This window comes from Aeromonas sp. sia0103 (assembly GCF_963895295.1).
GTDB classification, from domain to species: domain Bacteria; phylum Pseudomonadota; class Gammaproteobacteria; order Enterobacterales; family Aeromonadaceae; genus Aeromonas; species Aeromonas encheleia.
The window spans coordinates 54,408-112,078 of record NZ_CAWQKG010000055.1; the positions used below are offsets into that span (position 1 = coordinate 54,408).

Genomic DNA, 57,671 nt, shown 5'->3' on the forward strand with positions numbered 1-57,671 from the left:
CCGCATGGTGCTGGCTACAGGCGCCGTTATCGGATTGGCGGAGGCTACCAGCCATCAACGGTGCCCTGCTCGACGAGCTGGCTTTGGGGATTGATTACGAGATGCCTGCTCCCCTGGGGGGGCTGGCCCTCTTCCCCCTGGCGGAACTTGCGCTGGTGCTGCGCCGTCTCGGCGCCGTGCTGCACGGGGAGGGGATCCGGCATTGTCTGCTGGCTCCTGCCCTGCGCCAGATCATTGCCTTGCTGGGGGAGGAGGGGCACAGGACCGTGCTCTCCCAGCTCGATCTGCTGATCGGACCCTGGCCTGCGGGGTGGCAGCAACCATTGCCAGCACCGCTGGATGGGGCATATCTGGAGCAGGCCGGGTTGCAATTCTGGCTGGCTGCGGTGGGGGATGCGGATCCTGATTGGGCTCGCCGTCTCGCCCTGCGGCTCCCGCCTGCGACGCAGGTTTCATCATGGCGCCTGGTTGCCGAACAGCTGCCGCTGGCTCGGGCGCTCTGTCTCAAGATAGCCAAACAGGTAACACCACAATGCTGCCATTTGTTGAAATAAAGAGTGAGCACCTGCAACTGGCGCCGAGCCAGCGCATCTTGCGCAGTCAGGATTACCAATCCTACCTCAGCGCCCAGGCGTTGGTGGAGGCGGCCCGGGCGCAGGCGGCCGAGATAGTGCAGGAGGCCCACGCGGTTTACGAGCAGCAGAAGGCGCTCGGCTGGCAGGCGGGCATTGAAGAGGCCCGCTGTGAACAGGCGGTGCTTGTTCACCAGACCCAGTTGCAGTGCCAGACATACTACCGCACGGTCGAGCAGCAGATGAGTGAGGTCGTGCTGCAGGCCGTGCGCAAGATCTTGCAAGATTATGATCAGGTGGCACTCACCCTCAAGGTGGTACGTGAGGCGCTCTCCCTGGTGAGCAACCAGAAGCAGGTGACGGTGCGCATCCATCCCGACCAGGTGCAGGCCGTACGCGAACAGATTGCCCAGGTACACAAGGATTTTCCCGAGATTGGCTATCTGGAGATCTCGGCCGATGCCCGGCTAGATCAGGGAGGCTGCATCCTGGAGACGGAGGTGGGGATCATCGATGCCAGCCTTGATGGTCAACTGGACGCCTTGTCGCGGGCGATGTCGGCAACCTTGGATCGAGCCGAAGCCCACGGGATGAAATAAACGCCAGCATCGACAAAATCGCGGCTTTTGTTGCCAAACGACCACCGATCGCTTCCCTAAAATGGACACAATTCCATCGTAACAGGAGAAGCGCCATGCAGATTCAGCAAGCCCCCCGTCTTTCCCACCCGACCCAGTCAGGTGTGGTTGAACCATCCCCGAGTCAACGGCAGGAGATCGCCCCCAGCCTTGCGGCTACGCTGGGAGGCGTAGCAGGTCCACAACTGGAGTCGGTGAGCCACGCCCCCTTGGCCGCATCTTCGAAGTACGACATGATCTGCGAAGGTTGTGGTCCCCGCCAGGTGACCATCACCCGTCAGCAGGATGGTTCGGCGTCCGTCACCCTGCAGCGACCGCCGCTCACCAGCCTGGTGCTCAGTGGCGGCGGCGCCAAGGGGGCGGCCTATCCTGGTGCCATTCAGGCGCTGGAGGCACAGGGCAAACTGGAGGGGATCCGCACTCTTTCCGGCTCCTCCGCCGGGGCCATCACGGCAGCCCTGCTTGCTGCAGGCATGAATGCCAGCGAGTTCAAGGCCCTGTCCGACAAGATGGACTTCATCTGTCTGCTCGATTCGCCGGTGAAAAGTATCAATCTGGCGCAGCACATGAGCGGGGAGAGTGGCAAGACGATCGCCGGCGTGCTCGAAAAGCTCAAGCTCGGCAAGCTGGGCAGCTTCGTACAACTGCTGAGCAACATCTTGCCGCGCCTGAAATCGGAGGCGGTCCCGCTTGAAAAGACGCTCAAGCAGGAGTCGGGCCGCTCTGTACTGGCGCAATTGAAGGCGCATCCTGAGCTGGCCAGCCGACCCGAAATTGCAAGCATTCGGCAGCGCCTCGAACAGGGGGGCGGTGTGACCTTCGGCGATCTGGCCCGGCTTAGCCGCCACATCCCGGCCATCAAGGAGCTGAATATCACGGGTACCGGCATGTTCGATGGCCGCCCCCAGATGATCCTGTTCAACGCCAGCTTGACGCCGGACATGGAGATTGCTCGCGCCGCCCATATCTCCGGCTCGTTCCCGATCGTCTTCAGTCGTCCAGAGGAGCAACACCAGCCTTTCCTGGCGCAGGGCGAACGGCTGTCACTGCAAGATGGCGGCGTCATGCTCAATGTCCCTGTGCCCGAACTCATCCATCCCGAGGCCAGGGGGGCGACCATCTCCGAGCACGATAACCTGATCCTCAAGTTCGAGGGTGACAGCGGTAAACCGGCCGATCGCGGTACTCTCAAGGGGGCGGTGGCGGACTGGGTGGTTGGTGCGCCGGTCGGCGCCCGTTCTGCGCTGCAAACCAGGGGGCTGGATGCGTTTGCCGATCAGATGGTGACAGTGCCTCTCAAGAGCGAGCACGGCGACTTCACTGGGACCTTGAGCGGCACACTCAACTTCACCATGAGCGATGCCGACAAGCAGCATCTGCAGGAGAAGCTGGCCGAGGTGGTGGGACAACATCTGGACGTCAGAGCAAGCGACCGCAAGGCTTACCAATTCCAGGATCTGGAATCGGCCCTGTTGGCGCTCTCCGAGCGGGATTTTGCTGCGGTGGCCCGGGAGAGTTCCCCCGAGGTGCAGGCGATGGCTCATTTTCGTCAAGCCGCTCAGGAGCAGCTCTCCGTCGTCGTGGCATCGGTTCTGAGTCAGGACCCGTCGGTCCGACTCGAGCTGTCGGGCTCCCTGGCCCAGGCTCTTGGGCTGCTTGGTGAGCTGGCCGATTCAGCGGCCCGGCGGGACTGGCTTGCCATTCAGTTCAACCAAGGGGACAACCCTGCGCTGGCACGGCTGCTTGATACCCCGAGTACGACCGGGCGTTTCACTGTGCTGGATCAGGGCAAGGAAGAGGCCAAACGTCGTGAGGTGGCGACGGTGGCCCACAACATCATTCAGGAGGTGATTTATCCTTCCTTGTTCCGTCCTGGCCAGCCAGACGCCAATGTGGCGCTGCTGCACAAAACCGAACACGCCCTCATCGACGCCATTGCACCGGCCGAGGTCAATGCGGCCCTGGGGGAACTGGCCGACAACTATGGGGCCCGCAACAAACCCTGGAGCAAGCCTCTCTCATCCACCACTGTTACCCAGGCCCGATCCTGGATGATGAAGGAGTGAGCATGCTGGCCGATTGGTTGAGTGCGTCCGGACTGACTCTGCCTGCTGCGGGTGAAAGCCGCCTTATCCGGTTTGAGGACGCACCAGAATTATGGCTCGAGAAGATTGGCGGGCAATATGTGCTGGCACTGCCGCTGGCACCGCTTCCCTCCAAGATGCTCGTCGGCGTCATGCTGCTGCTGTTGCAGGTCAACAGTCCACTCTCTACATTGCAACCGGCCAGACTGACCGTCGATGGTCAGGGTCAGCTGCTGCTGTGGTGTGCCTTGGATGAACAGGCGGAGCAATCGACGTGTCAGTCTGCCTGCGATCTGTTGCATGGCGGGTACCACGCGCTACTTCCTTTATTGCAGGCTCCGGAGGAAAGCATTCCGGTCCGGGGAGGCAGTCTGTTTGTCTAAATAAAAAAGAGGGCAGGCAGCCCTCTTTTATTATGCGGATACGCGGAGTTATTCGAACGTTTTTGGCGTCGACTCCATTTTGTTCTGAGCTTCGCCAAAGCATGAAAAAGTGAATTTCTCCCTGAATTTCCTCAAGTTCTCTAGACACTCCAATACCTTAAAATGAGGTGACTATTGGGGGGGTTATGACCCGTCAGCGTTATCCAGAAATATTCAAGAGCGAGGCCGTCAAGCAGACCACCGAGCGTGGTCGCTGGTGGTGGATGTTTTCCGTACCCGCGGGTCTTTTGCCGTAGGGGGGTATGCTGGGCTCAAGTAATATGGGGCTCCCCAGAGCCGCGACATGAAGAGTCTGCTCTGCAAGCTGCAATTCGCCGGTTAAAAGCCGAACTGCGTCAAGTTACCGAAGAGAGAAATATCTTAAAAGAGGCCACTGTAGATTCAATAGACCAACGCGCCAGTGAGAGGGCGAGCGGTTAATGGGGTTGGTCAAACAGTCCTGGCAGGAAAGTGGTGGCGATTCATACAGTGTCCAGGGTTCGCCGAACTGTTCAAGTCCATACGCAAGGGCGACAAATTGATCGTACCCGCTGTTGACCGTCTTGGGCGCAATACCATCGATGTGTTGAATACGGTTGAGGCACTGCAAGGCAAGGGTGTTTCAATCATCAGTCTGCGGGAGGGATTTGACCTGTCCACGGCCATCGGCAAAGCCATGCTCACCATCTTGGCTGCCGTTGCCGAGCTGGCGCGCTCGAACATCAAAACTCGTCAGATGGCCGGCACTGCCAAGGCGAAGGCAGAGGGCAAGGCGCTCGGACGTGAAAAGACAATTGACGATGCCGCCGTCTCTAGCTGGCACAAAGAGAACTCAGCGAGCATTAAATTGACCGCGGAACACTTTGGGATCTCGCCCGCCCGCGTGAAACGCGCTTGTCGGGTAGCGGCTCTTCTCTTAATGGTGGGTAATGGTGGGTCACAACGCTATGGGTGCTCCCCCACAGCCAGCGTTATGTACGATGCCGTACAGAACTGTGCGCAGCCCCGTGTTAAATCTTCGTCACGGCGAACGGATTGCATTGGTGCTGCCGGGCGCGCGGTTTTCAACCCTCGAGGAAGGACCCATCATGAACCACAAACTCAGTGCCCCTTTGCTCGTAGCCGGTCTGTTGCTGCCGCCGGTAGTTGGCCATGCCGCCGAGACCTCCTATGGTGCCGATGCCACGACGACCACGGAATCGACGGCAATGGAATATGTCGAGGATTCGATCATCACCACCCAGATCAAGGCCGAACTGGCCGCCGAGCAGATGTTCAGCCTGGTCGAGATCCATGTCGATACCGACCAGGCCGGGGAGGTTGTCCTGAGTGGCCGTGCGGCGGATCAGGCGGCGGTGGACAAGGTCGTCTCTATTGCCAAGGGAGTCGAGGGGGTGACCTCTGTCAAACATGACATCAGGGTCGAGTCCGACCAGTAGGCAAGCGCTGCCGCCCACAGCTATCTCGTGCAGGCGCGCCGCTGGGCGTGGCGCGTCGGCGGGTCCTTTGATCAGGCTAGTCAATTCATCGACGGTGGTGTGTTGGCGCGCCGCCTGTTCGGGTCACTCAAGCTGTCGACAGGCAGGCGGGCCATGATCCCGACTGTAGTAACGCCGGCTGCCATCACTCGGACGACACCGCAGGGGCTGGCACTATCGGGTTCGTGGACGGCGCGCGGCATTGGCCGGCTCACCGGCGAGCTCGATGCGCTGTCGGCTCCGGCGGGTTCGGCCTGGATCATCGACGCCTCGGGCATCGAGGCCTTCGACATGGTCGGTGCCTGGGTCGTGCAAAAACTGCTGCACCGGCTGCGTGGCGACTCGGCCGGTGTCGAGCTGCGCCAGTTGCGCCCCGAGTTCGCCAGACTGCTCGATGTCCTTGACCAGGATCTGGACGCTGGTCAACCGCCCACCCCGGCTCCCGCCCCTGTTCTTTCCCATCTCGCCAGCCTCGGCCGCGGCACGGCCAGCGCCCTGGCACAAGGCTGCGCCCTGCTCGCCTTCATCGGCGAATGTACGCTTGCCTTGGGCGGCTGGCTGGCTCACCCGACGCGCATTCGCTGGCGCCCCATCCTCTACAACATTCGTAGCGCCGGTTTCGATGCGCTGCCCATCGTCGGCCTGCTCTCCTTCCTGCTCGGCATCGTCGTCGCCTATCAGGGGGCCAACCAGCTGCGCCAATACGGCGCCAACATCTTCGTCGCCGATCTGATCGGCCTCTCGATGCTGCGAGAGTTCGCGCCGCTGATCACCGCCATCATAGTCGCCGGCCGCTCGGGCTCGGCCTACGCGGCGCAGATCGGGACCATGGCGGTGACCGAGGAGATCGATGCCATGCGCACCATCGGCATCCCGCCGCTCGACATGCTGGTCCTGCCCAAGGTGCTTGCCCTGCTGGTCGCGCTCCCCCTGCTCACTATCTTCGCCGACCTGCTCGGCGTCCTGGGTGGCATGCTGATGGCGCGCGTCCAGTTGGCCGTCGGCGCCGCCGAATTCCTCGATCGCTTCGTCAAGACGGTCAGCGTCACTGACCTGATGCTCGGCATCGGCAAGGCGCCTGTCTTTGCCGCCATCATAGTGACCATCGGCTGTTTTCAGGGATTTCGCACCCGGGGCGGGGCAGACAGCGTCGGGCGGCAGACGACGCGCAGCGTCGTCCACGCCATCTTTCTGGTGATCGTGGCCGACGCCCTGTTCTCGGTCGCCTTCAGTGCCCTGGATCTCTGAGATGAACGACCAGACCGGCAGCCTCACCCCGGCCATCGCCATCAGCCAGCTGACGACGCGCTTCGGTGAGCATGTCGTGCACGCCGGGATCGATCTGGTCGTCGGCCGCGGCGAGATCTTCGCGCTGATCGGCGGCTCGGGCTCGGGCAAATCGACCCTGCTGCGGGAGATCATCCTGCTCCAGCAACCCGAGTCGGGCTCGATCCAGGTGCTCGGTGTCGATCTGGCCAATATCGACGACACCGCAGCGCTCGCCCTGCGCCAGCGCTGGGGCGTCATGTTCCAGAGCGGCGGCCTGTTCGGCTCGCTGACCGCCAGGGAAAACGTTGGCCTGCCGCTGCGCGAGCACACCGCGCTGGCCGACGGGTTGATCGACGAGATCGCCGACTGGAAACTGGCGCTGAGCGGCCTGGAGCCCGCCGCCGGCGCTCAGTATCCGGCCGAGCTGAGCGGCGGCATGATGAAACGCGTCGCACTCGCTCGCGCCCTGGCCCTCGATCCGGAGCTGCTCTTTCTCGACGAGCCGACCGCCGGCCTCGATCCCGAAAGCGCCGGCGAGATCGATCAGCTGATCCGCAAACTGCGCGACCTGTTCGGCCTGACCATAGTCCTCATCACCCACGATCTCGATCTGCTGTGGCAGGTGGCCGACCGTGTCGCCGTGCTCGGCGACGGCAAGGTGCTGGGGGTCGGCTCCATGGCCGAGCTGGCGGAAATAGATCTGCCATCAATCCGGACATTCTTCGACGGTCCTCGTGGGCGGGCCGCCCAGCAACAGAGCGGGGCCATATGATGGAAACGAAAGTCAATTACACCCTGGTCGGCAGCTTCGTCGTCATCCTCGGCGCCATGCTGATCGCCGTCATACTCTGGCTCGCCTCGGGCGGCGCCTTCCAGAAGACATACGATCTCTATCTCGCGATCTCGGAGGAGTCGGTCGCCGGCCTCAACCTCGATGCGCCGGTCAAATACAATGGTGTCGATGTCGGTAAGGTGCGGCAGATCCAGCTCGACCCGACCAATCCCGAGTGGGTCAATCTGCTCTTCGCCCTCGATCACGGCACGCCGATCAAGCAGGACACAGTGGCCGTCCTCAAGACGCAGGGGCTGACCGGCATCGCCTACGTCGAACTGAGTGGCGGCGCCGACGACCAGCCCCTGTTGCAGGCTACCGCCGGTTACGCCTATCCGGTGATCCGCACCAAGCCCTCGCTCGCCGCGCGCCTCGAGAACGTCCTGACCAACGTGCTGGCCAAACTGGACAGCACCTCGAACAACCTCAATACCTTACTCGGTCCGGAAAACCAGGCGGCCTTCAAGAGCACCCTGGCCGACCTCGCCCAGGTGGCGCACACCCTGGCCGCCCGCACCGAGAGCATCGATGCCGGCCTCATCGATGCCGCCCAGACGATGAAAAATAGCGCGCGAGCGAGCTCCGAACTCGAGCCGCTGATCGATCGCATCGGCCGGGCGGCCGACGCCGTCGAGAAGATGGGCAACGAACTCGCCGGCACCAGCGCCAGTGCCGGCAAGACCGTCAATGCAGTCGGTAGCGACATCAACCGCTTCACGGCGGAAACCCTGCCCCAGCTGGAGCGCCTGATCGGCGAACTCAGCGTACTGAGCAGCTCGCTGCGTCGTCTCAGCGAGCAGACCGAGCGCAATCCCTCCGGGTTGCTGTTCGGCCGCAAACCGGTGCCGGATGGCCCGGGAGAAGCAGCCGAGGGAGGCCGAAAGCCATGATCCGCCAAGCGCCATTCCCCTTGTCCCGGCTCGTCGCCACCGCACTGTTGCTGACCCTGCTCGGCGCCTGCAGCATGCTTGGCGGGACCGAGGAGCCACCACCGGCCTTCTATTCGCTTTCCGGTAGCGGGCCTGTCCCACCGGTGACCGCCTCGCCGGCGGTCCGATCGAACAGGGCGCCGACGCTGATCGTCAATCCGCCGCGTGCCGCGCCCGGTTTCGACAGCCAGCACATCATCTACGTCCGCGAGCCCTACCGGCTGGAGTATTTCGCGCACAGCGAATGGATCGATACGCCGGCTAGGATGATAGCCCCGCGCATCGTCGCCGCGCTCGAGGGCACCGGCGCCTTCCGCGCCGTCGTCCTGGCCCCCAGCGCGGCGGTCGGCGAGCTTCGCCTCGATATCGAAATCATCCGGCTGCAGCATGAGTTCGACCGTTCGCCCAGCCGTACCCGCTTCACGCTGAGCGCCTATCTGGTCGATAACGACAGCCGGCAGGTGCGGGCCTGGCGTGAATTCGACGTCACTGTGCCGGCGGCCGAGGCCAATCCTTATGGCGGTGTGATGGCGGCCAATAGCGCCGTACAACAGGTCTTGCAGCGCCTGGCCAGCTTTTGCGCCGACGCGGTGGGGAACTGGCAACCGGTGGCAGGGACGCGCCGCTGAACCACAGAGGCGCCAAAGCGCGGCAAGAGAAGAGGCAGGCAAGAGAAGAGGGACTTCACTGGGATAGATGGGCTCGATGACGGCCAGCACCTGGCCGGGGGAGCCATTGCTCCATTCGAGACAGGAGAATTTCTTTGCGGATCTGGCGGCGTTTGCAGTTGAACTCGCCGTCAGCGAAGGTCAGTTGGTGAATCACGCTGGTTCTCGTGAGTGGTACCAAGGGGATCTCATGTCAAGGGCTTGTTCGCACCTTGCCTAGGCTCGACAGCAAAATGTATGCCGGGTCTGTGTGGTGGCGAACAGACCCGGTGGGTGGACTCGTAGCACTATCACCATGAAATGGGTCGATGATATCAGCCCATATGCAACGCTTAGGCGAAGGAAATGACCATGGGAACCATTCTACTGATCGTGCTTATCCTGCTATTGATCGGTGCTATTCCAAGCTGGCCGCACAGCCGGAACTGGGGTTACACCCCTAGCGGCCTCATCGGACTGGTGCTGATCATCATGCTTATCCTGATTCTGCTCGGCAAAATCTAGGCAGCCTCATTCAGGTAACCTTGCACCGGAGAAATCAACACATGAAACCAAGCAACAGTATCCTCGCCATCTCGCTGCTGCTCGCCTTCGGGATGAGCGGTTGTGACAAACCGGGGACGGCCGAACAGGCTGGCAAGAAAATTGACGAAGCGGTCAGCGACACCGGCAAGAAAGTCGACGAAACCGTTGACGAATATGAAGGCAAGATAGCGGAACAAAGTGCCAAAAACGCCCAATCCTGGGATGACACCGAAGTGACCGCCAAGGTCAAGGCCGAGCTCCTCGGCGAGCCCGGTCTGAAATCGATGCAGATCAGTGTCGACACCGTCGGAGGTGTAGTCACGCTGAGCGGGACGGTCGACTCACAAGCCAGCAGCGACAAAGCCAGTGAGCGAGCGATGGCGATAGATGGCGTCGAGAATGTCGTTAACAAGCTGGTGGTCACCCCGACCCAATAATGTCCCACCTGCAGCCAAGGAGAAGATCATGGAAGTGTACCAGGCATATAGAGAAAAGATGAACGCGCAGCTCAAGGAGTGGAGCAGTCAGATCAATCTGCTGGAAGCCAAAATGGAAAACATCACCGCCGATATGAGAGTCAAGCGGGCGGAAGAGATCCAGTCCTTGCGCGTCAAGCAGTGCGCCGCCACCGAGAAGATGGAAGAACTCGGCAGGGCGAGCGGTGAATCCTGGGAGCAGATCAAGGTCACCGCCGACAAGATGTGGAGCGATCTGAAGACCGGTCTGGCCGAGGCCCAGTCGAAATTCAAGTAAGTACACAAGCTTGCGCCTTTGGGCGTCGGGTTCAGAAAGATGTCGCGTTCCAAGGCACAGGTTCCTGCTAACACGAGAACCTGTGCCTTGCTACTTGGCTACCACCCCCTGTGTTGGGCGAGCCACTCATCGACGCTCTGCAGCGCAGGAGTCAGTTCCCGACTGGTGGCAAGGTTGCGGTAGCCACAAGAAACGTCATTAAAGCAGGCCCACGTTGGCAAACACCGGCACACTGGACCACAGAGGCGTAGGCAATAGCAACGATGAGAGGGATGCTCTTCTATGGTTCGGGTGAGCCTGTATCTTTGTTACCCAGCGTCAGTTCCGATCGGGCGGCAGCGGCCAGTGCCTGGTACTTCACCTTGAACGCGTCCAGGTTCTCCTCTTCCAGCTCCTCGAGATCGAGCAGCGCGTTGTGCGCGCCTTGGGTTGCCCGAATGAGTTCATCCAACTTGATCTGGATGGCTTCGGTGTCGCGGTTCTGGGTGTTCTGGATGAGGAAGACCATCAGGAAGGTGATGATCGTCGTACCGGTGTTGATCACGAGTTGCCAGGTGTCACTGAAGCCGAACAACGGGCCGGTGACTACCCACACCAGGATGACCCCCACCGCGAGCGAAAACACTCTGGGTCTGCCGCAAAAGTGCGCGGCGGCTTTCGCAAAACGGGAGTACCAGACTGCATTGCGCATGGGGACTTCCTTCTCGGCGGCTAAGGTTTGACATCAGGAGCGGCGCCCGGCTGGGTGACCTCTTCTCGATAAAGAGCTGCAGCCAGCGCCCTTGCTATTTGCTGGTGCTCATAGGACGTTATCTCGAACGGATTTCCGTCGGGATCGCTGAAGTAGAGTGACCAGGCGAGATGGTGATCGACAGCCTCTACGCCATGGCCGAGGACGGCAGACAGATGGGCACGCCAGGCAAGAAACGCCGCGGCCGTGGTGCGAAGGGCGACGACGGAATGGCACTTTTCGACGGGACGCTCGAACAGCGCGGGCTGGACGGTAGCTGCCGCATTGCCCAGGGTCAGCGGGCCCTGCGCCGACAGCCAGGGTTCACACTCTGGCTGGCGGTGCAACCCCAGCACCCGTGCGTACCAGGCTTCCGACTGCGCACGATTGGCAACATGAATGTGGATGTGGTCAAGACAGTCGAGCGTGGGTGCCATCACCGGCTCCTCAAGAGGTGAATGTGATCCAAGGCGTTCGCGATGGGGCGCCATGCCAGTGCTCACCCGTACGCGTCGGGAATAGGTGATAGCCCTGTGTGACGCGAGCCGCGCGCCGAACCGCCATTCAGAACCTCATCCCTGCACATTGTCCGGATTCCGGATAAAAAGCTCGGATGCCCCTACACACGTCTGATGATGCGCACGATCAGGAGCAGCACGACGGCCCCTATCGTCGCCACCAGGATGCTGCCGAACAGACCACCGCCCATGGCGACACCAAAGGTGGTGAACAGCCAGCCGCCAACAAAGGCACCGAGCACACCCACGACGAGATCGCCAATCAGTCCGAAGCCGCCCCCTTTGACCAGCACCCCCGCCAGCCAACCGGCGATCAATCCCACGATGAGAAACCACAGCATGTTCTCACTCATATCATTCTCCTTGCTCTTCGTTGGTCTGATCGCGGCGAGCTATTTCGCCGGCGCATCCGGTCGTTGGTGGATACGGGCAAACGACTGGGCCGTTGCCTGCAGAAATGGCTACGAACGGGCCTGTATCGAGACGACGGATTATCCCATTCCTGCGAAACTGATGCCGTCAACCCCGTCCCGGTGAGCAATTACCTACTTTGTTCGGCAGCGTACAGACGGGAGAGGCAAGTAAGGATAGTTTAGGTGTGTTATCAGGATAGATAGGGTCGGGAGTCAATATTTGACCCAATGTTCGTCATATATCAACCACTGCCTATTGGGAGTGCCATAGCATGGGCAGAGTGCTGTCCTTGTTATCTTGTTGATTGGCACTCTACCGTCAAGTTGGAGTCATGCTTATCATGAAAAACCTATACAGTATTGCCAGAAATTTTGCAGCAATAGCCTTGCTATCAGTCGCTGTGGTTGGTTGTGCGTCAACGGCCAATAAAGAGGGGACGGGGGAGTATATTGATGACTCCGTAGTCACCACCAAGGTCATGTCTGCTATTTTTGCCGATCCAGACCTCAAGTCAGCTGAAATCAATGTAGAAACCTTCAAAGGCGTAGTGCAGCTCAGTGGCTTCGTCAGTAAAGAGGCCAATATTTCAAAAGCCGGTGCCGTAGCCGCTGGTGTCGAAGGGGTGACCTCAGTGAAGAACAATCTGCATCTTAAGTAATAGAGCGGGTTTATTTTATATACAGCAGTAAAACACACCGTCCAGTCGATGTGTTTTACTGCTGTATATTATCTGTGGTGCCATGATTTATTGTTAATAACCTAAAATAAGTTTGTAGATATGGTGTGACTTTATTTAATGATTTCCATAGAGTCATGCAAAAATCGGCGCCTGGGGCGCTGTATGATTAAAAAAATATCCAGGCCAGCAGAAATCCGACCACCATTGCCAGCAGCATATAGCTCATGGGATTGATCTTGATTTGAGTTCGCACTTTTTTGAAATACGAGTCCTTTGCTTCTTGTAAGTCCTTATTTTTATCGTTGAAGGTGGTCGTTGCCGAGTTTACCGCATCGGCGAGTTTGTTGACTACTTCATGGGTACTTTGGGTCATCTGCTCGACAGCCGGATGTGTCCCATTAGCAGGGGTGACGATTTTTGGCTGAGGGGCGTCTTTCGTGCCAGTGGTGCTACTACTCTTGTCGGATGTGATCATGATAGTTCTCCATATTCGATGTGATATATCTGTGGTATCAGACTTCGTATATTCGGTATTGGCCAGCCCCGCGATGACATTTATTATTGATGACATCACATTATATTAACCCGCGGGGCAGGACTCTTATTGTCACGTCATTCACTGCTTATGCCATTGCATCTGCGGTGAATATCCCTCGAGTCTGATGTATCGGCGTTGTGATGTCGGTTCGTTGTAGCACATAGGCACGAGTATTTTTGCCCTGCAAACAGAAAGTCAACGCAGATAACCGATGTCAAAGAGACTTTATTGGCGCCGTTGTGGTTGGTTTTCATCCACCCCGTAGATTTTTGTATATCCTTGTTGGGTGAAAAAATAACATAGGAAAAGGTATGTCAGCACATCATCCACTGCAGAATCATTTGCTGGCGGCCTTGCCTGCAGAGGTCTTTCAGCGTTTGTTGCCGCATCTTGAATATATCGAGTTACCACTGGGTAAGGTGTTGTACGAATCTGGTGATACCCTGCGTTATGTCTACTTTCCCATCGATTGCATCGTCTCATTACTGTACGTGATGCAAGATGGCGCCTCGGCGGAGATCTCCGTGGTCGGCAATGAAGGACTCATCGGGGTGGCGTTGTTTATGGGGGGTGAGAGCACGACGAGCCGGGCCCTGGTGCAGAGCGCAGGCCATGCCTACCGTCTCAAGGGGAACTTGCTGAAAACCGAGTTCAACCTGCATGGGGACATGTTGCATCTGGTGTTGCGTTACACCCAGGCGCTGCTGACTCAAATGGCCCAGACGGCGGTATGCAATCGTCACCATACCATCGATCAACAGCTCTGCCGCTGGTTGCTGCTGTCACTGGACAGGCTGGCCGGCGATCAGCTCTCAATGACTCAGGAGCTGATTTCCAACATGTTGGGGGTTCGCCGGGAAGGGGTGACGGATGCGGCAGGCAAGCTGCAGAAGCTGGGAGTCATCGAGTACAGCCGTGGTCATATTACCGTGTTGGACAGACCCAAGCTTGAGCAGCTCTGCTGCGAATGTTATGCCGTGGTGAAGGCGGAAACAGACCGCCTGTTACCCTATCTACCCAAAAAAACCAGGCCCTGACGCCATCCCGCTTTCGGCCAGTCGATGCGAGACACGCATATGGCATGCTCCCGCATGTGATGCGAATTACAACGGTGAGCCAGTGTCCACAGCCTCGCGCTAAGGGGCATGGCATCCCATCGTGATGTGAAGCTGATGGTGGCCACCATCCAGTGGTACTCGTAAAGGTGCGTCACTTGGGGGGAGCGCGACCCCATCCAGTAGAATGATGCTGGTTTGTCTCTCCGACGGCTCCCCTATGTCTACCTCTATGCTGTAGCGGGTGGCGTCCATCGTTATCTCGGCGCTAAATCCTGGCCAATGTCTGGGCAAGTGAGGGTCGATGCGTAAAAAATGCCCCTCACGATGTATCCCCAATATGCCCTCAATGCCCGCCTGATACATCCAGCCTGCCGCCCCCGTGTACCAGGTCCAGCCACCGCGGCCAATGTGCGGCGCGACAGAGTAGATATCTGCCGCCATGACATAGGGTTCAACCTTGTAGCGTTCAACGTCAGCGGCATTCTGGGCATGATTGATGGGGTTGAGCAGCGCGAACAGGTTATGAGCCTTGTTGCACTCACCGAGCCTTGAAAAGGCAAGGATGGCCCAGGTCGCGGCATGGGTGTATTGGCCACCATTTTCGCGCAATCCAGGCGGGTAGCCGCGAATATAGCCCGGGTTTTGAGTCAGCTTATCGAAGGGCGGGCTAAAGAGCAGCGCCAGCGCCTCATCGTAGCGGATCAGGTATTTTTCCAGGGATTGCATCGCCGTCATGGCACGGGTGGGATCGGCGACACCTGACAGGATGGCCCAGGACTGGGCGATAGAGTCTATCTGGCACTCAGGGCTATCTTTTGAGCCCAGCCAGGTGCCGTCATCGAAGGTCGCCCGACGATACCAGGCGCCATCCCAGGCTTTGCGTTCCAACGCGACCCCCACCCGCCGGGCGTGGGCCTCCCAGCGCTCGGCGCGCGGGTCCTGACGGGAACGGGCCAAGGGGGCGAACAGCATGATGGTGCGCAGCAGCAACCAGCCCAGCCAGACGCTCTCTCCCTTGCCTTCGCTGCCGACCAGATTCATGCCATCGTTCCAGTCCCCCGAGCCGATGGGGGGCAGGCCATTACTGCCAGTCAGCTCTATGGCTTGATCCAGTCCGCGAGCGCAATGTTCAAACAGGGAGGCCGATTCGTCGGAGATGGCTGGCAGGAAGAAGGCATCCTGTTCGTTCAGGCCCAGTTGCGGGCCTTCCAGAAATGGAATGATCTCATCGAGAATGGCGTCATCTGCCGTGGCAAGAATGTAGGTGGCCGTCGCGAAGGCCAACCAAATCCTGTCATCAGAGATCCGGGTGCGCACCCCTTGTCCGGAATGGGGCAGCCACCAGTGCTGGACATCACCTTCAATAAACTGGCGCGCCGCGGCACGCAGCAAATGTTGTCTGGTGGTCTGGGGCTGGGCAAAGCTGAGTGCCATTCCATCTTGCAGTTGATCGCGAAAACCATAGGCCCCCCCGGCCTGATAAAACGCCGAGCGAGCCCAGACTCGGCAAGCGAGTGTCTGATACAACAGCCAGCCATTGAGCATGATATCCATGGCTCTGTCAGGGGTCCTGACCTGGATGGCCCCAAGCAGTGCCTGCCATTGGCTGGCCACCTCGTCTTGCACAACATCGAGATCCTGACGATAGCGGGTGACAAGGGCACTGGCCTGCTCAGCCGAGCACTCTTCGCCGAGCAGGATGACAAGCTCCAGGCGCTGACCCGGCGCAAGCAGGATCTCGGTCTGCAAGGCGGCGCAGGGATCCATTCCCGCACCCGTTCGGCAAGATAGCCGGTGGCGCCTTGTCAGCGCGGCGGGGGCAGACAGCTGTCCGTGGTTGCCGAGAAACTCCCTGCGATCGGCGGTCCAGCTGGTTTGCTGGCCGCCGAGATCGAAGAAGGCGACCTGGTTGGGGAAAGCGGTACTCCAGGGATTGTGTGCCAGCATGGCACCGGTCTGGGCATCCATCCGGGTGGTGATATAGGGGGCGGTCAGGGTGCGGGATGCGCCTAGAATCCATTCCACATAACCGGTGACCGTTAGCCGACGTGGGGTTCGGGTGAGGTTGTGCAACGTCAGGCGAGAAATCTTGACGGGATCCGCGACGGGGACATATTGCAGCAGTTCGCTGTGGATCCCATGGGCCTGATGTTCGAAGCGGCAATAACCAAACCCATGACGAGCGAGATAGCTGCCACCATCGCGAATGGGCTGGGCGGTGACGCTCCATAGCTCAAGCGTATCTTCATCGCGCAGGTAAATGACTTCCCCGCCGGGATCCGTCACGGGATCATTGGACCAGGCCGTCAGTTGGTTCTCTTTGCTGTTGTCGCTCCAGGTGTAACCACTGCCTTCGGCTGAGGCCTGGAAACCAAAGTGGGGATTGGCCACCACATTGATCCAGGGCGCCGGGGTCATCTGCTCTTCGGTGAGCAGGGTGACGTACTCGCGACCCTCTTTGGCAAATCCGCCCAGCCCATTGAAAAATTCCAGCTCTGGATGATGTGGATGCTTGAATGGCGCGGCGTGCCGTGGTCTGGCGACAGGCCCGGGTGGCGGGAACGGCGGAGAGTCGGGCAGGCGGGCCAGCTGCTGTTGCAGCGATCCACGGCGCGCCGTCAGCACGACACGCGCCGCCGCGAACAACAGATCGCGTACCTCGGGACTCATCAGATCGGTTCGCACCGTGTACACAGACCCTTGTGCCAGTTCGGCATGGAAGCGTGGTCGAGACTGGCTGCTGCGCACGGCGGTCTCGATGCTGTTTTGCAGATCCTGCACATAGGTGGAGGCGTGTTCATTGATGATCACCAGATCGACGGCAAGCCGCTTCATGCGCAGATACTCATGGGCGAGCAGCAGCTCGCGTACCTGAGCCAGGTCCTCGATATCGTCGATACGCAGCAGCAGTATGGGCAAATCACCCGAGATGGCCTGTTGCCAGAGCACGGACTGCGGTGCCAAGCCCTGCAGGATGGCATTTGAGGTGGCGCGAAAACGGGGGTCGGCGTAGAGCAAGGGGGCGGCCAGCCGTTGGAAGTTAGCGGCATCGGATGCCTGAATATTCAGGTGGTTCAGTTGTACCTGTGCCTGGGTCCAGGCCAGCGTCTTGGCGCGTTCAAAGGCATGACGGTTGCGGTGCTGATCGATGAGGTCGAGCAGAACCGATCGCGATGAGGCAACCAGGGTCCAGAAGACCACATGGGTAGTGCCGCCCGGCGGGACCTGCACCTGCTGGCGCAGCGAGAAGATGGGGTCGAGCACGGTGCCCGTGGTATCTGACAGCAGGGCCCCCCGCTGCAAGGCCTGCGCCGAGGCGACGGTCCGGCCACGGCCGATGAATCGGGCGCGATCGGATTCGTATTGGAGGATCCCCACGGATGGGCCCTCGACGGTGATGAAATGTGCCGCCCACACCTCAGCCTCCTCAGGGGATCTGGGGCGCCGGGTGGCAATCAGCGCCCCTGTCTCCGGCAGGTATTCGGTGACCACAAAGAGCTTGGCAAAGGCGGGATGGGCCCGATCGGCTTCCGCTGTGGTCAGCACTATTTCGGCGTAGGAGGTGAGCTCGATATCGCGGCGATGGCGGCCACGGTTGGTCAGCGAGACACGGCGTACCTCGCCATCCCCCTCACCCGACACCAGCACCTCCATGGTGGTGGTCAGACGGCCGTTCCGATGGAGGAAGTGGGCGCGATCCTCGGCAAACACGACCTCCTCCTCGTTGGTGGCGCGCCCCAGGGGCTGCGAGCAAGGAGACCAGGTCTCGCCACTTTGCACATCGTGCAGGAACAGGAAGTAGCCCAGGTGGTCACGGGTGCTGTCCGCCTGCCAACGGGTGATGGCGATGTCGCGCCAACGGCTGTAGCCCGCCCCCGCACTGGTGAGCATGACAGAGTAACGGCCATTGGAGAGCAGGTGAGTCACCGGGGCGCCGTGCACCGAGGACAACAACCGCCGTACCGCGCTGACGTCCTGGCGGCTCTGGGTCTGGGATGCCTTTATCTCGGCGCCACGCGTCCGGATGATGGTCATGTCCTGCGGTATCCGCTCCTGCAACAGCAGCTCACAGGCTTGAATGATGGGTTCTTGATGAAAGCGGGTGCGCATTCGTCCCTCTTGCAGCGCGTTGGCAATGGCCACCACCGTCATGCCCTGATGATGGGCCATGAAGTTCTGCACGACGGCAACCCGCTGATTGTCGGGCAACCGCGCCCGGGTGAAGTCCAGCGCCTCGTAAAAGCCGTAACGCCCAGCCCCTCCCTGCGTGGCCAGCCGCTCGAAATTCTTCAGTGCCGCGCCGGGGTTGATCATGGCCGCCAGCGCGGTGGCGTAGGGGGCTATCACGCGATCTTCCGCCAGCCCACGCTTGAGGGCCAAGCGAGGAATACCAAAGTTGGAGTATTGATAGGTGAACTCCAGGTCCCTGGCGTTGTAAGCCGACTCGGATATGCCCCATGGAATGCCGAGTGTACGGCCATAGCGGATCTGCAGCGCGACTATCAGGCGGTTGGTTTGCTCCAGCTGTGAGCCGATGGGGGTCCGCATGACCAGCGAGGGCATCAGGTATTCGAACATGGAGCCAGACCAGGAGATCAGCGCGCTGGCCTGTCCCACCGGGGTGACAGCTCGGCCCAGACGAAACCAGTGGCGGGTGGCGACATCGCCCTTGGCGATGGCAAACAGGCTGGCTAGCCTGGCCTCGGAGGCGAGCAGGTCGTAGCAACTGGTATCGAGCCGGTTATCGGTCAGGGAGTAACCGATGGAGAGCAGCTTGCGCTGTGAATTGAACAAGAACGCGAAGTCCATCCCCATGGCCAGCGCGCGCGCCGTGTCGGCGATGGCCTGCAACCGCAGTCGCAATGATGGCGGAAGTTGGGGGAACGACCGCTGATCCTCCGCATGCTCAGTCACCGCCAGCTTCAACGCATCCAGCCAGAAGGTGAGTTCAGCGCCCGCGAGTTGATCTCCGCTGCGGCAAAAATGGTGCGCCATGCTGGCGGTTTGCGCCGTCAGCTTGGCGAGTATGGGCAGCAGCTGCGCCATCGGCTGCTGGCCGAATAGCTGGTGGTGGATCTCGCCCAGATAGGCGGTGATCGCTTGCTGTGGCATGTTGGATTGTATGGTGTAGGGCTGGGCGAGATAGGCGTGCAGGGCCTGCTCGGCCAGCAGACAGTTGTCCTGCAAGCCACGTCGGGCGGCGCCGTAGCCGGGTTGTTGTTGCCAGTGTTCGCAGGCGGTTGCGACGACCAGCAGATGGCCTGCCAGGTTGCCACTGTCAACCGAAGAGACATAGGCGGGCTCCAGGGTTAGCAGGCTCCGGGTGTCATACCAGTTGAAGAAGTGGCCCTTGAAGCGAGGCAAGCGCTGCATCACTGCCAGGGTAGTTTCCAGTCGCTTGAGGGTGGCACCGAGCCCGGCCCAGCCGAAGTCGTTGGCCGCCAGGGTGGCGAGCAAATAGAGCCCCATGTTGGTGGGAGAGGTGCGATGGGCAATGACCTGCTCGGGGCTCTCCTGCACGTTGTCCGGTGGCAGCTGGTTGTCCTGGTCGGTGACGAAGGTCTCGAAATAGCGCCAGGTCTGGCGGGCTATCAGCCGCAGTGCCACGGCCTCCTTCACACTGCAAGTGAGCGTCTTGGCCTGACCGAAGGGCCGACTCGTCCAGTACGCGGCCAGCGGCGCCAGCAGCCAGAGCACGCCAAAGGGCAGCACCAGGGGCCAGGCGGTGGGGGTGCTGAGCAGGGTCATGGCGCTTGCGCCCATCCCCAGCCCCACAGCCGTCGCCATCAGCCGATAAAATCCCACGCAGGCGAGGCGTGGTGATCCGGCAGTTTGCGCCGCTGTGGTCCACTCCAACAGGTGACGATGGGAGAAAGACAAGCGGAACAGGGTGCGCACTATGGCATCTGTCATGCGCCAGGCCTGATCGACCAGAAAGACCAGGCTGAGCAGCAACTGCATGGCGGCCCGTTGCAGGTTGTTGCCAATCTTGGCCAGGTGATGGCGCCATAAAATACCCCGCCTGCGGGGAAGCAGATCGAAGAGCAGCGGCAAGAAGATCGGCAGCGCCAGCCCGGCAAGGAGCAGCAGCGTCGCCCTGATGCCGGTATCCAGTGGCAGTTGCCAGGCAAAGAGCAGTGCCAAAAAGGTGCTGGGGGGCAACAGCGAACGGCAGAGGTTATCAAACAGCTTCCAGCGCCCGACGAGGGGCAGGGCATCCGACCCGCGTCGAACATGACAGATCCAGCTCAGCAGTTGCCAGTCGCCTCTTGTCCAGCGGTGCTGGCGCTTGGCACTGACGTCATAGCGGGAGGGGAACTCCTCGACGACCTCGATATCGGTTGCCAGGCCCGCCCGTGCGAAAATTCCCTCGAACAGGTCATGGCTCAGGTGGCTGTTCTCTGGCACGCGCGCCTCCAGGGCGGCACCGAAGGCATCGACGTCGTAGATGCCCTTCCCGGTGAAAGAACCTTCGCCAAACAGGTCTTGATAGATGTCCGAGGAGGCGGCGGCGTAAGGGTCCATGCCACCGGGCCCCGAGTAGATCCACTGGTAATAGGAGCCATCCTGCCCCACTGGCAGCGAGGGGGTCACCCGTGGCTGAAGAATGCCGTAGCCCTGGGTGACGCGTTGGTGATCCGCATCCAGGCAAGCCCGGTTGAGAGGGTGAGCCATCTTGGCAATCAGTCGGCTGGCGGTATCCCGAGGCAGGCGGGTGTCCGCATCCAGCGTGATCACATAGCGCACCGACCCCGGGACTGTGGGTGGCTGCCCATCGAGCGCCATGAAGCTGGTATCGGTGGCGCCGCGCAGCAAGCGGTTCAGTTCATGGAGCTTGCCCCGCTTGCGCTCCCACCCCATCCAGCAGCCCTCGCCGGGGTTGAACTGGCGATGGCGATGGAGCAACAGGAAACGATCGCCAGCAGGCCCCGGGCCGTGTTTGCGGTTCAACTCGGCAATGGCTTGACGGACGTTGGCCAGCAGGGCGTCGTCATCGGGCATGATCGCCTGGTCGGCATCCATACCATCGGAGAGCAGCGCAAACGTGAGGTCGCCACCGATCCCTGACAGATGATGAACCTCCAGTTGGCCGACCTGAGCCCGCATATCGGCGTGAGAGGTCAACAGAGTGGGGATGACCACCAGGGTACGCAGCGAGGAGGGCACGCCGTGGCGGAGATCCATGGCGGGTAAGGGCCTTGGCACCAGATGACCACCCAGGAGGCTGTTGATCAAGGCGATGGCGGCCCCCTGCGCAGGCAGGCATGCGAACAGGATGAAGGGGATGGACCAGAGGGAGTCGCGCCCTGGCCCCGTGAGGAGGCCATAGGTGAGAGCCAGCAGGGCGATCGTCAGCAGGGCAATGATGCCGATATAGCCCACAATGCCGAGTCTGGCGTGGATGCGGTGCAGGCGAAGCCCTGGTGGCGGGCGAAAATTCAGCGTTTTTTCCAGTGCGAGTCGGCCTTCGGCAATCAGGTGATAGCCGGGATCCTGTGCTCTTCGCTGGATGTCGTCCGGGGTGGCATGGGTAGCCTGCGCCGTGGCAGCCAAGACGCTGGTCGTGACGGCCAACTCGTCATGGGGAGAAAATCGGGCCAACTGTTCGATGGCAGATCGATAGAGATTGCGGGTGGCGAAATCCATGCTGGCAAAGTCACTGCCAGTGCGTAACTGCTGGTCTACCAGGCTCATCTCCTCAAACAGATCGCTCCAGTCGATGTCCGAGATGAGGCGCATGCTGGTGATGATGTTGCGGACCGTGACGTTAGAGGCCCCCTGTCGCTGTTGTGCATGCCTCACCACCTTTTCCACCGAGGATCCTTGCTGAGCGAGTCGCTCTTCCAGCCAGCCGAGGGCAGGGGTGGTCAATGGATCCTGATCCCGTAATTGTTTGGCCAACTGGGCGGCAAAGAGCTCAGAGAGAGGGCTGTCGGCGCGTGCGGCAATGTTTTCGTTTAGCGCGGACAAGGCGGAGGCAGAGACAAGGAGCCGTGAACAGAGCGCGTCCGCATCGGCTCGGATGCGCCGTGCGAGCGTGATCTGCTCGGCGAGACGGCGCAGGTTCTCGATAAGGACGATCCTGAGGGTGATGGAGACGGCCCACAGCTCGCCGATGGTCAGGGGTTGCACCCGTTGATAAGCCTGGATGAAACGGCTCAGGATCTCGGGGTCGAAGTGACTGTCGTTGTGTGCAACGAATGCCCAGGCAATCCCGAAGACCCTGGGGTAACCGGCCAGTGGCCCCTCCGCCAGCTTTGGCAGTTGGCGGTAGTAAGCGGCGGGAAGAGTGCTGCGGATCTCCTGGATCTGGGTTTCGACCAGATGATAATTATCGAGGAACCACTCAGCCGCATGAGTCAGCTCGCGCCCCTGCTCCAGCTCGGCCGCGCTGGCCCGGTAGGCGGTGAGCAAGACCCTCTCATTTTCTTTCAAACGACGATGTAGCGGTTGCACCGCAATGGGCTGGGTCGTGACAGCTTGCGCCGCTGCCAACGTCATGGCATGAAGTTCCAACCGCTCGATACCGAACAGCTCTTCCCGGATGGGCACGTCATTTTGCCAAGGCGCTTGATGGCCAAACAGCCTGGCGTGCCAGCTACTCATCGGCTTGCCCTCGATGATGGGCCATGATGAGACATCAATTCGCTCTGTTCCCGGTTTGAAATATGCATGCTTGCTCCACTGTCTGCAGCTCGCTGAAGAGGCATGAAGGCTCATGATTTACCTGTCAAGGCATCATGAATGGGTCTGGGATGGGCTCTCTTGCAATCGAGGTTTCTGCAAATACGGAGACTATGAGGGGTATACGGAAGGCTGTCGGTTCGTTAAGGCACATATAAAAACCCATTACGATATGTGGCCAGCTTTTCTTCTGTAACGGTGTTTTGGTTTTTATTGATGCCGGTGGGGTGGAGTAGGAAGTGGGGTTTGTGTAGTGGGCCATGTACCCCGTGACTGCGGCCTTCCGTCGTCAGTACCGGTTCAAGGCCATCCGAGCGCAAATGCCAATTAAAAGATCCAGTCAGTTGAGGCCCTAAGAACGACGGCCATTTCGACCCATCCCGAATTTCGGATAACCAACGCTGCTGGAACTGACCTCCCACACCCGGTACGAGTAGTCCCGGGCCAAGCGTTGATAGTTTCCTGCTGGTTCAATTCGACGGCTTGTAGTGGATCAATGAGGCTATTGCCTTACCCGAAATGTAACCCCAGGCATGAAATTAACAAAGCCCGCATCGCTGCGAGCCTTGCTGTATCTGGTGCCGGTAAGAGGAGTCGAACCCCCGACCTTCGCATTACGAATGCGCTGCTCTACCAACTGAGCTATACCGGCTTGTCATTAGATTCCCGAAAATGTCCTGGCAAGTCAATGAGCCTGAATCAATTTCATGTGTCAGCTCATGGAGTTACAGGCGCTCTTCAGAGATCCACAAACTCCGGGATGTGGGCGCGGCCACGGCTCTCGAGAAACTCGAGCAGGGCGCGAGGGGAACGCGCCAGGATCCGCTCCTCGGGGAAGCCGGCCTCGTTGACCAGTCGCTGGCAGTGTTCAAAATCCCCCAGGCTGAAGGCCACATGAGAGTCGGAGCCAAAGGTGAGGTAGGCGCCCAGATCGCGCGCCGCCTCGACGATGGCGCGGCAGTTGCCTTCGCTGCCGGGGCGGGAGTGGATGAATGAGGAGTTGTTGAGCTCCAGCGCCACCCGGTATTCGGCCGCTGCCTTGACCACCGCCTGGATGTCTATGGGGAAGGCGGGGTTGCCGGGGTGGCTTATCATGTCGACCCGGCCACTCTTGATGGCGTTGATCATGGCCTGGGTGTGGGTGGCCTGATCGCAGGGAGGAAACACCGGCTCATGGAAACCGGCCATGATCATGTCGAGCCGCGACTCGTAGCGTTCGGGGAAGTCGATCTCGCCGTCGATGTTTTTGATGTTGGCCTCGATGCCGCGCAGGATGCCGACCCCGTCCACGACCCTGGGCAGCACATGCAGGTTGACGAAGTGCCAGAAGTGGGGAGCGTCGGCCATATCCGGGCCGTGATCCGTGGTGGCGAACAGCTTGATCCCCTTCGCCTTGGCGATGGGCAGGTAGTCATGAATGGTGCTGTAGGCGTGGGTGCTGGCGACGGTGTGCGTGTGGGTATCGACCTGGTACTTCATCTTATCTCCCCTCTGGCATGAGGCGTCAGCATAGCAAGATTAGCGGGGTCGGGCCATGTGGTGGCCTGCCATACTTTGTCACAAATTACGGCGAGACTGACAAAGTCTGACCATCTTTGCCTGTCAGGATGGAGCCATCGATGCAAGCCTGAACACCCATCGATGAGCCGGATCAGGATGGTTTGGCTCTCTTTTCCCCACCGTCGCCCCTGCGACGGTTTTTTTTGCCCGATTTTTCATCGAAGGGGCGCCATCGTGCCTTGCCGGATAAAAGCCGGATAAAAAAAGGCCCAACGAGCATGGCGCAGGTTGGGCGAGACTTAATGTTTAATTGCAGTGGCATAGATATAGAGTCCCGTTGGTCAGCTAAGTTCCCGCCCTGTTCTCCCTTTTTTGATTAAAACATTTCGCTAACGCCAGTTCACATTCTCTTGACATGGATGTGCATGAAACGTACTTTTTAAACATTCGTTTAAGTGAGGTGTCCAGTGAGTAAAATCGATACCAAAAACCGTATTCTCGATGCCGCCGAGGTGTTGTTCGCCGAACGGGGGTTCGCCGATACCTCCCTGCGTCTGATCACCAGCGAAGCCGACGTCAACCTGGCGTCGGTCAACTACCACTTCGGCTCCAAGAAGGAGCTGATCCAGGCGGTGCTCGATCGCTATCTGAGCCTGTTCATGCCGGAGCTGGATGCGCGCCTGCATACCCTGATGGCGCAGGAGCAGCTGACCCTGCTGCAGGTGTTCGAGAGCTTTGTCGAGCCCCTGATGAAGCTGGTGGCGGTGCGTGCCAATGGTCCCGCCATCTTCATGCAGCTGCTGGGCCGTGGCTACATCGACAGCCAGGGTCACCTGCGTCGCTTCATCACTACCCACTATGGCGCGACCCTGCAGCGGATCACCCAGGCGATTTCCAAGGCCAATCCGGCGCTGTCGCCGGCGGATCTGTTCTGGCGCCTGCACTTCACCCTGGGCACGGTCGTGTTCACCATGGCCTCCGCCGATGCCCTGCGCGACATCGCCCAGGCCGACTTCGGTCAGCAGCTCGATGTGGAAGGGCTGGTGCGCAACGTTATTCCTTACCTGGCGTCCGGTGTCGGGGCGCCCGTGGAGTCGACCAGGCTCTCCCTGGCCGTGTAACAGCTAACAATAAATCAACGGAAACAGTGAAATAGAAGGAACTTGAGTATGATCACATTGCTTATCCTGCTGGTGCTGGCGATAGCCGTTGTGCTCGGCGTGCCCGCCATCCGTAAAGAGGTGGTGACCCGTCCCGTGTTCGGCGTCTTCAAGAAGATACTGCCGCCCCTGTCGGCCACCGAGCGGGAGGCCATGGAAGCCGGCTCCGTCTGGTGGGATGGCGAGCTGTTCCGCGGCAACCCCGACTGGAAGAAGCTGCACGGCTACGGCAAGGCCGAGCTGAGCGCCGAGGAGCAGGCCTTCATCGACCATCAGGTCGAGACCCTGCTCGCCATGGTGGACGACTTCAAGATCGTCAACGAGACCAAGGAGCTGCCGGAGCAGGTCTGGGATTATCTGAAGAAGGAAGGCTTCTTCGCCCTGATCATCCCGAAATCCTACGGTGGCCGTGAGTTCTCCGCCATCGCCAACTCCACCATAGTCACCCGCATCGCCACCAAGAGCCTGAGCGTGGCGGTCACCGTCATGGTGCCGAACTCCCTCGGCCCGGGCGAGCTGCTGATGCACTACGGCACCCAGGCCCAGAAGGATTTCTGGCTGCCGGGGCTGGCCAATGGCAAAGAGGTGCCCTGTTTCGCCCTGACCGGCCCGGAAGCGGGCTCGGATGCGGGCGCCATCCCGGACAAGGGGATCGTCTGCAAGGGGCTGTACAAGGGTGAGGAAGTGCTCGGCATCCGCCTGAACTGGAACAAGCGTTACATCACCCTGGCGCCGCGCGCCACCGTGCTGGGGCTGGCGTTCAAGCTGTATGACCCGGAAAAACTGCTGGGTGGCAAGGAAGAGCTCGGCATCACCTGTGCCCTGATCCCGACCAGCCACCCGGGTGTGCGGGTCGGCGATCGCCACTACCCCATGGGGCTGGCGTTCCTGAACGGCCCGACCTTCGGCAAAGACGTGTTCATCCCGCTCGACTGGATCATCGGCGGCCCGGAATACGCCGGCCGTGGCTGGCGCATGCTGGTCGAATGCCTCTCCGCCGGCCGCGGCATCTCCCTGCCTGCGCTCGGTACTGCCTGTGGTCACATGGCCAGCCGCACCGTGAGCGCCTACTCCTATGTGCGCAAGCAGTTCGGCATGTCCATCGGCAAGTTCGAGGGGGTGCAGGAGGCGCTGGCCCGCATCGGCGGCCTGACCTATCAGCTGGAAGGGGCCCGTCGCATGACCGCAGGCTCCCTGGACTTGGGCCAGGCGCCGGCCATCGTCACCGCCATCTCCAAATACCACATGACCGAAATGGCGCGCCAGATCATGGATGACTCGATGGACATCCACGCCGGTCGCGCCATCCAGCTGGGTCCGAAGAACTACACTGGCTACGCCTACATGGGTATTCCGGTGGCCATCACGGTGGAGGGGGCCAACATCCTGACCCGCAACCTGATGATCTTCGGCCAGGGGGCGACCCGTTGCCATCCCTACGTGTTTGCCGAGCTGGAAGCGGCGGCCGACACCGACGTGGAGCGCGGCCTCGAGAAGTTCGACGGCCTGCTGATGAAGCACGTGGCGTTCGGTGCCGGCAACTTCTTCGGCGCCCTGTTCCAGGGGCTGACCCTGGGCCAGTTCAACGGCGCCCCGGTGGGGGGCGAGACCGCCCGCTACTACAAGCAGCTGTCCCGCATGAGTAAAGGGCTGGCGCTCTGCGCCGACGTCTCCATGCTGATGCTGGGGGGCGATCTCAAGCGCAAGGAGATGATCTCCGCCCGCCTGGGTGACGTGCTGAGCCACCTCTATCTGGCCTCTTCCACCCTCAAGCACTACGAGGATCAGGGCCGTATGGTCTCGGATCTGCCGTTCGTGCAGTATGCGGTGGAGCGCAACCTCTATCTGATCGGCAAGGCGTTCGAGGGCTTCTTCCAGAACTTCCCGAACAAGGTGGTGGGGGCCGTGCTCAAGCGGGTGGTGTTCCCGTTCGGCGTCGGTTACCAGATGCCGGCCGACGATCGTTGCCACGCCATCTGCTCGGCCATGATGAAGCCGGGTGAGTTCCGCGACCGTCTGACCGCGCTCTGCTACGTGGGCAAGGAGGAGTCGGATCCGGTTGGTCAGATGGAGCGTGCCTTCCTGGCCATGGTATCGGTACAACCCATCGAGAAGAAGCTGGTGCAGGCCCAGAAAGAGGGCAGGTTGCCACGCAAGATGGCGCTGCCGGAGCTGGTGGCTGCCGCCCTGTCCCAGTCCATCCTGAGCCAGGAGGAGGCCGACAAGCTGCTGGCCGCCGACGCCCTGCGTTATGAGGCCATCCAGGTCGACAACTTCGCCCCGGGCGAGCTGGAAGGACTGTCTCAACCGGCCCCGGTGGTGCACGCCGCCTGAGTCTGAACCCGAACCGAAAACCGGCCCAAGTGGCCGGTTTTTTCGTTTGTTAACCAAGCATTTACAATATCGATTAATTCCAGTTTAATGCAGTGGCCCCCACCCTTGGGGCAGGAAGCCAGGCCAGCGGAATGGCCGATAACAACAACTCAGGAAGAGTGAATGAACCTCGCCAAAACGGCGATCGAACGCCCCATCTGGGTGGTGGTTTCGGTCGTGCTTGTTTTCTTGCTGGGCCTGCTCAGCATCCGGGGGCTGCCGGTCCAGCTGTTCCCCGACATAGAACGTCCTCACCTCAACATCTCGGTGAGCTGGCGCTCGGCCTCGCCCCAGGAGATGGAGTCTGAGATAACCGACCCCATCGAGCAGGAGATGCAGGGGGTGCAGGGGCTGATGAGCCTCGGCAGCAACAGCTACCCCGGCTTCACCGAGATCAACATGGCATTTGCGCTCGGCACCGACATGCAGCGGGCCCAGCTCGACGTCATCTCGCGCCTGAACCGGGTCTCCGGCCTGCCGGACCGCATCGATGGCCCCTACGTCAACAACTACAGCAGCAACGACACCCTCACCTTCTTCTTCATCCAGCAGCTGCCGGGGGCCAAGGGGGAGATAGATGATCATCAGGCGCTGATCGAGGCGCGGGTCAAGCCCGAGCTGGAGCGGATCCCCGGGGTGTCGACCGTGGAGGTGGAGGGGATCAACGAGCGCCAGATCCAGATCCGCTTCGACCCTTATCGCGCCGCCGAGCTGGGGGTGGAGATCCCCGTGCTCGCCAGCCGGGCCAGCACCGGCTGGGATGTGTCGGCCGGCACCCTCGACATCGGGCGCTGGGAGTACAAGCTGCGCTTCGCCGGTCGCTATGACGTGGCGACCCTGGGTGACAAGGTGGTGGACTGGCGCGATGGCCTGCCCATCTATCTGAGGGACGTGGCCGAAATTCGGCTGGCCCGGGAGGAGAACCCGGTGCTGCGCATCCAGAATGGCAACACCGCCATTGCGGCGCAGATCTTCAAGGAGAGCGGGGCCAATGCGCTGGCGGCGCTGGAGGGGATAAAGGCCAAGGTCGGCGAGCTCAATCGCGACGTGCTGGAGCCGGTCGGGCTGCACATGGAGCAGTCGTTCGATGCCTCCCTCTACATCAACCGGGCGGTGGGCATGGTGACCGCCAACCTGGGGCTCGGCGTGCTGCTCTCCTGCGCCATCCTCTGGCTCTTCCTGCGCCAGCTGAAGGCGACCCTGATGATAGCGCTCGCCATCCCCATCAGCATCATGCTCACCTTCTGTCTGCTCAAGATGCTGGACAGGACCCTCAACATCATCTCGCTGGCGGGCATCGCCTTCGCGGTCGGCATGGTGCTGGATGCGGCCATAGTGGTGCTGGAGAGCATCTATCGGCGCCATGAGCGGGGGGATCTGAGCAAGGCCGAGGCAGCGCTGGCGGGTACCCAGCAGGTGTGGACCGCGCTGGTGGCCTCGACCCTGACCACGGTCGCCATCTTCCTGCCGGTGCTGCTGCTCAACGACGTGGAGGGGCAACTGTTTGCGGATCTCGCCCTCACCATCGCCTGCGCCGTGACCGTCTCCATGCTGGTGGCGGTGACCGTATTGCCAGCGGTGGCGGCGCGCTGGATGGGGCGCGAGCGGCTGCTCGATCCCTACGATGGTTTGTGGCGGCGTACCACCCAGCGGGTGATCCGCTGGACCAACACGGCCCCCAGACGCTGGCTCATCATCACCCTGATGATGAGTGGGCCCGTGCTGGCGAGCTGGCTGCTGCTGCCCAAGATGAACTATCTGCCGGACGTGAAGCGGGATGCCATCGATGTGTGGATGACCTTCACCCCGGGCGTCAATCTCAAGGCCCAGCGCGAGGAGGTGATCGACACCCTGATAGCCCGGCTCGCGCCCTACATGAAGGGAGAAAAGGAGCCAGCCCTCAAGAACTACTACATCTTGCGCTATCCGGGCGGCGCCCAGATCGGGGTGCGCCCCAGGGATGAGGCCAGGATCAAGGAGCTGGAGCGCCTGCTGATGGACGACTTGCTGGCCAATATCCCGGATACCAAGGCGTTCGGTGGCCAGGGCTCGCTGTTTGGTGGCTTCGGTAGCGAGAACAGCATCTCCCTGCTGATCCAGGGCGGGACCCTGCCCGAGCTCTACCAGGCGGCCCGCGAGAGCATGGCCATAGTGCAGCGCGACTTGCCGGGGGCCCAGATCAGGCCGGAGCCCGGGCTCGACTTCACCGCCCCCGAGCTGCGGCTGGTGCCGCAGGATCGGCGCCTCGCCGAGGTGGGCTGGGATCGTACCCCCATGCCGACCATCATCCAGACCTTCGGCGATGGCCTGCGGGTCGGCGAATATTTCGACGGCGAGGACCGGCTCGACATCCTGCTGATGGGGCAGAGCTCGGCCAACCCGGATGAGCTCAAGGCCGTGCCGCTGGCCACCCCGTCCGGTCGCATAGTGCCGCTCGGCGAGCTGCTGCGGGTGGAGCACAGCCTGGGGCCGGCCAGCATCTTCCGGGCCGATGGCCGGCGCAGCATCCAGCTGTTGATAGAGCCACCGGCCGGCATGAGCATGGAACAGGTGCTCGACACCCTGCAGACCAAGAGCTTCGCCGCCATCCGGCCGCTGTTGCCGGCGGGGGGCGAGCTGCAGGTCGCGGGCAACGCCGACAGCCTGCAGCAGGCGCTGGACAACCTCGGCGGCATCTTCCTGTTCGCCATCATGATACTGCTGATCCTGCTGTGGGGGGTCTTCGCCTCCCTCAAGGATGCCATCCTGGTGCTGCTGACCCTGCCGCTCGCCACCGTCGGCGGCGTGCTGGCGCTGCACCTGAGCGGCCTGCTGGTGCCCTTGCCGATGGATCTCTTGACCATCATCGGCTTCGTCATCCTGTTGGGGCTGGTGGTCAACAACGCCATCCTGCTGGTACACCAGACCCGGATGGCCGAGCGGGAGGGCATGAGTCGCCCCTCGGCGGTGGCCGATGCGCTGCAAAGCCGGATGCGGCCCATTGCCATGACCAGCCTGACCAGCATCTTCGGCATGTTGCCGCTGATGCTGAGCCCGAGCGAGGGCAGCGAGATCTATCGGGGGCTGGCCACCGTCATCGTCGGCGGCATGAGCTGCAGCACCCTGTTTACCCTGATCCTGTTACCCGCCTTCCTGCGGCTGGGTGAGAGGGTCGACGTGCCGCACGCCCTCCGGCAGCGGGCCTGAGCAAGGAGCTCATATGAAACGAGTGATGACAAGGATGATGCTGGTCGGCGTGTTGGGGTTGAGCCTGCCGAGCCAGGCCAAGATGGTGACCCTGGCGGACGTGACCCAGGGGGACGCGGCGGCCAGCATCTGGGTCAGCGGCACCGTGGCGAGCCGTCAGCAGGCGGCGCTGAGCGCCGAGGTGAGCGGGCGGGTGGAGTGGATCGCCGAGTTTGGCAGCCGGGTCAAGGCGGGGGATGAACTGCTGCGCCTCGACAGTGCGGCGCTGCGGCTGTCATTGGAGCAATCTCAGGCCGAGCAGGCCAAGTGGGACAGCAATGTGCGCTACGCCCGCGCCGAGTTCCAGCGCCTGGATCGGCTGCGCCAGCAGAACAACGCCTCCCTCAGCCAGCATGACAAGGCGCGCTATGACGTGGAGCAGGCCGAGCTGGCCGAGCGGCTGGCCCGGGTGCAGGTGCGCCAGATCGAGGAGCAGCTGCGCAGGACCCACATCTTCGCGCCGTTCGATGGAGTGGTGAACGATCACTTCATCCAGCCGGGGGAGCACGTGGATGCGGGCGAGCGGGCGCTGGAGCTGGTCAACCCGGATCAACCGGACATCCGGCTGCGGGCGCCCATCATCTGGGCCGGGCAACTGCCAGCCCAGGCCCGGCTGCGGGTCGAGGGCGATCAGCTCAGCAGCCATGCGGTCTACTATCAGCGCGCGGCGAGCGCGGATCCAAAGTCCCGCCTCATCGAGCTGCGCCTCAAGCCCGAGCCGGGCCAGTTCATCATCGGCTCGCCGGTGCGGGTGGCGTTGCCGCTCGGGCAGCAGCAGACCATGTTGCTGCCACGGGATGCGCTAGTGCTCAACACCGAGGGCAGCGTGGTCTATCAGGTGGAGCAGAACGGTGAGGAGTTGAAGGTGAACCGGGTGCCGGTGACTGTGCTGTTTGGCGACAGCCAGCAGGTGGCGGTGAGCGGCGCGCTCAAGCAGGGGGACAGGGTAGTGGTGCGCGGCGCCGGCAGCCTGCAGGACGGCGACAAGGTGGAGCTGTTTCGCGGCTGATCCGGCCATGGCCCCATGAAAAACGGCTCCCGCGGGAGCCGTTTTTGTTGACGGGCGAGTTACTCGACCATCATCACCTTGCAGGTGTTGGTACTGCCCACGGTTTCCATCTTGTCGCCGTGAGTCAGCAGCACCATGTCACCGCTCTGGACCAGGCCCTTGGCCTTGAGGGCATCCAGTGCCTCGCGGCACACCTCATAGACCGGCTTGCTCTCGTCGCCGTCAAACAGCACGGGTGTGACGCCACGGTAGAGGTTGGTCCAGGCCAGGGTCTTGTTGTGGGGAGACATGGCGAAGATCGGCAGGCCTGAGCTGATGCGGGACATCAGCAACGGGGTAGTACCGGACTCGGTCAGTGCCACGATCGCCTTGACCCCTTCCAGGTGGTTGGCGGCATACATGGTAGACATGGCCACGGCTTCTTCTACCGAGGTGAAGGTGTAGCTCATGCGGTGGTTGGAGACGTTCAGGCTCGGGTGCTTCTCGGCGCCCACGCAGACGCTGGCCATGGAGGTCACCGTCTCGATGGGGAACTGACCGGCGGCGGTCTCGGCTGAGAGCATCACCGCATCGGTGCCGTCCAGCACGGCGTTGGCCACATCCATGACCTCGGCACGGGTCGGCAGCGGGGCATTGATCATGGACTCCATCATCTGGGTCGCGGTGATCACCACCCGGTTCAGGCGACGGGAGTGACGGATCAGCTTCTTCTGCACGCCCACCAGTTCGGGATCACCGATCTCGACGCCGAGATCGCCACGGGCCACCATGACGGCGTCGGAGCCGAGGATGATGTCTTCCATCGCCTCGTCGGTGGCGACGGTTTCGGCGCGCTCGACCTTGGCCACTATCTTGGCGTTGGAGCCGGCCTCGCGGGCCAGTTCGCGGGCGTAACGCAGGTCGTCGCCGTTACGGGGGAAGGAGACAGCCAGGTAATCCACGTTCATGCGGGCCGCAGTCTTGATGTCTTCCTTGTCCTTCTCGGTCAGGGCCGGGGCGGAGAGACCGCCGCCTTTCTTGTTGATGCCCTTGTTGTTGGAGAGGGGGCCGGCCACGGTGACCGCGGTGTGAATGCGGGTGCCTTCGACCTGCTCTACTTTCAGCTGTACCCGGCCGTCATCCAGCAACAGGATGTCGCCCGGGACCACGTCGTTTGGCAGGCTCTTGTAGTCGATGCCGACCTGCTCCTGGCAGCCTTCGCCCTTGCCGAGCGCGGCATCGAGCACGAACTTGTCACCGATGGCCAGGTAGATCTTGCCATCCTTGAAGGTAGAGACGCGGATCTTGGGGCCTTGCAGATCGCCCATGATGGCGACGTGGCGGCCGAGCTTGGCGGCGATTTCACGCACCTGGGTGGCGCGCAGGATATGATCTTCAGGAGTGCCGTGAGAGAAATTCATCCGCACCATGTCGGCACCGGCGCGGATGATCCCCTCGAGGATGCCGTCGCGATCGGTCGCCGGACCGAGTGTGGTTACAATCTTTGTACGTCTTGGCATGAAAGACTCCAATGTGAAGTTGATATGACTTGAAATACTGCCCCGTCAAGCACATGGCATGGCGCCCGCTTGCAGGCCATCTGAGTGGCCTTATGTTATTAAATTACAATACTACACCAAGCTGGATGGCATAGACAGCCGGGGGACGGGCCCCCGAACCTTCAGGAATTGTGCGGGGTATCGAAGCGGGATTCGCGCAAACCTTCTTTGACTTTCTTCAGGTTTTCGCGAAATTTCATGCCACGGCGCAGGGTAAAACCGGTCGCCAATACATCTACCAACGCCAGCTGGGCGATGCGGGAGGCCATGGGCATGTAGACGTCGGTATCTTCCGGCACGTCCATGGAGAGCACCAGATTGCACTCGCGCGCCAGCGGGGAATCCTTGGCGGTCATGCCGATCACGGTGGCGTCGTTTTCACGGGCCAGGGCCGCGATCTCCACCAGCGCCTTGGTGCGGCCGGTGTGGGAGATCAGCACCACCACATCCCCTTCGCTGCTGTTGATGCAGCTCATGCGCATCATGACGATGTCCTCGAAGCTCACCACCGGGATGTTGAAGCGGAAGAACTTGTTCTGGGCATCCCGCGCCACGGCCGAGGAGGCACCGAGGCCGAAGAAGCTGATCTTCTTGGACTGGGTAAGGATATCGACGCAGCGATTGATGGCGGAGATGTCCAGACTGTTCTTGGCGGCATCGAGGCAGGCCATGGTGGACTCGAAGATCTTGGCGGTGTAGGTATCGGGCCCGTCTTCCGCCTCGACATGGCGATTCACATAAGGCGTGCCGTTGGCCAGGCTCTGGGCCAGGTGCAGTTTGAAATCGGGGAAACCCTTGGTGTCGAGGCGACGACAGAAGCGGTTGACGGTCGGCTCACTGACATCAGCCATCTTGGCCAGGGTGGCAATACTGGAGTGGATGGCGGTCTGGGGTGATGCCAGGATCACCTCCGCTACCTTACGCTCTGATTTACTGAAACTTTCTAAGTTGTTAGTGATCTTATCGAGGGTATTCATCATTACCACCAGGCATTTTTGTAATTTAACTTCAGTGTCTATGCACTAAATTCACGGTCAAGCAGCTTTCCTATCGACCCGATGACTATACAAGACAAGCTCTTACCGAAACTAATCTCGGCCCTGTAAAGTATGACTCATGTCTAATTATTTCGTATTTTGGGTTACAAACTTTCATTCAGCCCCTGAAAACGCTTACAAATGTTGCAAAGCAACAACACTGTGAGCGAGTGCACAGATGCATTCATCAAAGGCGCCGCCCGGGGGAGGGCTCGGGTAGAATCGCAGCCAAATAATAATGTCGGGACGGTAAGGGCCGCCCCGAGTCGGTAACGAAGGAGTTTGTTATGCAGCATACCCATGCGCTGGTCGGCGACGTCGGCGGCACCAACGCCCGGCTGGCCCTCTGTGAGCTGGCAACCGGTGTCATTTCCCAGGCAAAGACCTATTCCGGCCTGGCTCATCCCAGCCTGGAGGCCGTGGTGCGCCTCTATCTGACAGAGCATTCCGCCAAGGTTGGCGAGGCCTGTATCGCCATTGCCTGCCCTATCAACGGCGACTGGGTCGCCATGACCAACCACAGCTGGGAGTTCTCCATCAGCGAGATGCAGGCCAATCTGGGCCTGACCCGGCTGCAGGTCATCAACGACTTTACCGCCGTCTCCATGGCGGTGCCCGTGCTGACGGAGGCCGATCGCATCCAGCTGGGGGGGGCGGCGCCGGTGGCCGGCAAGCCCATCGCCATCTATGGCGCAGGCACAGGCCTTGGGGTCGCGCACCTGGTGCAGGCCGGCGAGCAGTGGCTCAGCCTGCCGGGGGAGGGCGGTCATGTGGATTTCGCTGCCAACAGCGAGGAAGAGGATGCGGTGCTGCAGGTGATGCGCGCGGAGTTCGGCCACGTCTCGGCCGAGCGGCTGCTCTCCGGTCCCGGCCTCGTCAACATCTACCGCGGCCTGGTGAAGTCCGATGGCCGTGAGCCCGAGGCGCTGCTGCCCAAAGACATCACCGAGCGGGCGCTGGCGGGCTCCTGCCTCGACTGTCGCCGCACCCTGAGCCTGTTCTGCGTGCTGATGGGGCGCTTCGCCGGCAATCTGGCGCTCAACCTGGGCACCTTCGGCGGCGTCTATATCGCCGGCGGCATAGTGCCCCGCTTCCAGGAGTTCTTCCTCGGCTCCGGTTTCAGAGTGTCATTCGAAGATAAAGGACGCTTCAAACCCTATCTGAAAGACATCCCTGTTTTCCTCATCACCCACGAGGGGCCGGGTCTGCTCGGCGCTGGTGCCTATCTGCGTCAGTCCCTCGGGATCCGGCTCTGAAACAGGCCAAGAAAACGATTTCACCATGGTTCAGCCTTGATTCAGTGACCCTGGTGTAGAGTGATCCCACGTACTCAAGAGGGCGGGTCTTCATAAGGAATTGAAACCAGCTCTCACCCGCTGGGTGCGTTTGTCACCTGACAAGCCTGAACTGTTTCACCGGCCCTCGCGGCCGGTTTTTTTATGCCTGCTCGCCTCGAATTTCTTTGCCTAGCCGTCATTCTCCGCCATCACAGTGCGAGCGACTCCGTTGTCACTCCGCCCCGCAAGCCTTGCCAGTTCGGCCATGGTACGGCTGGCTATCGGTTGGCTAGGGCGGCTTTGCCCGTCTTGTATTGCTGGCGAGGTTGCTGGCCAGAAGGCGGGTCTGCTCGATACGGGAATCGATGGTCTGATGGTTCGATAGTGACGAGCAGGTACGGCTGGTGCTGGCTTCGGTGAGCAGACGCAGCAGTTGTTGAGGCTGGAAGAGGGGGGAGGACGGCAGTCGACCTTGGCTATTGCATCCGTGCTATCGTCGCTGGTATCGAGTCATGTCACGGCGCCGATGAGCTTTCTGATGCAGCTCGATGAGAGGTACGCTTTCGCGCTTAGACGGGCCGGCATGGGGCATGAACTGATCCATACCCCATGCCTTGGGCCCCTGCGGTATCAGGGGAGTGTCATGTGGAATCTGGCGCCGCCGAGCGGTGACTCGTCCACCCGGATTTTGCCGCCGTAGCTGTGCACTATCTCGGTCACCACCGCGAGGCCGATGCCCTGGCCACAGGAGCTGTCGGCCCGCACCCCGCGCTGGAAGATCTGCTGTGACTTGCCGGGATCGATGCCAGGGCCATCGTCTTCCACCACGATGAGCAGGCAGTTCTCCTGGCGACGCACCTGCACCCGGATCTCGCTGATGGCGAACTTGCAGGCGTTGTCGAGCAGGTTGCCCATCAGCTCCATCAGATCGCCCTGCTCGCCGCTGAAGAAGACATCGTCATCGAACTGGAAGCTGGTCTGCAGCTTCTTGTGGCGATAGACCTTGGAGAGGCTGGCCAGCAGCTTCTCGATGAGCGGTACCGGCTCGGTGCCCTTGCTGGCAAGGCGCTTGCGGCCGGTGACGGCGCGGCGCAGCTGGTACTGGATGATCTGATCCATGGTGGTGATCTGTTCGTTGATGTTGTCATGGATGTCGTGGCCGAGCTTGAGCTCCTGCGCCGTGATCTGGATGAGTGCCAGCCGTGTCTTCAGGCTGTGAGCAAGATCGTTCAGGGCATGCTGGTAGCGCTGGGTCTGCTGGCGTTCGTTTTCCAGCAGCTGGTTGACCGATTCGGTCAGCGGCTGCAGCTCCCGCTCGTAGTCGCTGGAGAGCGCCTCCCGCTTGCCGGCCCGGATCTCGTCAATCTGCCGTGCCATGGTGCGCAGGGAGGAGAGGCTCCAGAAGCTGGTGAGCAGCAGCAAGGCACCGAGCAGGCAGTAGGAGAGCAGCGCCTGGCGGATGCATTGATAGAGGTAGGCCTGGGTCTGGGCCAGATAGCGTTTGGCGGAATCGACCATCACCACGTAGTAGGTGGTGGGGCCCTTACCATGATTGCGCAGGAAGCGCAGACTGTAGATGAAGTAGCTCTCGCCATTCTTGATGGTGTGGAGCTTGAAGAAGTAGTCCTGATCCAACCCACCCAGGTGTTTCATCAGATCCTGACAGATGGTCTTCTTGACCGAGATCACCTCAGGTATATGCAGACTGGACCAGCTCAATTCTCCATCGGCCCGGCAGATGAGGGTGTCGAGGTTGGGGTCGATGGCATCCGGGGTGATGTTGCCGAGATCCGTGATGGCACGGGGATCCGGTTGCTTGGAGGAGAACAGCTTGGAGAGGTTCTCCTGCATGCGGGTGCTGGCCTTCTGGGCCTGCTCCTCGGTGTGGCCGAGGTAGAGGATATAGACCGAGAAGGACATGATGATAGCGATGACCAGCATGGCACTCATCATCAGCTTGATGTGGAGGGATCGGCTGATCAGATACATGGGACGCTCATTGGCGGAGAGGGCGGCAAGATGCGGCGCTCAACTGCATGAAAGGTTAAAGATATAGCCTTGACGCCGAATGGTGGAGATGGGGGAGACCGTTCCTTCCGGATCCAGTTTCTTGCGCAGCCGGCTTACCATGACCTCTATGGTATTCGGGTCCCCTTCACCATCGCCGTAGAGCTGATCCAGCAACTGCTGCTTGGAAACCACCTGGCGGGCATTGCGCATCAGGTACTCCAGGATCAGGTACTCGAAACTGGTCAGCACAGTGACTTCCCCTGCGATGCTCAGCTCCTTGCGAGACAGATCAAGCTCGTAGTCACCCGCCTTCACCCTGGGAGAGATAAAACCGGCGCTGCGGCGCACCAGGGCATTGAGACGGGCCAGCAGTTCGTCTTTCTGGAACGGCTTGACCAGATAATCGTCGGCGCCGGCCTCCAGACCCTCCACCTTGTCCTGCCAGTTGCCACGGGCAGTCAGGACTATGATGGGGAAGGGGATCTGTTGCTCCCTCAACTGGCTGATGAGTTGCAGACCGTCCATATCCGGCAGGCCGAGATCGATGATGGCCACATCGATGGGATAGTCGCGGGCATAGTGCAGCGCAATCTGAGCGCTGTCGGTGCTGTGGACCTGATTCTGGGCCTCGGTCAACAGCGTAGTAAGATGGTGATTGAGCAGCTTGTCGTCTTCGACCAATAGAATTTTCATAAGATGCATGATTATGAGGGTCCAGGCTGTCAATTAGAGGGTGTATAGGAAGGAGAGTCAATGCGGATCCTAACCAGTCACCCCTGTATCGGGACTGAATCACATAACCCTTTAGAGGATGCGTCACTCCCTGACGATGGACATGATGGCCAAGGCAGGATAACCGAGCGTACTAAGATATGTGACCATAACAAAGGTAAGATGATAGGAACTTGAAAAATTGATGTCTTTCATGCCCTTATACGGATGCAATGTGTAATAGCTAATGGAGTGTACTGGTTTACAGAGGCATATTGGTATTCGAATACACCCCTTTGTATGCCTTGTTGGCTTGGCTGTTTCCTATGTTTTGACTGTTCATCCTTGGGGGAAACGAGATAGAATCTGGGGTTAAATCGTGTTGATGGCTCAATATGGCCAAGATGTGAGCAATGCACGCATCCTGCATTTTCTGATGTGTAAGGCGATTGGGAATCATTGCTAAACATCAACCAAGACAAGAAGCTGGAGGAGTTGATGACCAACAGCGAGCACAATCAGGTTAAAGAGAGCATGCTGGGAGCTGTAACTCAGGGGCGGTAGCCAACGTCGCGGTCAGGATAAGAGCGTTATCTGGTTTCCTTTTACCGATTTTCTATGCCATCACAGCGGTATGATCATCATCCACTCCCCTATCATGTCTCATTCTCTTCGTTCAATTTAATTATCTTGCGAGAGCACTAATCTATATGAAAATCCTTGTGACTGGTGGCGCCGGCTTTATCGGTTCTGCCGTTGTTCGCCACATCATCCGTGATACGCAGGATGCCGTCGTCAACCTCGATAAACTCACCTATGCGGGCAATCTGGAGTCCTTGGCCGAAGTTTCGACCAGTGATCGCTATGCCTTCGAGCAGGTGGATATCTGCAACCGCGCCGAGCTGGATCGGGTGTTTGCCGCGCATCAGCCCGATGCCGTGATGCACCTGGCCGCCGAGAGTCACGTCGATCGTTCCATCACCGGGCCTGCCGATTTTATCGAAACCAATATCGTCGGCACCTATGTGTTACTGGAAGCAGCTCGTGCTTACTGGAACGAGCTGGATGAGATGCGCAAGGTGGCCTTCCGCTTCCACCATATCTCCACCGATGAGGTATATGGGGACTTGCCCCACCCGGATGAGGTGCATACCGGCGAGGTGCTGCCGCTCTTTACCGAAACCACCCCCTATGCCCCCAGCAGCCCCTATTCTGCCTCCAAGGCCTCCAGCGACCATCTGGTGCGCGCCTGGCGCCGGACTTACGGTCTGCCGACCGTGGTCACCAACTGCTCCAACAACTACGGCCCCTATCACTTCCCCGAGAAGCTGATCCCGCTGGTGATCCTGAACGCGCTGGATGGCAAGCCGCTGCCGGTGTATGGCAAGGGCGACCAGATCCGTGACTGGCTCTATGTGGAAGATCATGCCCGCGCTCTCTATGCCGTGGTCACCACGGGTGTGATGGGTGAGACCTACAACATCGGTGGTCATAACGAGAAGCAGAACCTGGAGGTGGTGCACACCATCTGCGATCTGCTCGATGAGATGGTGCCCAAGGCGGGTTCTTATCGCGATCAAATTACCTATGTCACAGACCGTCCCGGTCACGACCGCCGCTATGCCATCGATGCCAGCAAGATGAGTCGCGAGCTTGATTGGCAACCGCAAGAGACCTTCGAGTCCGGCATTCGCAAGACGGTGCAGTGGTATCTGGATAACCAGCAGTGGGTCAACAACGTCAAGAGCGGTGCTTATCAATCTTGGATTGATCAGCAGTACGGGGAGAAGAAGTAATGAAAGGTATTATTCTGGCCGGTGGTTCAGGCTCTCGCCTCCATCCCATCACACGCGGCATCTCCAAGCAGTTGTTGCCAATTTATGATAAGCCGATGATCTACTACCCTCTTTCGGTGCTCATGTTGGCAGGGATCAAGGATATCTTGATCATCACGACTCTTGAGGACTCGGAGAGTTTTCAGCGCCTGCTTGGTAATGGTGAGCAGTTCGGCATCAATCTGCAATATACGGTGCAGCCCTCACCAGATGGATTGGCTCAAGCCTTTATTCTCGGTGAAGAGTTCATTGGTGAAGACAGTGTCTGTCTGGTGCTTGGCGATAATATCTTTTTTGGACAGGCATTTGGTAAGCAACTGCAGAAGGCGATTGCCAATCAGGAAGGTGCTACCGTATTTGGCTACAAAGTGATGGATCCTGAGCGTTTTGGCGTCGTCGAGTTTGATGAAGAGTTTCGCGCCAAGTCAATAGAAGAAAAACCGGAAAAGCCAAAATCGAATTGGGCAGTAACCGGTTTGTATTTCTATGATAACTCCGTCATTGACATTGCAAAAAGTATTAAACCATCCGATCGTGGCGAGTTGGAAATCACCAGTGTCAATCAGGCCTATCTTGAGCGCGGTCTACTGAAGGTAGAACAGCTGGGACGAGGCTTTGCATGGCTTGATACTGGTACCCATGACTCTCTGATTGAAGCGTCTCAATTTGTTCAGACAGTCGAGAAGCGCCAGGGATTCAAAATCGCATGTCTTGAAGAGATTGCACTTAACAATGGCTGGCTGAACCGTGATCAAATAAAAGCCATTGGCAGCAGCATGGTAAAAACTGGTTATGGAAAATATTTGTTGAGCTTGATCAAGTAAAGAGATGTCGACATGAATGTAATCAAAACAAAGATTTCAGATTTGCTCATTATTGAACCGAAAATATTTGGTGATGAGCGTGGTTTCTTTTATGAGACCTATCAGGATGCTCGTTACAAGGCGGCCGGGATAACCCAGAATTTTGTTCAGGACAACCGCTCCCGTTCTACTCAAAATGTATTGCGTGGACTGCATTTCCAGAAAACCAAGCCGCAGGGAAAGCTGGTCACGGTAACTCAGGGGAGTGTATTTGATGTTGCAGTTGATTTAAGACCTGACTCCCCCACATTTGGTCAGCATGAATCTGTATTGCTGACAGGGGAAAACAAGATCCAGTTTTATATCCCGCCTGGATTTGCCCATGGTTTCTGTGTGCTGAGTGAAACTGCTGATTTTCAATACAAGTGCACAGATTACTACGATCCGACAGATGAGAGTGGGTTGCTGTGGAATGATCCCGTACTGGGCATTGAGTGGCCGTTGGCTGCGCCTGTGCTGTCACCAAAAGACAGCGTACAGCCTACGCTGGCCCAGATCCGTCACAACTTGGTGAATGGGTGGTGAGTATGAAATGTTACACCGTTTTTGGTGGACGGGGTTTTATCGGCAGCGAGATAGTTGGCATGCTGGAAGCTTCTGGACAGGATGTTTGGGTGCCGCCACGTGATGATGAAAATATATTCGAAACCGACCTGGGCATAGTGATATACAGCGCGGGGCAAGGTGATTGCAAGAATTCGCCACTTGGAGTGTTTGATGCAAACTGTCGTTTGTTGGCAGATTTGCTTGAACGAGGAAAATTCGAACGCCTCGTCTATGTTTCTTCCACTCGCGTATACATGAATCATGACTCTTCTTCAGAAGAGGATGATTTGAAAGTATGCACCGATGATCAGCGCCGGCTATTCAATCTGACTAAGCTTGTATCCGAAGAGTTGTGCCTGAAAAGTGGCCGTAATATTACCATTGTCAGGCCAAGCAATGTCTATGGCGTCGCCCTGCATAGCCCGCTTTTCTTGCCGGCGATCACTCGTAATGCGATTAATAATGGCAAGGTTGATATGTATATTGACCATAATTATGCCAAAGATTATGTGTCTGTAACGGATGTGGCCAGCGCATGTATCGCACTGGCGGATCATCCGGACAGCCTGGGGGAGGTCATCAATATCGCTGCAGGATATAATATTACCGCTCAGCAAATCGCGGATGTTCTGCAAAAGCACACAGAATGTGATGTGATCTGGCATAATATTTCATTCCCGAACGAAATTTTCCCTGAGACTAATATCGAAAAGATTAAGTCTTATATAAAGGATTATAAGCCAAGGAATGTTCTTTTTGACTTAGAGAAAATGATCGCCGATTTTTACACCTACTTAAAGTAGCGGGCAGGCTGGAGCTAGTAAGCTCCAGCAACATTAGCTAGGTACCAAATTGAAAGATATAATAAGATTCGGCATCAACGCACTATCCAACATAATTAATGGTAGTGCCAATGCTATATTTGCACTAGTATTACCTCCGTTGCTGCTGCATAAAATGTCTCTGGAAGAGTACTCGCTGTGGAGTTATTCCTTACAGACTGGAGCTTTGATTGGGTACCTAAATCTTGGCGTGCAAACGGCTGTCGGTCGTTATGTTGCCTTATATATACAGCGAAGAGAGTATTCAGGGATCTTAAAAACTATTAAGACAGCCAATAACCTATTATATAAGATGTTTTTTTTAGGATTGCTTTTTTCTGGCCTATTAAGTTTTATTATAAATGATTTGATTGATATAAATGCGTCAAATTTAAAAGAGGATGCCCCAATAATCGTTCTGATTGTTTCATTGGGATATGCTATATCACTCTTAACTAATTCATATTATGGATATTTTATTGGGGTAAGAAAAAACCATATTCCTATGTGGTTGAATCTCATTAGTAAGGTTGTTCTTGGGATCACAATTATTGCTGTAGCCAGCTATGGCCTTGTATTAATGAGCATTGTTTTTCTTTCTGTCAATATGCTTACTGTTATTTTCTCTATTATATACTGGCATAGATCACTTCAAGTTAATGAAAAAGAAATTGAAAACAGCCTGTATGAAAAAGAAAAATTTGTTAGGTTTTGTTTAAGCTTGGCAGTATGGAATTTGGGTATGCTGCTAGTTAATGGAATGAATACATCGATTGTAGGTTATTTTTCTTTTCGTGACGTAGCTTATTTCACCATTGCAAATGGTCTTGTCATGGCATTAATTGGTTTTTTATCTTCAGGTTTGAATCCATTAATACAAGTGTTTACGGGGTTTCATGCCAACCATGATAAATATAAGCTCGCCAATACAGTAACCTTGATAACAAGAATATTGGCGATGATAATGTTGTTATCATACACGGCTTATCATCTTTTAAGAGACTATTTATTAGTACTTTGGATGTCGCCGGAGTACAGCTATCCTGTTGGGGATTTTATCGATTTATTGATTATTGGGGCATGTATTCGAGCTCTAAATATACCCTATGCACTGGCATTGATTGGAACTGAAAATCAAAGTAAGGCCTTGTATGGTGCGTTATTCGAAGGTATTTCCAATATCTCATTAGGTATTCTGTTTTGCATGACATATGGTGTGCATGCGATAGCATATGCAATGGTAGTATCGTCACTCATAGCAACACTTTATAATTTAGTAGTAAACATAAATCTGACATCTATAGATATTCCATTATGCAAAAGTAAATTTTTCTCTTTTGAGATTGTTTGTTTATTATTAGCTATATCAACATATAGTATTGAACCATATATAGCATATTTAATAACAATAGGAGTTATTGTATATTATATATATTCGTTTAGAGATATTATTATGGAATTTAATGGGAAATGAGTAGACTAATAAGGAAGTTTTTCAGTAAGATATATTTTTTAAAATGGCATTTAATAACATATCTTTATTACTCAAGAGCTTTTAATTCGTTTGGTAAAGGAAATTTATTCATAAGTCCGATGCTTATTTTAGGTGAAAAACATATATCGGTGGGAGATAATTGCACATTTCGAAATGGACTTCGCCTTGAAGTCATAGATCCTCAAGAAACTGTTGTTATAAAGATTGGTAATAATGTCAACATAGAGCAAAATGTACATATTATAGGAAGAGGGGCAATATCCATTGGGAACTATGTATCATTAACTGCTGGGTGTAGCATTGTTGATGTGGTTCATCCCCTACAGTCACCTTCATCTGACAAGAGTTATGCTTCCATAATTGAAGATAAAAGATACGATGTATCAATAGGCGATTATACAATGATCGGTATTGGTGCCCATATTTCACCTGGTGTAAAAATAGGAAAGGGATGCGTTATTGGTGCGCATGCTGTAGTTACGCGGGATATACCTGATTATTGTGTTTGTGCTGGAGTCCCAGCAAAAATAATTCGAAAATATAATCAAGAAAAAGATGCTTGGGAGGCGAGTGATGCTAAGTTATAGGTTTTTTAATAAAATCAAAAATAAAGCATTCTCCTTAATATTTAATTATTTTTTCTCCCATTCCTTTAAGAAATATGGAGAAAATAATAGAATTTTGTGGCCTGATACAATCGATGGGGCAGAGTATATAATTATTGAAAATCGTGTTGTCATTAGAAATGGAGCATGGTTGTTAGCACTGAAAAATGATAATTTTGAACCGAAAATAGAAATACATAATAATGTGTACATCGGTCGGCATTCTCATATTGTATCAGTTAATAGTGTTATTATTAAATCTAATGTGCTAATAGCGGACAAGGTTTATATATCAGATAACATCCACCAATATAAAGACATTAATGTGCCAATAAAAGATCAACCAGTTCTGTTTAAAGGTGCTGTTACGATAAATGAAGGTGCATGGTTGGGTGAGAATGTCTGCATTATTGGAGCATCAGTTGGAAAGAATTCCGTTGTGGCGGCCAATTCTGTAGTTACCAGAGATGTACCTGACTATACAGTTGTTGCTGGTGCTCCAGCCAAAGTGATAAAGAAATTCAATTTTAAAAGCCAAGACTGGGAGTCTGTATAAATTATGAAATCGCCGAAACTGGGCCTTGTAACTGTTTTATATAACACACCAGAAGTGTTGCCTGATTTCTTTAATAGCTTGGCATGTCAAAATTATAAAGACTTTATCCTGTATGTTATTGATAACAGCTCGAAGCCGGAATCATTGAGTTTGGCCCACGAATTGGCTACTCAATATGGTATAGAAACTTCCTTTATTGATAATAAAGGGAACAACGTTGGTGTAGCGGCTGGAAATAATCAAGGTATTCAGGCTGCCCTGGCTGATGGCTGTGAGTATATCTTGATCATTAACAATGATCTTATTTTCGAGACACCCGATGTATTTGGTAACCTGATGCAGGTTGCGATCAGTGGGGAAAGCCTCATCAGCCCATTGATTCTGAATTATCCAGAAGGCAAGCTTTGGTATGCCGGTGGCTATTTTGATGAATACAGAGCTCTTGCTCCTCATGATTGTGCCGGTATGGATAAAGATACGGCTACAAGATTTGACGACTATCACGCATATGCTCCCACATGTTTTCTGATCGTAAATCGCGATGTTTTCAAGAAAGTGGGTATGATGGACGAACGCTATTTTGCATATTATGATGATACCGACTTTCTATATCGTGCCCATGTCGCCGGCTATAAAGTGAAACTTGAGCAGAACATTGTCATTTCACACAAAGTCAGTGTATCTACAGGAGGAGATCTGAGCTTCTTTGGGGCTTACCACCTGACCAGAAACAGAATCTATTTTGCCAAAAAGAACCTGCCTTTTCCAAAAAGAGAAATAAGCATTGCCTATACTATGATCACCCGATTGGGGCGAATTATGTTATCTACTGGGGCCGTAAGACAAGGTTTCATCAAGGGGCTGGTTGATGGCTTCAAAATGTAGTATGCATGTATGACATTATATCTGGTTTTGCTGCTTTATATTCCCCTGCTGCTTCTCTCAATCTGTTCTGAAAAAGATGAAAGAATATTGAAGGGGGCTTTCTTATATATATTCTTATTCTTCATTTTTTACCATATAGATGCCGGGCCGGATCATCATGTGTATGAGTGGGCCTATTATGAACCACCATTTTCAATTTCCTTTGAACCAGTCTTTAGTTTGCTGTTGGCCACCTCAAAGGTTTTTGGACTTGATTATATAGAGTTTTTGGTCGTTCTAAGGTTGATTAGCTTTATCCTATTTGCATATGCCTGTCTAAAGCTGGATAAAACCAAATTCATATTCTTGATGGGATTATATATTCCTATCTCTTTTATCACCTTCGAGTTGAATTTGTTGCGCCAGTCCTTGTCTCTGCACTTTGGATTGGTTGCCGTCTGCGCTTATCTCAAGAACAGAAACAAAACATCATATGTGTTCATGATACTAGCAGTCATGTCCCACCTTTCTGCAATTGTGATGACCTTGATTTACTTGAACAAGATAAGGGTGAAGGTGCTGGTTCTGTTAGGTATGGTTGGCATTATGATACTGATGCTCGCGCTGCCGGCGATTATCAGTAAAATTAATGATTATCAGGCATTGGGTGCATTGAATATTCGTATGGATGTGGCTACCTTGCAATTGGTTGTGCTTATGATATTGCCATTCGTATTCTTCAAAACTCAGGGTGGCATTGTGCCGACCTTGCTATATCTGACTCTTTGCTGCATGACGTTCATCCCTGTTTTAATTAGACTATATCCGATTGCGCTATTGATCCTGCTGCCATCAATCGCCATTGCAAAAGGCAATAAGAATATGACAACTCTCTTTTTATTTGTTTCTCTTTCTCTTTTCATGACCATAGGAAAAACATATTTATTGTTACAAGCCGATCAACATGCGATTCAGGAGGGCATGTATCAGCATGGTTACACAAAATAAAAAAGTCATATTTGTTTCCATGTCTAGCCGTGATTCTGCCATGTGGTTTTCATTTACTGGGTTGGCACATGCGCTAGAGTCGTGTGATGTTTCTTTCGCATTTCCATCCTCGAATCCTTCCGAAGAGACAAATTACACAGACAACGTGTTTTATTACAGTTTGCGGGCTCCCATCAAGACGGCCTGCTCTGTACTTGCTCTGGCCAGAGACATTAATAAAAGATATGACCGTGTGATTATTTTCTCACAAGGTATTTTCTCCGCCTATCTGACCATGCTGTTGGACAGAAGAATAGAAGTTGTAGCTTGGGGCCATGAACTCATAAATCATGTCGACAGAGCTGGTTTCTTCCGAGGCATGAATTATTACCTGTCAGATCGTCTCATGGCATTGAGAACCTCGAGGATGATTGTCGCCTCTGATGATCTGGAATCTATTGCAACAGCATATTATCCCAATAAGAAAATCACCAAGACCTGTCTGCCTATGTCAGGGGATTTTTCCTGCTTGGTAAACAAAGGCAATTCGGTTGACGAGCACAGCAATAAAAAAATAGAAATACTTTTCTTTGGGGCTATCACCTCGTACAAGGGACTGGATATATTGGGGCGAGTCCTGGAAAGATTCAACGATAATGATATTCATCTAACCATTATGGGGAGAGGACCGCTGGAGAAATATTCAGAACATCTTTATAAACGGGCTGAACAAGGAAGAAATGTCACCTGGATAAATAAATTTGTGGACGCCGAGGAAGTCGTTGCACAGTTGTATGTGTCAGACTTCATGTATTCAATGTATAGTTCTGTCACGGCCACATCACAAATAGATATCGCCAATGCTTTTGGGGTTCCTGTATTGGCGACCGAGCTCCCATTTTTTAACAAGAAAATAAGTCATGGTATCAATGGATATATTCTCAATGAACACTCCTTTTATGAACTGCTAGATGAGAGGTTATCTGGCGGGTTGAAAATATCCCGGGAGGAGATCATTGATAATTATAATCAGGCTGGCATCAACAAGCATTGTGTAGAAAATATAATTAGAGACGGGATTGTCTAGATTATGAAAAAATATATCCAGCATTATGGTATTTTGGGATGTATTCGATTGATTGTTGAATATATTCTCACCAGAATATTTTTTCAAGATGCTCGTTTGATTAGACGACCTTTTGAAATTCGAGGTGCATCAAGAATCAGATTGGCAAAAGGATTCACTACCGGAAGATATTGCCGGTTGGAGGCCCATGGCTCCCATGGCATCAATCTGGATATTGGTCTGAACTGCCAGCTCAATGATGCTGTTCATATTGCGGCGGCTGAAAGCATTGTGATTGGTGATGATGTATTGATTGCCAGTCGGGTTTTTATCACAGATCTTAACCATGGCAGCTATAGCGGGATGGAGCACTCTCATCCTGACTCCATCTGCAGGGAGCGGACACTTCATGCTAAGCCTGTTGTCATTGAGTCAAATGTTTGGCTAGGCGAAGGCGTTGTCGTGTTGCCTGGCGTCAAGATTGGTAAGGCGTCTATCATCGGAGCAAATTCGGTGGTTTCCAGGGATATACCCGCAAATTCTATCGCCGTAGGCAATCCGGCAAGAGTAATTAAGAAGTTTGATTTTCAAAGTGATCAATGGGTGGCTGTTGATGCAAAGTAATGCTGGTGCCGTTTTGATATGCCCGGATTTTTTTGATTATAAAAAATTACTTACCGCAGAACTTGAGCATCGTTATAAGACAGTGCTTGCATTTTCTGATCGACCACTATGTTCGTCCGTATCAAAGGCTCTGATCAAGTTTAATATTCTCGGATATGCCCATGTTGCCTCCAAGCGATATAGTTCAGAAATATTCAAGGTCATTTCAGGCAGGCTCCCCTCGGTTGAGGAAGTAATTATTGTCAAGGGAACCTGTATATCTCCCTGCTTGATTGAAAGTATTAAAAAACTCAACCCAAAAACAAGAGTGACCTGCTATAGCTGGGACTCAATATCGAATATAAAAACGTTCCCACTATTGGCTGAAAAAGCAGATCTGGCATATACATTCGATATTGCCGACAGCAAGAGATATGGATATGGCTATCTACCATTATTCTATTCTGATAAAAAAAACCATGGTGCGACAACAGATAAAAAATATAAGTATAGCTTTATTGGTAGTTATCATGGAGATCGTGTATCGGTATTGCAGCATATTTTTTCTCATGAGGACAATGCCAATAATTATGTAAGAATATTCTTCCCAAGCAAATTACAATTTGCTTTTTATTATCTCCTGGACTCTTGCTTGAGAGCTGCACCCAGGGAGTGGATCACGTTTAAACCGCTATCAAGGGCGGAAATAATCAGTGTAGCTGAACATAGTGAATATATTATAGATATACATAATGCCAATCAAACCGGTCTAACCATGCGTACTTGGGAGACGTTGGGAGATGGCCACAAATTGGTAACGACAAATGCTGCAGTGCTTTGCCATGCAGCCATGAGTGATGTCATTATCATTGATAGGAATACTGGAAAGCGATGGTCTGAAACGCAATGTTCTGTGTACTTTAATGAGATGTCATATTCCGCGCTAAGTGTAGATTCATTGTCTTTATCTACATGGCTTGATAACTTGTTGGCTAGAAGTGAAAATTAATATGGCTGTTATTCCTGTAATTATGGCTGGGGGCTCTGGCTCCAGGCTTTGGCCCATGTCTCGTGAGCATTTTCCAAAGCAGTTTTTAAACTTGTATGGTAACAACTCGATGTTGCAAGAGACAGTGAATAGACTTGCAGATATCGAGTGTACGGATCCTCTTATTTTATGTAATGAAAAGCATCGTTTTATTGTGGCAGAGCAACTCCGTCAGCTCGATATTCTGGCTAATAATATTATACTCGAACCGGTAGGAAGAAATACTGCTCCTGCCATCGCATTGGCTGCAATACAAAGCCTTAAAAACAGTAGTGATGCTCACGATCCGATCTTGCTGGTATTGGCTGCAGATCATTTGATTCAAGATCAACAGGCATTTACTCATGCAATTAACAGTGCCATTCCATTTGCCGAATCAGGAAAGCTAGTGACATTTGGGATTGTTCCCAATACCCCAGAGACTGGTTATGGTTACATTCATCGTGGCTGTGAGCTGCAGGCCTCTCAAGAAAATTCAAAAGCATATTTTGTTAATGAATTTGTAGAGAAGCCCAATCTGGATGTCGCCAAAAATTATCTAGCGAGCGGTGAATACTATTGGAACAGCGGTATGTTCATGTTCAGTGCACGCTGTTACTTGGCCGAACTGAGGAAGTCACGCCCTGATATATACGATGCCTGTATGGCATCAATGAATGATGTCAGCAGTGATCTTGATTTTATTCGGATCAATAGTGACGCTTTCAATGAATGCCCCAGTGAATCTATTGATTATGCCATTATGGAAAAAACATCGGATGCAGTTGTTATCCCAATGGATGCCGGCTGGAATGATGTTGGTTCATGGTCATCCTTGTGGGAAATATCAGATAAAGATGCTTGTGGCAATGTTTGTCGCGGTGATGTTATTTTGATAGATAGTCATAATAACTATGTCTCTGCCGAGTCTATTCTTGTCTCAACCATAGGCGTGGAAAATCTAGTTATCATTCAGACAAAAGATGCCATTCTTGTTTCAAGTAAAGACAAGGTGCAAGATGTAAAATCTATTGTTGAAGAGTTAAAACGTCGTGGTCGCAAAGAATATAATATCCACCGAGAGGTATTCAGACCCTGGGGTCAATACGACTCGATTGATGATGGCAATGGCTATCAAGTTAAAAAAATCTTGATAAGACCAGGTGAGCGTTTATCAACACAAATGCACCATCATAGGGCTGAACATTGGATTGTTGTTTCAGGCACAGCCAAGGTGACTAATGCTGGGCAGGAATTTCTGATTACTGAAAACGAGTCCACATTTATTCCCATTGGTGCAGTTCATTCACTTGAAAACCCAGGAAAAATTGACTTGGAGCTTATTGAAATTCGCTCTGGAAAATATCTTGATGAGAATGATACTGTCCGTTTTGGTGATAAATATGGTCGAGTAGAAGGGGGGGATATATGATTGAGCAAGATTATCTTGTTAGTAAAGATGTTATTCAGCGCAGCGGAGTTGAATTTGGAACCAGTGGTGCCAGAGGTCTTGCCGTAGACTTTACACCGGAAGTATGCTTCGCATTTACTTATGCTTTTGTTGCAGTAATGAAGCCTTCCTATAGTTTTAATCGTATAGCAGTGGCGATTGATAATAGGCCTAGCAGCTATGCAATGGCGATGGCTTGTGCTACTGCATTGGAGGCCATAGGGTTAGAGCCGGTTTACTATGGTGTGATCCCAACTCCTGCATTAGCATATAAAGCTATGAGCGATTCGATCCCCTGTATCATGGTGACAGGAAGCCATATTCCATTCGACCGAAATGGCTTGAAGTTTTATCGACCTGACGGTGAAATTTCGAAAGCTGACGAGCTAGCGATTATTTCCGTAGAGGAGACGTTCTCTATTGTACAGAATCTCTCATCCCTAGTATCTAAGGATGACGCTGCAATAGCATACATCGAACGTTATACTTCATTGTTTAATGACTCCCCGCTCTCTGGAATGAGACTTGGAATTTATGAGCACTCTAGCGCGGGTCGTGACCTCTACGCCAGACTGTTTGGGGCTCTTGGTGCAGAAATAATCTCACTTGAACGTAGTGAAGATTTCGTTCCGATCGATACTGAAGCTGTTTCTGATAAGGATCAAAATAAAGCAAAGGTTTGGTCGAAAACATACAAGCTTGATGCTATTTTTTCTACGGATGGGGATGGTGACCGACCTCTTGTTGCTGACGAAGAAGGTAACTGGCTAAGAGGAGATGTATTAGGAGTCTTATGTGCAGCCAAGATGAAAATAGAGGCTGTCGCCGTTCCTGTAAGCTGTAACACAATGGTAAAATCCTGTCGGAAGTTTTTACATGTTACCCATACAAAGATTGGTTCACCTTATGTGTTGGAGGCATTTACATCCTTAAACTCACAATTTAAATCCGTTGCAGGCTTTGAAGCTAATGGTGGTTTTTTACTCGGTAGCCATATTAAAATTAATGGTGTTGAGTTGGAGCCATTACCTACTAGGGACGCAGTCTTACCAGCATTAATTTTATTTGTAAACTCTTACCCCTCGAATATATCTGGGTTGGTTAAAGAGTTGCCGAAGAGATTCACTTATTCTGATAGAATTAAAGATTTTCCGAAGGTAAAAAGTCGTAAAATTATTGAGCTTGGATCTTTAGATATAAATGCTCTGATGCTAAGACTCCAGTTCAGTAAGTTAAAGGTAAAGTTTGTAGACCTAACCGATGGTTTGAGAGTATCATTTGATGGCGGAGATATACTGCATATTCGCCCTTCAGGTAATGCGCCAGAGCTGCGTTGTTATGCTGAGTCTGATAGTGTTGAACATGCAAAGTCGATTGTCACGAAATGTCTTGGTAATCTAAATAAGATAGACATAAAATGATCTTGCAATAATTGGTTAATATAAACATTAAGTACATGGGGTAATACTTTGAATTATCAGCGCCGTCATTCTCGTTGGTATGAGCGATTTTTATTTAGCCCTCCATCCTTGTTTTTCGTTGGGGCTTTATTGGCTGTCTGTTTACCTGCCATTGAGCGCTGGGGCTGGGATTTTTGGAGTGCTCTTGATGCAGTAAGAGTCAATACGTTGGTGGGGGCTTTTGTGGCTTTCCTACTTACGGGTATAGTGCTTCATCGCTTCCTACGCTATCCGGGAGCCAGTCCGGTTGCGTATATGATACCGACGGTAACCACCTTGTATGGTCTGCTGGTAGGGGTATTGTTTTTTCTACGACTCCCCTACAGCAGGCAGGTGCTTTTTGAATCTTACATAGTGGCGCTTCTATGCTGCTGGGTTGTCTATTTTATAGGCCGCCGCTACCGGACTCCCAAGTATGCGCTGCTTCCCTTTGGTGATTATCAGTCTCTGACCAGTCATGACAGCGTGCAGTGGCGTCTGTTGGACACGCCAGACTTAGGAGCCGTCCGCTATGACGCTGTGGTGGCTGATCTACGTGATGAAAATCTGGCTGGAGAATGGGAGAGATTCTTGGCCCGTTGTGCCTTGGCACATATCCCCGTTTATCACATCAAGCAAATCAGCGAGACCCTCACTGGCCGGGTGAAGATCGATCATCTTCATGAGAATCAGCTTGGCTCCCTGTTGCCGTCTCCCATATACGCATTTGTCAAGCGGGGCATGGATATACTGGCTGCGGTGATTGCAATCCCACTATTTTCACCGCTGATGCTGGTGACGGCCGTATTGATCAAGCTGGAGAGCCCGGGACCAGTAATGTTCCTGCAAAACAGGGTCGGTAAGGGAAATCAGGACTTTCGGATCTACAAGTTCCGCAGCATGTGCCAGAACTCGGAACAACACGGCGCTCAATTCGCGCAAGATGGGGACATGCGCGTCACGCGGGTTGGCAAGGTGATACGCAAGTTGCGTATTGATGAGCTGCCCCAGTTCTTCAATGTGCTCAAGGGGGATATGAGCCTTATCGGGCCAAGACCCGAGCAGCGAACCTTCGTCGATCAGTTCGAGCGGGAGATCCCTTTTTATATGTATCGCCACATAGTGCGGCCGGGGATCAGTGGTTGGGCCCAGGTTGTGCATGGCTATGCAGCCGATGCCGATGACACTCGTATCAAGATTGAGCATGATTTTTACTACATCAAGCACTTCTCGCTCTGGCTGGATGTGCTCATAGTCTTCAAGACCATTCGCACCATCCTGACTGGCTTCGGGGCGCGGTAAGTCCGGATGCGTATCCTACTGTTGGGGGCTCGTGGCCAGTTGGGGCGAGCTCTTTTTTCTGTTCTGTTGTGTGAGTATCCTCATTGGCAAGTGAGGGCTTTGGGGCGAGATGAGTGTGATATCACAGAACCGCAGACCCTGGAGCTCGCCCTGCGCCATCATAATCCCGATGTGATCATCAATGGGGCGGCCTATACGGATGTCGATCTTGCAGAGTCGGAACCTGATCTCGCTGATAGCATCAATCACAGAGCTGTGATGGAGCTGGCTCGGGGGGCGCAGGCTCTAGGCGCCTTGTTGGTGAGCTTCTCTACCGATTATGTGTTCGATGGTCGTGGGAGTAGACCCTGGACTGAGGCAGATCAGCCAAGACCTCTCAATGTCTATGGTGCAACGAAATATGCCGGTGAGCGGGCGATACAGGCTTTATGTCCCAACCATTTGATTATTCGTACGAGTTGGCTCTATGGCGGGGAAGGGAGGCATTTTGCCCGTACCATTCTCCGTGGGGCTAAGGAGGAGCAGCCCTTGAGTGTGGTTGCCGATCAATGGGGGGCTCCCACCCAAGTAGACTGGTTGGCAAGGGTGAGCATGATGGCGTTGTCGCAAGTGTTGCATTCACCCACAAAAACCGGGCTCTACCATCTGAGCTGCCAGGGGGAAACTTGTTGGCACGGGTTTGCCTCGGCCTTGGTTGAGGAGGCACATCGATTGGGACTGCTGGCACAATCGATCACTGTTCGTCCTATTCTCTCTGAGCAGTGGCCACAGCAGGCCCGTCGCCCCTTGAATTCCAGGCTTGATTGTCGCTTGTTCTCAGCAGTGTTTGGCATCACCCCGTCTCCCTGGCGGGAGGAGATGATCATCTGGTTGGCGAGTCAGGGCATCCTTCCAACCGCGCCGGCGATATGCCCCTTCCAATAACACCCTCAATCTATCTCACTCGTTATAACCCTCCCCCCTCGGGGCTAGAGTACTGGTCTTAATCTAAGTTATCTTGAGGACAAGAGTCTGGAGGTCTGTTTCAAAGGTCGAGACTCGACCTGACTCGATACTGGCGCCTCCGACAGCCAGCGAGAGGTGAGTGGTTTCGAGAGGGGCTTCTGGGCGATAACTCAAGGTCTCTGCCCCTATGAGATCGTTTAGGGTCGTGGCTGAAGGGTTATCTTTGTAGCCTCATGTAACGCTTTCTCTATCAGGCCTTTACTTAGCAATGTGGTGATGTTTGCTTCGTTTAGGACAATTTGAGTCGTTCCCTACAAGGGACATTTCATGGTCTGCAACATCGTCACAGGGTAAAGTAGTTCAGGCGATTACCGCTACTATCTTCGATGTGGCCGTGATCTCCGAGCGAATGGTCCGATCCATGGCCAACGGGTTGGGCTGCAACCTCCAGCTGAAGATGCTACAAATCTATGGGTTCTCTCAGGTTTTGCTCATGGTTTTTATGTGTAGAGCGGATGGTTCTATATGTTGCGAAAATGTACCTATTATTATGCACCTTTGTGCGGCGGCACTCTCCACTGGTCAGATCCGACGCTGGCTATTGAGTAGCCCTTGATAGAAAATGTGTCATTAGATTAGTTTTTCTGACCGAAACCGTCACGCCATTTTCTGGAAGTAACCTTATTTTTAGAGCTCCGTATGAACAAACAGGTATTCGATAATTCAGATAATAAGTTGCCGCAGGGTTGGCAAGCCTCTTCTGGCGATGAGATTGATCTTCGTGAGCTAATTCTGGTGCTATGGCGTCAGAAGATATTGATCCTACTGATCGCTGGCGTGTGTGGTTTGGTCGGCGTGGTCTATGCGCTGACAGCCTCACAGCAGTGGTCCGCAACGGCCGTGATTGCAGAACCCAAGCCGGAAGATATGATGCCGATGCAAAAAATTGCGATGCAGGCAACTGCACTGGGGCTCAAAGATTTCCCCAGTGGCAAAAGCCTCTACCAGGAGTTTGTTCAGGAATTCAATGCCTATGAGAATCGTCGAAGCTACCTGAAAAGCAGCCCCTTGTTTGTCGAGTTTGCAAAAGCGAAAGGACTTGTGCTTGATGACAAGGTTCTGCGGCGCTGGTTACGCGACTGGGCCAAGCTGGTGACGGCTCAGCCTGTAGGCAAGATGGGGGAGACGCCGGAAGTTGTACTCACCTTTGCAGCCCCCACCGCCGAGAGCTCGCTGGTGATGCTGGAGGGGTATGTCGACTACATCACCAAGTTGCAACAGCAGCAGTTGGTTCACCGGCTCGGTGAGCAGCGTGATTTGCAGCTGGAGGGGATGAACACTCAGTATGTGATAATGCGAGAAGATACCAAGCGCGCGCTGCAACAGGAGATTTCCGAGTTGGCCTTGGCCAACAGAGTGGCCAAGGCGGCAGGTGTCGCCGCGCCACTGGAAAACTACGACACTCAGGAGCGTCTCTCCATCTCGCTGGGTTCCAAGGGCTTGGAAGAGAAATTATCTTTACTCAAATCTATCGACCTTGAGCTCTACCAACCCAAGTTGCAGTCTCTGCAAGTGCAGATGGCGCGCCTGAAGCGTGTCTCCTTGGAAGGGATTACGTTCCGTCCTTTCTCCTATCTTGATGCTCCTGATGAGCCGATGAGCCGTGACAAGCCCAAGCGTCCCCTGATCGTGGTGCTGGCCACTCTGCTCGGCGGCATGCTGGGGGTCGGTATTGTGCTGATACGGCATGCCTTTCGCAGACCAGAACAGGCATAATCGTTGCTAAGTGAATCAAAGGGGGCTCAGCCCCCTTTTTGCTTCTTGGGATGCTGGTGATGGTGCTATGAATCTGAGTGCGTGGGGGTCAGGGAAGATGAAGGTAACAATAAAGGCCTTTGGCATGGTCAGTGTGCTCTATTGGCTGCTGGGCATGCATTTCTTCATGCACAACCCGGGAGGGGCCGGGCTCTATCTGCCATTCAATGCCTGGGGCTGGATCTTTGCCAGTCTGGTCATCGGTGTGGGGCTGTGGCAGGTCACGCTGCAGCAGAAGCTGGTCTTCTCGTCACTGCAGACCGGGCTATGGCTAGGTGGATTGCTGCTGTTGTTACCCATGGCATACCCGAGTTTTGAGCTCAAGGATTACGCCATCCCCCGTCTGTTAGGGTTGTTCACCGGCCTGTTGTTTCTGTTCTGCCTCTACCAGTGGCAACTGGCTCGCGAGGCGCGTGACCGGCTGCTCTATCTGCTGCTGGGGGCGGTGGTTATTGAGGCATTGCTCGGGTTGGTGCAGTACTACCTGCTGACGCCGGGCAACTGGCTCGGCTATGACACCCAGACCAATCGCCCTTACGGCATCTTCCAGCAACCCAATGTGATGGCCAGCTTCATGGCGACCGGATTATCCCTCGCCATCTGGCTGGAGCTGCGGGGGCTGGCCAACGGCTGGCTGCGGGGACTGCGCTATGGCGTGATCCTGGCAGCCAGCCTGCTGTTGGTGGTGCTGCAGTCGCGGGTGGGGCAGCTTGGCGGGCTGTTGGCCTTGCTCCTGCTTGCGCCGCAGCTCTATCGCCAGCGACAGCTAGGTCGGGTACTGGGGCTGGTTGGGCTGGGCATCGCCCTGGGGCTGGCATCC

48 protein-coding genes, 1 tRNA gene and 4 pseudogenes (2 of these 53 cut by a window edge) are annotated in these 57,671 nt (G+C 55.7%); 40 read left to right on the forward strand and 13 right to left on the reverse strand.

All coding sequences use genetic code 11. The features are described 5' to 3' along the window. The 11 genes and pseudogenes from AACW18_RS16230 to AACW18_RS16280 form a co-directional block, all read left to right on the forward strand. Positions 1 to 554: the 3' portion of a Yop proteins translocation protein K gene (locus AACW18_RS16230; RefSeq protein ID WP_218389230.1), read on the forward strand. The gene continues 73 nt to the left of window position 1, outside the view; 554 of the gene's 627 nt are visible here — the last part of the coding sequence; its start codon lies off the left edge, out of view; it ends in the stop codon at positions 552 to 554. Continuing rightward, positions 533 to 1,171 (forward strand): HrpE/YscL family type III secretion apparatus protein, encoded by a 639-nt coding sequence (locus AACW18_RS16235; RefSeq protein ID WP_218389231.1) that lies wholly within the window; start codon positions 533 to 535, stop codon positions 1,169 to 1,171. Before AACW18_RS16230 ends, AACW18_RS16235 begins: the two co-directional genes overlap by 22 nt. A gap of 95 nt (positions 1,172 to 1,266) precedes the next feature. After that, positions 1,267 to 3,276, forward strand: coding sequence for a patatin-like phospholipase family protein (locus AACW18_RS16240; protein ID WP_218389232.1), 2,010 nt, complete (start codon positions 1,267 to 1,269; stop codon positions 3,274 to 3,276). A 2-nt stretch (positions 3,277 to 3,278) separates the two neighbouring features. Continuing rightward, positions 3,279 to 3,677, forward strand: coding sequence for a hypothetical protein (locus AACW18_RS16245; protein WP_218389233.1), 399 nt, complete (start codon positions 3,279 to 3,281; stop codon positions 3,675 to 3,677). A gap of 185 nt (positions 3,678 to 3,862) precedes the next feature. Beyond that, positions 3,863 to 4,115: pseudogene (locus AACW18_RS16250) on the forward strand (hypothetical protein); the annotation flags it as partial. A 22-nt stretch (positions 4,116 to 4,137) separates the two neighbouring features. After that, positions 4,138 to 4,476 (forward strand): annotated as a pseudogene (locus tag AACW18_RS16255) (recombinase family protein); the annotation flags it as partial. Between the two features lie 328 nt (positions 4,477 to 4,804). Next, positions 4,805 to 5,155 carry a BON domain-containing protein gene (locus AACW18_RS16260; protein WP_218389234.1) on the forward strand — a complete coding sequence of 117 codons (351 nt, stop codon included), beginning with the start codon at positions 4,805 to 4,807 and terminating at the stop codon, positions 5,153 to 5,155. Between the two features lie 153 nt (positions 5,156 to 5,308). Beyond that, complete coding sequence (locus AACW18_RS16265) at positions 5,309 to 6,442, forward strand: ABC transporter permease (RefSeq protein WP_218389235.1); 1,134 nt, start codon at positions 5,309 to 5,311, stop codon at positions 6,440 to 6,442. A 1-nt stretch (position 6,443) separates the two neighbouring features. After that, positions 6,444 to 7,235: an ABC transporter ATP-binding protein gene (locus tag AACW18_RS16270; RefSeq protein WP_218328349.1), complete on the forward strand. Its 792-nt coding sequence runs from the start codon at positions 6,444 to 6,446 to the stop codon at positions 7,233 to 7,235. Continuing rightward, the gene (locus tag AACW18_RS16275) at positions 7,232 to 8,185 is read left to right on the forward strand and encodes an MlaD family protein (protein WP_218389236.1); all 954 of its coding nucleotides are present in this window, start codon (positions 7,232 to 7,234) and stop codon (positions 8,183 to 8,185) included. Before AACW18_RS16270 ends, AACW18_RS16275 begins: the two co-directional genes overlap by 4 nt. Continuing rightward, positions 8,182 to 8,853, forward strand: coding sequence for an ABC-type transport auxiliary lipoprotein family protein (locus AACW18_RS16280; protein WP_218389237.1), 672 nt, complete (start codon positions 8,182 to 8,184; stop codon positions 8,851 to 8,853). The genes AACW18_RS16275 and AACW18_RS16280 overlap by 4 nt, the downstream gene beginning before the upstream one ends. A 60-nt stretch (positions 8,854 to 8,913) precedes the next feature. Here the strand turns inward: AACW18_RS16280 and AACW18_RS16285 are convergent. Continuing rightward, positions 8,914 to 9,049, reverse strand: a pseudogene (locus AACW18_RS16285) (IS5/IS1182 family transposase); the annotation flags it as partial. A 194-nt stretch (positions 9,050 to 9,243) separates the two neighbouring features. On the opposite strand from AACW18_RS16285, the gene AACW18_RS16290 reads away from it, so the two are divergent. Genes AACW18_RS16290 through AACW18_RS16300 form a run of 3 tightly spaced genes read left to right on the forward strand, consistent with a single transcriptional unit; the run spans position 9,244 to position 10,170 of the window. Continuing rightward, a complete protein-coding gene (locus AACW18_RS16290; protein WP_218290794.1) occupies positions 9,244 to 9,396 on the forward strand; it encodes a DUF3309 family protein in 153 nt (50 codons plus the stop codon). Between the two features lie 41 nt (positions 9,397 to 9,437). Continuing rightward, the gene (locus tag AACW18_RS16295; RefSeq protein ID WP_218389238.1) at positions 9,438 to 9,854 is read left to right on the forward strand and encodes a BON domain-containing protein; all 417 of its coding nucleotides are present in this window, start codon (positions 9,438 to 9,440) and stop codon (positions 9,852 to 9,854) included. A 28-nt stretch (positions 9,855 to 9,882) separates the two neighbouring features. Continuing rightward, a complete protein-coding gene (locus tag AACW18_RS16300) occupies positions 9,883 to 10,170 on the forward strand; it encodes a hypothetical protein (protein WP_218328344.1) in 288 nt (95 codons plus the stop codon). 280 nt (positions 10,171 to 10,450) lie between these two features. On the opposite strand, the gene AACW18_RS16305 is transcribed toward AACW18_RS16300, so the two are convergent. The 3 genes from AACW18_RS16305 to AACW18_RS16315 form a co-directional block, all read right to left on the reverse strand. Next, the gene (locus tag AACW18_RS16305) at positions 10,451 to 10,861 is read right to left on the reverse strand and encodes a low affinity iron permease family protein (RefSeq protein WP_033130410.1); all 411 of its coding nucleotides are present in this window, start codon (positions 10,859 to 10,861) and stop codon (positions 10,451 to 10,453) included. A 20-nt stretch (positions 10,862 to 10,881) separates the two neighbouring features. After that, positions 10,882 to 11,337, reverse strand: coding sequence for a VOC family protein (locus AACW18_RS16310; protein ID WP_218389239.1), 456 nt, complete (start codon positions 11,335 to 11,337; stop codon positions 10,882 to 10,884). Positions 11,338 to 11,519: 182 nt separating this feature from the next. Continuing rightward, complete coding sequence (locus AACW18_RS16315) at positions 11,520 to 11,771, reverse strand: GlsB/YeaQ/YmgE family stress response membrane protein (protein ID WP_033129246.1); 252 nt, start codon at positions 11,769 to 11,771, stop codon at positions 11,520 to 11,522. A gap of 21 nt (positions 11,772 to 11,792) precedes the next feature. Here AACW18_RS16315 and AACW18_RS16320 point away from each other — a divergent pair. Continuing rightward, a pseudogene (locus AACW18_RS16320) lies at positions 11,793 to 11,955 on the forward strand (IS66 family transposase); the annotation flags it as partial. Between the two features lie 217 nt (positions 11,956 to 12,172). Continuing rightward, positions 12,173 to 12,490, forward strand: a complete 318-nt coding sequence (locus AACW18_RS16325; protein ID WP_218290798.1) for a BON domain-containing protein — start codon at positions 12,173 to 12,175, stop codon at positions 12,488 to 12,490. 187 nt (positions 12,491 to 12,677) lie between these two features. On the opposite strand, the gene AACW18_RS16330 is transcribed toward AACW18_RS16325, so the two are convergent. Then, positions 12,678 to 12,986, reverse strand: coding sequence for a hypothetical protein (locus AACW18_RS16330; RefSeq protein ID WP_218389240.1), 309 nt, complete (start codon positions 12,984 to 12,986; stop codon positions 12,678 to 12,680). A 374-nt stretch (positions 12,987 to 13,360) separates the two neighbouring features. Between AACW18_RS16330 and AACW18_RS16335 the strand changes: the two genes are divergently transcribed. Next, positions 13,361 to 14,086 (forward strand): Crp/Fnr family transcriptional regulator, encoded by a 726-nt coding sequence (locus tag AACW18_RS16335; RefSeq protein ID WP_218389241.1) that lies wholly within the window; start codon positions 13,361 to 13,363, stop codon positions 14,084 to 14,086. A 99-nt stretch (positions 14,087 to 14,185) separates the two neighbouring features. On the opposite strand, the gene AACW18_RS16340 is transcribed toward AACW18_RS16335, so the two are convergent. The 3 genes from AACW18_RS16340 to AACW18_RS16350 form a co-directional block, all read right to left on the reverse strand. Then, a complete protein-coding gene (locus tag AACW18_RS16340) occupies positions 14,186 to 22,714 on the reverse strand; it encodes a GH36-type glycosyl hydrolase domain-containing protein (RefSeq protein ID WP_218389242.1) in 8,529 nt (2,842 codons plus the stop codon). A gap of 654 nt (positions 22,715 to 23,368) precedes the next feature. Then, positions 23,369 to 23,444, reverse strand: a tRNA-Thr gene (locus tag AACW18_RS16345). Between the two features lie 86 nt (positions 23,445 to 23,530). After that, complete coding sequence (locus AACW18_RS16350) at positions 23,531 to 24,271, reverse strand: phosphatase (RefSeq protein ID WP_042654940.1); 741 nt, start codon at positions 24,269 to 24,271, stop codon at positions 23,531 to 23,533. Positions 24,272 to 24,759: 488 nt separating this feature from the next. On the opposite strand from AACW18_RS16350, the gene AACW18_RS16355 reads away from it, so the two are divergent. The 4 genes from AACW18_RS16355 to AACW18_RS16370 all read left to right on the forward strand — a co-directional run bounded on the left by AACW18_RS16355 (position 24,760) and on the right by AACW18_RS16370 (position 32,059). Further along, a complete protein-coding gene (locus AACW18_RS16355) occupies positions 24,760 to 25,413 on the forward strand; it encodes a TetR/AcrR family transcriptional regulator (protein ID WP_033129885.1) in 654 nt (217 codons plus the stop codon). 48 nt (positions 25,414 to 25,461) lie between these two features. Then, a complete protein-coding gene (locus tag AACW18_RS16360) occupies positions 25,462 to 27,786 on the forward strand; it encodes an acyl-CoA dehydrogenase (protein ID WP_218389243.1) in 2,325 nt (774 codons plus the stop codon). Between the two features lie 162 nt (positions 27,787 to 27,948). Further along, on the forward strand, positions 27,949 to 31,011 hold the full coding sequence (locus AACW18_RS16365; RefSeq protein ID WP_218389244.1) for an efflux RND transporter permease subunit: 3,063 nt from the start codon (positions 27,949 to 27,951) through the stop codon (positions 31,009 to 31,011). Between the two features lie 13 nt (positions 31,012 to 31,024). Beyond that, positions 31,025 to 32,059 (forward strand): efflux RND transporter periplasmic adaptor subunit, encoded by a 1,035-nt coding sequence (locus AACW18_RS16370; protein WP_218389245.1) that lies wholly within the window; start codon positions 31,025 to 31,027, stop codon positions 32,057 to 32,059. A 59-nt stretch (positions 32,060 to 32,118) separates the two neighbouring features. Here AACW18_RS16370 and pyk read toward each other — a convergent pair whose 3' ends face one another. Further along, a complete protein-coding gene (pyk, locus tag AACW18_RS16375) occupies positions 32,119 to 33,558 on the reverse strand; it encodes a pyruvate kinase (protein WP_218328338.1) in 1,440 nt (479 codons plus the stop codon). Positions 33,559 to 33,719: 161 nt separating this feature from the next. Further along, positions 33,720 to 34,574, reverse strand: coding sequence for a MurR/RpiR family transcriptional regulator (locus AACW18_RS16380; RefSeq protein ID WP_170176012.1), 855 nt, complete (start codon positions 34,572 to 34,574; stop codon positions 33,720 to 33,722). A gap of 347 nt (positions 34,575 to 34,921) precedes the next feature. On the opposite strand from AACW18_RS16380, the gene glk reads away from it, so the two are divergent. Beyond that, the gene (gene glk / locus AACW18_RS16385; protein ID WP_218389246.1) at positions 34,922 to 35,890 is read left to right on the forward strand and encodes a glucokinase; all 969 of its coding nucleotides are present in this window, start codon (positions 34,922 to 34,924) and stop codon (positions 35,888 to 35,890) included. 210 nt (positions 35,891 to 36,100) lie between these two features. Here glk and AACW18_RS21525 read toward each other — a convergent pair whose 3' ends face one another. The 3 genes from AACW18_RS21525 to AACW18_RS16395 form a co-directional block, all read right to left on the reverse strand. Further along, a complete protein-coding gene (locus AACW18_RS21525; protein ID WP_218389387.1) occupies positions 36,101 to 36,391 on the reverse strand; it encodes a hypothetical protein in 291 nt (96 codons plus the stop codon). Between the two features lie 150 nt (positions 36,392 to 36,541). Beyond that, positions 36,542 to 37,900, reverse strand: a complete 1,359-nt coding sequence (locus AACW18_RS16390) for an ATP-binding protein (protein ID WP_218328336.1) — start codon at positions 37,898 to 37,900, stop codon at positions 36,542 to 36,544. A gap of 39 nt (positions 37,901 to 37,939) precedes the next feature. Further along, positions 37,940 to 38,614 (reverse strand): response regulator transcription factor, encoded by a 675-nt coding sequence (locus AACW18_RS16395; RefSeq protein WP_218389247.1) that lies wholly within the window; start codon positions 38,612 to 38,614, stop codon positions 37,940 to 37,942. A gap of 728 nt (positions 38,615 to 39,342) precedes the next feature. Between AACW18_RS16395 and rfbB the strand changes: the two genes are divergently transcribed. The 18 genes from rfbB to AACW18_RS16485 all read left to right on the forward strand — a co-directional run. Further along, complete coding sequence (rfbB, locus tag AACW18_RS16400) at positions 39,343 to 40,428, forward strand: dTDP-glucose 4,6-dehydratase (RefSeq protein ID WP_218389248.1); 1,086 nt, start codon at positions 39,343 to 39,345, stop codon at positions 40,426 to 40,428. Then, positions 40,428 to 41,291, forward strand: coding sequence for a glucose-1-phosphate thymidylyltransferase RfbA (gene rfbA, locus AACW18_RS16405; RefSeq protein WP_218389249.1), 864 nt, complete (start codon positions 40,428 to 40,430; stop codon positions 41,289 to 41,291). The genes rfbB and rfbA overlap by 1 nt, the downstream gene beginning before the upstream one ends. Positions 41,292 to 41,303: 12 nt before the next feature. Then, positions 41,304 to 41,855, forward strand: a complete 552-nt coding sequence (rfbC, locus tag AACW18_RS16410; protein ID WP_218389250.1) for a dTDP-4-dehydrorhamnose 3,5-epimerase — start codon at positions 41,304 to 41,306, stop codon at positions 41,853 to 41,855. A 2-nt stretch (positions 41,856 to 41,857) separates the two neighbouring features. Further along, a complete protein-coding gene (locus AACW18_RS16415; RefSeq protein ID WP_218389251.1) occupies positions 41,858 to 42,679 on the forward strand; it encodes an NAD-dependent epimerase/dehydratase family protein in 822 nt (273 codons plus the stop codon). A 49-nt stretch (positions 42,680 to 42,728) separates the two neighbouring features. Then, positions 42,729 to 44,171 (forward strand): hypothetical protein, encoded by a 1,443-nt coding sequence (locus AACW18_RS16420; RefSeq protein WP_218389252.1) that lies wholly within the window; start codon positions 42,729 to 42,731, stop codon positions 44,169 to 44,171. Beyond that, the gene (locus AACW18_RS16425; protein WP_242379496.1) at positions 44,168 to 44,779 is read left to right on the forward strand and encodes an acyltransferase; all 612 of its coding nucleotides are present in this window, start codon (positions 44,168 to 44,170) and stop codon (positions 44,777 to 44,779) included. Before AACW18_RS16420 ends, AACW18_RS16425 begins: the two co-directional genes overlap by 4 nt. Next, positions 44,766 to 45,353: an acyltransferase gene (locus AACW18_RS16430; RefSeq protein WP_218389253.1), complete on the forward strand. Its 588-nt coding sequence runs from the start codon at positions 44,766 to 44,768 to the stop codon at positions 45,351 to 45,353. Before AACW18_RS16425 ends, AACW18_RS16430 begins: the two co-directional genes overlap by 14 nt. 3 nt (positions 45,354 to 45,356) lie before the next feature. Beyond that, positions 45,357 to 46,238 carry a glycosyltransferase family 2 protein gene (locus AACW18_RS16435; RefSeq protein ID WP_218389254.1) on the forward strand — a complete coding sequence of 294 codons (882 nt, stop codon included), beginning with the start codon at positions 45,357 to 45,359 and terminating at the stop codon, positions 46,236 to 46,238. A 9-nt stretch (positions 46,239 to 46,247) separates the two neighbouring features. Continuing rightward, positions 46,248 to 47,225 (forward strand): EpsG family protein, encoded by a 978-nt coding sequence (locus AACW18_RS16440; protein ID WP_242379497.1) that lies wholly within the window; start codon positions 46,248 to 46,250, stop codon positions 47,223 to 47,225. Further along, positions 47,209 to 48,291 (forward strand): glycosyltransferase, encoded by a 1,083-nt coding sequence (locus AACW18_RS16445; RefSeq protein WP_242379498.1) that lies wholly within the window; start codon positions 47,209 to 47,211, stop codon positions 48,289 to 48,291. The genes AACW18_RS16440 and AACW18_RS16445 overlap by 17 nt, the downstream gene beginning before the upstream one ends. A 3-nt stretch (positions 48,292 to 48,294) precedes the next feature. Next, positions 48,295 to 48,894, forward strand: a complete 600-nt coding sequence (locus tag AACW18_RS16450) for a DapH/DapD/GlmU-related protein (RefSeq protein WP_218389255.1) — start codon at positions 48,295 to 48,297, stop codon at positions 48,892 to 48,894. Continuing rightward, on the forward strand, positions 48,884 to 49,882 hold the full coding sequence (locus AACW18_RS16455; RefSeq protein WP_218389256.1) for a hypothetical protein: 999 nt from the start codon (positions 48,884 to 48,886) through the stop codon (positions 49,880 to 49,882). The genes AACW18_RS16450 and AACW18_RS16455 overlap by 11 nt, the downstream gene beginning before the upstream one ends. Before the next feature lies 1 nt (position 49,883). Then, a complete protein-coding gene (locus tag AACW18_RS16460) occupies positions 49,884 to 51,332 on the forward strand; it encodes a mannose-1-phosphate guanylyltransferase/mannose-6-phosphate isomerase (RefSeq protein WP_218389257.1) in 1,449 nt (482 codons plus the stop codon). After that, entirely contained in the window at positions 51,332 to 52,771 is a 1,440-nt protein-coding gene (locus AACW18_RS16465; RefSeq protein WP_339381576.1) for a phosphomannomutase, read from the forward strand. Before AACW18_RS16460 ends, AACW18_RS16465 begins: the two co-directional genes overlap by 1 nt. Positions 52,772 to 52,819: 48 nt before the next feature. Next, complete coding sequence (locus AACW18_RS16470) at positions 52,820 to 54,091, forward strand: sugar transferase (protein ID WP_218389259.1); 1,272 nt, start codon at positions 52,820 to 52,822, stop codon at positions 54,089 to 54,091. Between the two features lie 6 nt (positions 54,092 to 54,097). Continuing rightward, positions 54,098 to 55,015, forward strand: a complete 918-nt coding sequence (gene rfbD / locus AACW18_RS16475) for a dTDP-4-dehydrorhamnose reductase (RefSeq protein ID WP_218389260.1) — start codon at positions 54,098 to 54,100, stop codon at positions 55,013 to 55,015. Positions 55,016 to 55,735: 720 nt separating this feature from the next. Next, complete coding sequence (locus AACW18_RS16480) at positions 55,736 to 56,812, forward strand: LPS O-antigen chain length determinant protein WzzB (protein WP_218389261.1); 1,077 nt, start codon at positions 55,736 to 55,738, stop codon at positions 56,810 to 56,812. A 97-nt stretch (positions 56,813 to 56,909) separates the two neighbouring features. Continuing rightward, positions 56,910 to 57,671 carry the beginning of a PglL family O-oligosaccharyltransferase gene (locus tag AACW18_RS16485; RefSeq protein ID WP_256351921.1) on the forward strand. The gene runs 957 nt beyond the window's last position, so the window shows 762 of its 1,719 coding nt (coding positions 1-762); it begins with the start codon at positions 56,910 to 56,912; the stop codon falls past the right edge of the window.

Bases quoted from the DNA above. Each gene is read 5' to 3' on its own strand.
- AACW18_RS16290 (WP_218290794.1), top strand. From the start codon at position 9,244: ATGGGAACCATTCTACTGATCGTGCTTATCCTGCTATTGATCGGTGCT.
- AACW18_RS16340 (WP_218389242.1), bottom strand. From the start codon at position 22,714: ATGAGTAGCTGGCACGCCAGGCTGTTTGGCCATCAAGCGCCTTGGCAA.
- rfbA (WP_218389249.1), top strand. From the start codon at position 40,428: ATGAAAGGTATTATTCTGGCCGGTGGTTCAGGCTCTCGCCTCCATCCC.
- AACW18_RS16450 (WP_218389255.1), top strand. From the start codon at position 48,295: ATGAAAAAATATATCCAGCATTATGGTATTTTGGGATGTATTCGATTG.
- AACW18_RS16325 (WP_218290798.1), top strand. From the start codon at position 12,173: ATGAAAAACCTATACAGTATTGCCAGAAATTTTGCAGCAATAGCCTTG.
- AACW18_RS16430 (WP_218389253.1), top strand. From the start codon at position 44,766: ATGCTAAGTTATAGGTTTTTTAATAAAATCAAAAATAAAGCATTCTCC.
- AACW18_RS16370 (WP_218389245.1), top strand. From the start codon at position 31,025: ATGAAACGAGTGATGACAAGGATGATGCTGGTCGGCGTGTTGGGGTTG.
- AACW18_RS16360 (WP_218389243.1), top strand. From the start codon at position 25,462: ATGATCACATTGCTTATCCTGCTGGTGCTGGCGATAGCCGTTGTGCTC.
- AACW18_RS16395 (WP_218389247.1), bottom strand. From the start codon at position 38,614: ATGAAAATTCTATTGGTCGAAGACGACAAGCTGCTCAATCACCATCTT.
- rfbC (WP_218389250.1), top strand. From the start codon at position 41,304: ATGAATGTAATCAAAACAAAGATTTCAGATTTGCTCATTATTGAACCG.
- AACW18_RS16235 (WP_218389231.1), top strand. From the start codon at position 533: ATGCTGCCATTTGTTGAAATAAAGAGTGAGCACCTGCAACTGGCGCCG.
- AACW18_RS16460 (WP_218389257.1), top strand. From the start codon at position 49,884: ATGGCTGTTATTCCTGTAATTATGGCTGGGGGCTCTGGCTCCAGGCTT.
- AACW18_RS16390 (WP_218328336.1), bottom strand. From the start codon at position 37,900: ATGTATCTGATCAGCCGATCCCTCCACATCAAGCTGATGATGAGTGCC.
- AACW18_RS16270 (WP_218328349.1), top strand. From the start codon at position 6,444: ATGAACGACCAGACCGGCAGCCTCACCCCGGCCATCGCCATCAGCCAG.
- AACW18_RS16305 (WP_033130410.1), bottom strand. From the start codon at position 10,861: ATGCGCAATGCAGTCTGGTACTCCCGTTTTGCGAAAGCCGCCGCGCAC.
- AACW18_RS16480 (WP_218389261.1), top strand. From the start codon at position 55,736: ATGAACAAACAGGTATTCGATAATTCAGATAATAAGTTGCCGCAGGGT.
- AACW18_RS16265 (WP_218389235.1), top strand. From the start codon at position 5,309: ATGATCCCGACTGTAGTAACGCCGGCTGCCATCACTCGGACGACACCG.
- AACW18_RS16260 (WP_218389234.1), top strand. From the start codon at position 4,805: ATGAACCACAAACTCAGTGCCCCTTTGCTCGTAGCCGGTCTGTTGCTG.
- AACW18_RS16240 (WP_218389232.1), top strand. From the start codon at position 1,267: ATGCAGATTCAGCAAGCCCCCCGTCTTTCCCACCCGACCCAGTCAGGT.
- rfbB (WP_218389248.1), top strand. From the start codon at position 39,343: ATGAAAATCCTTGTGACTGGTGGCGCCGGCTTTATCGGTTCTGCCGTT.
- AACW18_RS16310 (WP_218389239.1), bottom strand. From the start codon at position 11,337: ATGGCACCCACGCTCGACTGTCTTGACCACATCCACATTCATGTTGCC.
- AACW18_RS16330 (WP_218389240.1), bottom strand. From the start codon at position 12,986: ATGATCACATCCGACAAGAGTAGTAGCACCACTGGCACGAAAGACGCC.
- glk (WP_218389246.1), top strand. From the start codon at position 34,922: ATGCAGCATACCCATGCGCTGGTCGGCGACGTCGGCGGCACCAACGCC.
- AACW18_RS16315 (WP_033129246.1), bottom strand. From the start codon at position 11,771: ATGAGTGAGAACATGCTGTGGTTTCTCATCGTGGGATTGATCGCCGGT.
- AACW18_RS16425 (WP_242379496.1), top strand. From the start codon at position 44,168: ATGAGTAGACTAATAAGGAAGTTTTTCAGTAAGATATATTTTTTAAAA.
- AACW18_RS16440 (WP_242379497.1), top strand. From the start codon at position 46,248: ATGACATTATATCTGGTTTTGCTGCTTTATATTCCCCTGCTGCTTCTC.
- AACW18_RS16455 (WP_218389256.1), top strand. From the start codon at position 48,884: ATGCAAAGTAATGCTGGTGCCGTTTTGATATGCCCGGATTTTTTTGAT.
- AACW18_RS16300 (WP_218328344.1), top strand. From the start codon at position 9,883: ATGGAAGTGTACCAGGCATATAGAGAAAAGATGAACGCGCAGCTCAAG.
- pyk (WP_218328338.1), bottom strand. From the start codon at position 33,558: ATGCCAAGACGTACAAAGATTGTAACCACACTCGGTCCGGCGACCGAT.
- rfbD (WP_218389260.1), top strand. From the start codon at position 54,098: ATGCGTATCCTACTGTTGGGGGCTCGTGGCCAGTTGGGGCGAGCTCTT.
- AACW18_RS16365 (WP_218389244.1), top strand. From the start codon at position 27,949: ATGAACCTCGCCAAAACGGCGATCGAACGCCCCATCTGGGTGGTGGTT.
- AACW18_RS16335 (WP_218389241.1), top strand. From the start codon at position 13,361: ATGTCAGCACATCATCCACTGCAGAATCATTTGCTGGCGGCCTTGCCT.
- AACW18_RS16435 (WP_218389254.1), top strand. From the start codon at position 45,357: ATGAAATCGCCGAAACTGGGCCTTGTAACTGTTTTATATAACACACCA.
- AACW18_RS16415 (WP_218389251.1), top strand. From the start codon at position 41,858: ATGAAATGTTACACCGTTTTTGGTGGACGGGGTTTTATCGGCAGCGAG.
- AACW18_RS16380 (WP_170176012.1), bottom strand. From the start codon at position 34,574: ATGAATACCCTCGATAAGATCACTAACAACTTAGAAAGTTTCAGTAAA.
- AACW18_RS16245 (WP_218389233.1), top strand. From the start codon at position 3,279: ATGCTGGCCGATTGGTTGAGTGCGTCCGGACTGACTCTGCCTGCTGCG.
- AACW18_RS16295 (WP_218389238.1), top strand. From the start codon at position 9,438: ATGAAACCAAGCAACAGTATCCTCGCCATCTCGCTGCTGCTCGCCTTC.
- AACW18_RS16445 (WP_242379498.1), top strand. From the start codon at position 47,209: ATGGTTACACAAAATAAAAAAGTCATATTTGTTTCCATGTCTAGCCGT.
- AACW18_RS16275 (WP_218389236.1), top strand. From the start codon at position 7,232: ATGATGGAAACGAAAGTCAATTACACCCTGGTCGGCAGCTTCGTCGTC.
- AACW18_RS16280 (WP_218389237.1), top strand. From the start codon at position 8,182: ATGATCCGCCAAGCGCCATTCCCCTTGTCCCGGCTCGTCGCCACCGCA.
- AACW18_RS16350 (WP_042654940.1), bottom strand. From the start codon at position 24,271: ATGAAGTACCAGGTCGATACCCACACGCACACCGTCGCCAGCACCCAC.